The sequence below is a fragment of the Mycobacterium sp. THU-M104 genome, assembly GCF_049197365.1.
Taxonomy (GTDB): Bacteria; Actinomycetota; Actinomycetes; order Mycobacteriales; family Mycobacteriaceae; genus Mycobacterium.
Genome location: NZ_JBMIOP010000067.1, coordinates 1 through 49,874, shown reverse-complemented (window position 1 = coordinate 49,874; position 49,874 = coordinate 1). Strand labels below are relative to the sequence as shown.

The following is a 49,874-nucleotide window of genomic DNA, read 5'->3' as shown; positions in this document are numbered from 1 at the left end:
ACCGGTGGGGTGAGCGTGTCGTAGTATCCCTGCCCGATCATCGACACGGCCACGGTGTTCGCCTCGGCCAGCGCCCGCAGCTCGGCCAGGGCCTCGGCCTCGCCGGCGGGTGGCGGCAACGCATCGAGCCCCGGTGCGGCACCGCTGTCGGTGAGAGCGTCGAGGATGCGGCTCGGCACGGCCCTGGCGGCCAGGTCGTCGAGCGAGTCGACGCCGATGACCGCAAGCATGGCGGTGACAGCCTCGCGGTCGGGCCCGATGTGGCGCGTTGCAAAGGTTGACTGGGCGGGCACTGGCGAACTCCTGACTGGACAGCCTGTACAAGCAGCAGAGGCAGAGGAATGTGGCCCTCTCCCTCTGTCTTTGCCCGTTCGCCGGGCGCCTGAGAGATTCGGCGCCGCTACTTCTCAGAGCAGGCCTTTCCCCATCGGCGGGTGCGGATCAATCGGAGGCCGCACCGCTTTCCAGAGGCGTCGGAAACTCGCGCGGTCCGGGTGCCTGAGAGGTTGGTGGAGAGGTCTTGCTCCTTCGGCGCCCGTGACTGGCGGTCACGGAGCTCTCCCGCCCGAGTGCGACGCGCCATCCAGCTTACTCGGCCGATGGACCCGGTCGCGAGCACGCAGCACCTCACCGACGACACCCGACGGCACGAGTGCACCTTCGCGGCAGAAAGAGCTCGCGCAGTTAACCGATCTTGCGGTCGCGGTGCTTGCGCCGGGACGCCAACTCGTCTTCGGGGGCCGCAATGGATTCGCCGCCGTCGGCACGCTCACCGGGGAAGTCGGCGATGACGCCGGTCAGCTCGCGCATCGCACCGGAGACCGCGATACCGAACACCCCCTGGCCCCCCTGCAGCAGGTCGACCACTTCTTCGGCCGAGGTACATTCGTAGACGGTGGTGCCGTCGGAGAACAGGGTGATGTTGGCCAGGTCCTCGACGCCGCGTTGGCGCAGGTGGTCGACCGCGACCCGAATGTTGTGCAACGAGATGCCGGTGTCGAGCAACCGCTTGACGATCTTGAGAACCAGGATGTCCTTGAACGAGTACAGGCGCTGACTGCCCGACCCTGCCGCGCCACGGATCGACGGCACGACCAGCGACGTACGCGCCCAATAGTCCAGCTGGCGATACGTGATTCCGGCGACCTGGCAAGCGCTCGGCCCGCGATAGCCCACGAGGGCGTCCGGCACGGAATCGTCGGGAAACAGTCCGGGCTGGACGGGCTCGTGAAGCCCGGACGGGCTCTGGTCCTCCTTGCTCGCGGCGTCCGCGTGGTCGGCTAGGTCCAGCTGTTCTTGACGTGGCTGCTCGCTCACGGTGGTTCCTCTCGCCGATCGCGTTCTCGTACTAGCTTCGTCACTGGCTGCACCGGCAGCCACGCTCGCTCAGGCCCGAGTGCTAGAGAGCTTACGCTGTTGGGTAGCCGCCGTGCCCTGTCTGGTCCTCAAAGTATGGCCGCCGCACCGCTGAGTGGCTGTGCAATCCGCCAGGCGTGTCGACCTCGGGGCGAGTTGAGACACATCCGTGACGTGGTGAGCGAGGGTGGCGGTCAACCGCGCGAGCATCCCCCGGACGGATCGCGAACGGCGGCGACGGCGGGACTCGATGCTCGGGCTAGGTGGCCTTGAAGTCGTCGGGAGACACGCTGTCGAGAAATTCCTTGAACTTCTCCACCTCGTCCTCGCGCACAGGGGTGTTGGCGTCCTCGTCACTCTCGTCGGGGATGAGCAACCCCGCCTGGGCGAGCACGGCTTCCTCGACGTAAATCGGAACACCGACCCGCAGCGCGATAGCCACCGAGTCCGAAGGGCGTGCCGACACGGTGACGTTGCGGTCGAACACCAGGTCGGCGTAGAAAGTGCCTTCCTGCAGATCGACTATCCGTACTTCTTTCAGTGAATGTCCAAGCGCCGTAATCACATCCCTGATGAGGTCATGCGTCAACGGGCGGGGCGGCTCCACGCCTTGCTGCTCGAGCGCAATGGCCGCGGCCTCGGACTGGCCGATCCAGATCGGCAGATACCGGTCGCCGTTGGCTTCGCGGAGCAACAGCACCGGCTGGTTTTGCGGTTGCTCCACCCGAATGCCGACAACACGAACTTCGCCCATTTGTGACTGACCTCCGCAGCTGCCGCCGTCCACAACCCATACTCGGCGCGACGTCGAGGTCGAACACCAAGTTTCGCCTGAAGTCTAGTCCTCAGCCGCGCAGAACGTCGCGAACGGCGGACTTGATCAGGGACGTGTGCAACGTGATCGCGAGCGCCGCGACCTCACGCGCGAGATCGTCGGCGCGGTCGCGGGCGCCGGCCTTGCCGCCCTTGACGACCGGACCGGCGATCTGGGCGATCAAATCGGACTGCCGGTCAGCCGCGGAGCGAAAAGCCCGCAAATGCCGAGGCTCGACGCCGTATTCGGAAAGCGCCTTAGCGCACTGCAGGATCACGATCGCGTGTTCGTCGAAGAAACCGCCCGGGCCGGTCGTGACCACCCCGGCTTTCAGCAGCGCCGTCACAAGGTTCTCGTCGACTCCGGAGCGCTCGAGAAGTTCTTCGCGACTCAGCCGGACGCGGGTCGGCGCCACTGCCGCCGTGTCGGATCCGGCGGCTTCCCCACTGTCGGCCACCGACACCAGCCGCGGAACGCCGTAAGGGGATGCGGCAGCGGGCAGCTCGCCGTCGGGCTGGGCATCCAGTTGCGCCCTGATCACCTTCAGCGGGAGGTAGTGGTCACGCTGGGCGGTCAGGATGAACCGCAAGCGCGCGCAGTCGTACGCGGTGAACCTGCGATACCCCGACGCGGCGCGCTGCGGCGTCACCAGTCCCTCGGACTCCAAGAACCTGATCTTGGAGATCGTGACATCGGGGAAGTCCGGCCTCAGCAGGTCCAGTACCGCCCCGATCGACATCCCGGCCAGGGCCGGGCTATCGGGTGCGCTCACTGACCCCCGGAACCTCCGTCGCCGTCGCCGTGTTTGGGCCCCGTCATAAACACCAGGCGGAATTTGCCGATCTGCACCTCGTCACCGTTTGCCAGGACCGCCGAATCCACTGGCTCGCGGTTGACATACGTCCCGTTGAGGCTGCCGACGTCGACAACGTGGAATTCGTTGTTATCCAGCCGAAATTCGGCGTGGCGGCGGCTGACGGTGACATCGTCGAGGAAGATGTCGCTGTCGGGGTGCCGACCGGCCGACGTGACGGGCTGGTCGAGCAGGAAGCGGGATCCGGCGTTCGGTCCCCGTTTGACGACCAGCAACGCCGAGCCCGCCGGGAGGCCCTCCACCCCGGACACCGCACTCTCGCCCCCCGTCTGTGCGGGGGCGTCCAGCTCGTTGAGGAAGTCGGCCCTGAAGACGGAAGTCGTCTCCACGGTGACTTCGTCAGAAGTCTGGTCTTTCCCCATATCGGAGTCCATGTCCGTCACGCGCTGCTCCTCACTGGCCGCTGTGGCGTTGTCCGACCGTGCCGCTCGGACCGGTCGACCACGTGTCCCTCTTCGCCCGTCGTGTTTGTCACTGCCTGCTCGTCCTGATGTGTCGACCGTACCGTGCACCGATCGACAATGTCCCCACCGCCGTGGGATCGGAATCCCGACGGTTCCCCGCACCGGGGAGCTGCGCGAACCCATGCGAAGACGTATCCCCGCGAGCGGGGCGTGACACTCCGATGATCGAGCCGCCGCGCCGCACGCTGTCGCCGCGCACGACTGGCAGGCACATTAGCAACCGTCATTCGGTCAGCATGCCGCGGTAGGCCTGCGCGTCGAGCAACCCCGCAATGTCCGACTCCAACTCGGAGACATCCGAGACCTGAACTTCCAGCAGCCAACCGGCGCCGTAGGGATCGGAGTTGACCAGTTGCGGGCCGCCGTCCAGGTCGCTGTTGACCGCGGACACGGTGCCCGCGACCGGGGCGTAGAGGTCCGAAACCGATTTCGTCGACTCCACCTCGCCGAAGGGTTCGCCTGCGGTGAGTTCGGTGCCCACTTCCGGCAACTGGACGAAAACCACATCACCCAACGCCGACTGCGCGAAATCGGTGATCCCGATCCGCGCGGTGTCGTCCCCGCTGCGGCGAACCCACTCGTGTTCGGCGGTGTAATGCAGATCGGGCGGGATATCGCTCACGGTAATCCTGTTCTGGTCGGGTTCACTTGACCGGCTGAGCGTATTCGTGCGGTTTTGGTTGCCGCAAGGTGGTCACATCGACTCTGTCGGACTGCTGTACCGACATTCGCGCACCGACCCGTTTGATGCTGTCCTCCGCGCCGCCCGGAATGTTCATCGCCGCGGCCAGTGTCGGCGGATCACCAATCGCGAGAACCGAATACGGCGGCGACAGCGTCTTGTTGTCAACGGTCAGCGAGCCGGGAACACCGGCTACCCAGGTGTCGACACCCACCCGCACGGACTGGCCCGCATCGTCGACCTCGATCGCCTCGGCGCCGGCGGCACGCAACTCGTTGATCACGTCGAGCATCGCCTCCGGCGACACCCCGGGCCCGGGATCCTCGATCGTGACGGTGACGCCCGGCCCCGTGGCCCCCACGACGCCGACCAAGATGGACAGCGCCGCCAGCCTGGCCTGCGCGCTCTGAATCGCGGCCTGATCGGTGTTTCCGGAGGCCTGCAACGAATTCAAGGTGTTCTGCAGCTCGCTCACTTCGGTGTTGAGCGTGGCTTCGCGCTGCCGCAGCGAGTCCAGCAGGACGAGCAGGTCCGCGGGGCGCGCCGTGTCGAGAGCGTCGCCGGTCTGGGTTTGGCGGACCTGTGTGGCGATGGCGATCCCCAGGAGCAGGCACAACACGATGGCCAGCGTCCCGAAGGCCAGACCGGTGCGGCCGCCCCGCCGGAGTCCGGACCACCCGCTGTGGCGCACGGCCCCGATTTCGGGCCGCGGACGGTGGGCCGGCAGTTCGTGGCGACCGCCGCGCCGCTCGTCCGGGGCGCTCTGAGCCTTGTCGGTGTCGCGCCCGGGCGGGCCGTTGTTCATGCTGGTCTCGTTTCCGTCAGGCACCGAACAACCGGCGGCGCAGCGCGGCGGCGTTGCCGAAGATTCGGATGCCCAGCACGACGATGATCGCCGTGGACAACTGGGTGCCGACGCCCAGTTGGTCGCCGACATAGACGATCAGGGCGGCCACGAACACGTTGAAGACGAACGAAACCACGAACACCTTCGAGTCGAAGATCCGCTCAAGGTATGCACGCATCCCTCCGAACACCGAATCCAGTGCAGCGACCACGGCGATCGGCAGATAGGGCTGGATCACCTCGGGCACCGCGGGGTGGAAGACCAGGCCCAACAGGATGCCGACCGCAAGCGCCGCGATACCGATCATGCGCGCCTCCCCGCCTGTACCCGTTCTCGGCGGTCGCGTGCCACGCGGACTCTGCTCACTGGGCCCCCATCTGTCTGGCGAATTTGACATCCCGGATCGATCCGGCAGGCAGCGCGAGGCCGTCGGTGACCTTGACGGTGATGTCCACACCGTAGGACACCTCGAGCAACCTGAGCCGCTGCAAGCCGGGACTGCGGTCGAACGCGTCGCGCATCGCGTGCGGCGGTCCGATCGCCAGGATCGTGTAGGGGCTGCTGGTGGGACTGTTGTCGACCAGAATCGCACCGCCGGCCTGGCGGATGGTCGCGTTCGGCCCGATCCGCACGCCGCCGACCGAGATGGCCTCGGCACCGCTCGCCCATAACGAGTTCACGACCAGCTGCAGGTCGCGGTCCAGGATGACCTGGGTGCTGCCGCTGACCCGTTGTTTGGACACGTCGGAAAGGTTCGGGCTGACACCCGGGTCGGTCACGGTCACGTTCAGGCCCGGCCCGATGATCGGTGTGCTGGCCGCCGCCAAGCTCAGCGCGTCAAGCCGGGTCAACAGCCGCTGCCCCGCGGCGTCGTCGGCCAGCGCACGGCGCTGCACGTCGTCGACCCGCGCCGACAGGACACCGCGTCGCCGCGCCAGGTCGCCGTCGGTGGTTTCCGCCGAACGCACACTGCGGACCAGCAGCTGCTGCTCGGTGCGGACGCCGGGTGCAACCGAGCGGGCCTGGGTGACCGCGAACGCGAACACCGCTGCGATCAACAGCGCGGCCAGGGCCTGCCAGATCCAGCCGACGGCACTTCCGCGCGGGGCATACGGCGTGCTCGACCGGCTTCGTCTGGCCGCTGCCTCGGCGTAACCGGGGTCCAAGTGCTCGGAGAGCAACGCGCGCAGCAGAGAAGGCACCGGGATGTGAGGCGGTCGCGCAGCCGCATGGGCGCTGTGGCCGGCGTCGGGGTCGTAGCCCCCGAGGATGCGGTCAGCCTCGGCCATGCTCACCCGAGTCCTGTGCAGCCGCTCGACGCGCGCGCCGCTCGAGCTTGGGCATCCGGCGCGCCACCAGGGTCATCTGCACCGCGTAGAGCACGAACGCCCACAGGTACATGTACATACCCCAGAGCAGAAACGCCCATCCGCAGGCCCACACCACCCGGCTCCATAACGCGTCCCAGGTTCCCAGCAGAACGAGCGGAAAGCCAGCCATCAGGGCGAAGGTCGCGGCTTTGCCCACGTAGGTCACCGGCAGTGCGGACAGACCACGGCTGCGCAGCAACGGCAGCGTCGCGGCCAGCAGCCCGTCGCGCGCCAGCAGGACGATCACCAACCACCAGGGCACGATGCCGCTCAGCGCCAACACGATCGGCACGCTGACCATGTAAAGGCGGTCGACGGCAGGGTCAAGCAGGACGCCCAGGCGCGAGAACTGGTCGAGCAGCCGCGCGATCTTGCCGTCGGCCCAGTCCGACGCGCCGCTGAACAGCAGGATCGCCACCGCCCAGCCATGGGCGTGCGCGACCAGCAGGGCGTAGCCGAATACCGGGATGAGCGCCAGGCGAAGGACGCTCAGCGCGTTCGGCACCGTCAGCACCCGGTCGGACGGAGGCAGCGGCTCCATGAGCGGTGACCTTAACGCGGCGACGAAGCGGTCCGCAGCGCGGACCGGGCCGCGAACGTGACTTCACGGCGATTTTTCGCGGGCGGAATTTCTCGCCCTGACGTCACGTGCACCGACCAGCGCCCTCCTAGCGGAACACCCCGGGCAGGCTCAGAGTCGACAAGGTGTCGTCGGACAGCGGGTTGTCGTTGACCATGTAGGTCCACGTCGACGTCGGCCGCGCGAGCTTGGACAGGTCCAATCCCGGCTCCTCCTCCAGGACGTCGGCGGTCTCGAACGTCTGCTGGGCTGCCTCGATGGCGTCCGCGGCCAGTGATGCGAACGCATCAACCGCCAACCGGTGGAACTCGTCCAGCGGGTTCTGGCGGCCCAGCGCACGCAGATGGATGCTCTCGCGGATGTCGGCCAGATACGCCAGGTGATCGGCCCAACCCCGGTCCAGGTGGTAGAGCATGATCTGCCGGCAGATCGTCTCGAGCCTTTCCTCGGAGATGTTCTCCGACAGTTCCTGGTAGCGCGCGGGCGCCAACTCGGCCAGTTCCTCACGCGCGGTCGTGGTGCGCAGCAACGTGTTTCGCCGATCGACGATGATGGCACGCTGCTGGGCGATCAGCTGGTTGTAGCGCCACGTGTTGGCGTGCACGTCCAGCATCCGGCCCTCGGCGACGCGTTGGGCGTGGTCGAGCAGGCCCGCCGCCTTCGGGCTGAGGACCCGGCCGTCTTCGTCGGTCTGGGTGGGCAGCTTGTCGCTGTCCAGGTTGGCCACCACCACGTCGTCCTCCCAACTGGAGAAGAACACCGTCGAACCCGGGTCGCCCTGGCGTCCGGCCCGCCCGCGCAGCTGATTGTCCAGCCGCTGGGTGTGGTGGCGGCCGGTACCCACCACGTGCAGCCCGCCCAGTTCGGCGACGTGCTTTTTCTGGGCGGAGTGGTCGCTTACGTCGGAGCCGCCGAGCCGGATGTCGGTTCCCCGTCCCGCCATCTGGGTTGACACCGTCACCGCACCGTATTTGCCCGCCTCCGCGATCACCTGCGCTTCCTCGGCGTCGTTCTTCGCGTTGAGCACCACCGCCGGGATGCCACGGCGCACGAGTCGCTCGTGCAACTCCTCGGATTCGGCCACGTCGCGGGTGCCGACCAGCACCGGCTGGCCGGTCGCGTGCACCCCGCTGAGGTGCGCGACGATCGCATCGTTCTTTGCGGCGGCGGTGACGTAGACGCGATCGGACTCGTCCTCGCGAACGTTGGGCTTGTTCGGCGGTATCGGCGACACACCCAACCTGTAGAACTGGCGCAGCTGCTCGCCGGCGGCCAGCGCGGTCCCCGTCATTCCGCACACGGTCGCGTAACGGTTGACCAGCGCCTGCACCGTGATGGTGTCGAGCACCTCGCCGGTCTCGGTGGTCTCGATGCCCTCCTTGGCCTCCACGGCGGCCTGCAGACCGTCGGGCCAGCGCTGCAGTTGCGCGATGCGGCCGCGGGAGGAGTTGATCAGGTGCACCGCGTCGTCGCGGACGATGTAGTGGATGTCGCGCTGCAACAGCACGTGGGCGTGCAGGGCGACGTTGACCTCGGTCAACGTGGTGCCCACGTGTTCCTCGGAGTAAAGGTCGATGCCGCCGAGCGCCTTTTCGACCTTGTGCGCACCCGCTTCGGTGAGATGGACGTTGCGGCTGTCGGCATCGGTGTCGTAATCGGTGCCCGCGACGAGCTCACCGACGAGCGTGACGATCTCCAGGCGCGGCGTCTCCCGGTGCGTGGTGCCGGCCAGCACGAGTGGCACCAGCGCCTCGTCGACCAGCACCGAGTCGGCCTCGTCGATCAGGGCGACATCCGGGTTGGGCGAGACCAGGTCGGCGACGTCGGTCACCAACTGGTCGCGCAGCACGTCGAAGCCGATCTCGTTGACCGAGGCGTAGGTGACGTCACAGTCGTAGGCGGCCCGGCGATCCTCCCGTGTGGACTCCGCGGTGATCCAGCCGACGGACAGGCCCATGGCCTCCAGCACGGGTCCCATCCACTCCGCGTCGCGGCGGGCGAGGTAGTCGTTGATGGTCACCACATGGACGTGCCGGCCGGCGAGGGCGTACCCGGCGGCCGCGATCGCGCCGGCAAGGGTCTTGCCTTCACCGGTGGCCATCTCGATCACGTCTCCGGCAAGCATCCGCAGTGCCCCCAGCAACTGCACGTCGAAGGGACGCAGCCCGGTCGCGCGCTCGGCCGTCTCCCGGGCGATCGCAAGATACTGCGCGATATCGTCCGATTCCGCGAGGTCGTCGAGCTTGAGCAGTCCGGCGGCCTTGCGCAACTGCTCGTCGGTGAGACCGGCGGCCTCCTCGCCGTACTCCGACGAGGAGGTGACCGCGCCGAGGGAACGGCTGCGGTCCTTTTCTGTGCTGGCACCGAGTAGTCGCCAGAATCGGCTGGTCACGCGGCCCGGATGGGCCCGGCTGGTCTTGGGCACATCACAACGGTACGCGGGCCCGGCCGTTGGTCTGCGCGCCGACGTGCTCCGGTGCACGACGTACGGCGTCCCGCTGCTCGGAGCGGGTCAGGCCAGGTTGGAGCGACGCGGATAGGCGACGGCGGGGTCGGTGAGCACGTTGACGACGGCGGGCAGCCCGCTGGCAAAGGCGCGTTCCAACGCGGGCCGCAGTTCGGCGGGCGCGGACACCAGCTCGCCGTGGCCGCCCAGGGCTCGCGCCACCTCGTCGTAACGCGTGCCCGGGCGCAGCTCGGCCACCACCGAGTAGCCGTAGAGGGCCTCCATCGGGTGCTTCTCCAGCGCCCAGATTCCGTTGTTGCCGATCACCGACACGACCGGAACGTTGTGCCGGACCAGGGTGTCCCATTCCATCCCGCTGAAGCCGAACGCGCCGTCACCCTGCAGCAGGACGACCTGACGGTCCGGCCGGGCCAGCTTGGCGGCCAGAGCGTAGCCGGGGCCCGAACCCAGGCACCCGAACGGGCCGCTGTCCAGCCAGCAGCCGGGCTCATAGCTGTCGATCACCCGGCCGGCGTAGGAGCCGAAATCGCCGGCGTCGATGACGACGACGGCATCGCGATCCAGCATCGGGGCCAACTCGGCGTACACCCGCATCGGGTGCAGCGGAATCCTGTCGTCGCCCAGGTCGGCTTTCTCCGCGTCGCGCGCGGCATTCTCGGTCGCACGCAGCTGTTCGATCCAGTCCCGGTGGTCGGTGCCGCCGGCCCCCGTCCCGTCGGCCAGGGCCGAGAGGATCACGGTGAGGTCGCCGTAGAGCGCGGCGGCGACGGGGCGAGGATGGTCGCGCCCGGGTTCGGCGCGGTCCGCCACGACGAGCTGGGTCTGCGGACCGAACACCGCGCCGAAGCCGAGCCGGAAATCCATCGGTACCCCGACAACCAGAGCCACGTCGGCTTCGCCCAGCGCTTTCGCCCGCGCGCGCGACAATGCCATGGGATGGTCGGCCGGTACCACGCCGCGGGCCATTCCGTTCATCAGCACGGGGATCCGCCGTTCCTCTGCCAGCCGGAGCAGCGCCGATTCCGCATGCCCCCACCAGACGTTGGTGCCCGCCATGATCACCGGCCGGCGCGCCGCGGACAGCAAACTCGCGGCACGGTTCAGCGCGTGGGCGTCCGTCTCGCCCGGCGCAGTCACCGATGTCGTGGCGAAGAGCGCTCCGGGCCTGCCGTCGTCGTCGGCCATCGAAAACACGTGGTCCATCGGGAAATCAACGAAAGCCACACCCGACGGCGCGGCCACCGCGGCGCGCAACGCCTCGTCGACGAGCCGGCCTGCGGCGTCGGCGGACTGTGCGGTGGCGGCGAAACGTGCCAGCGGCGCCACGAACGGCACGTGGTCGATCTCCTGCAGCGAACCCATCCCCCAGCGCGCCGCCGGGGCCCGGCCGCCGAGAACGACAAGGGGCGACTGATTCTGCTGAGCGGCCGCCATCGCGCTCATCCCGTTGGTGATGCCCGGCCCGGCGGTCAGCGCCGCCACGCCAGGAAGCCTCGTGACCTTGGACCAGCCCTCGGCGGCGAAGGTCGCCGTCTGCTCGTGGCGGGTGTCGATCAGGCGGATACCCTCGTCGTGGCAGCCGTCGTAGATCGAGAACAGGTGGCCGCCGGATAGCGTGAAGATGGTGTCGACACCGCTGGCCTTGAGTCGCCGCGCGACGAGGCGGCCGGCATGAATGGTCTGGGTGGAGACGGCGTCGGTGCTCATCACCGCAGCCTATCCGCCGCGTTCCCGATGCATTCCCGATACAAAGGAGACTTCGAGCGTGGGCGCGAAACCGTTTAAGCCGTCGATCGATTGGTCGACGGCACCCGTGGAGTCGCTGCGCTGGGTCGCCGTGGCCTGGGTGATCAGCGCCGTCTGCGTCGTGGTCGCGCTGGTCGCCTTCAGGTACTTCACCCCGTGGGGACGGCAATTCTGGCGGATCACCCGCGGGTATTTCGTCGGAGCGCGCAGCGTTCCCGTCTGGGCCATGCTCGGTGTGCTGTTGCTGTCGGTGATTCTGTCCGTGCGGATCATGGTGCTGCTCAGTTACCAGGGCAACGACCTCTACACGTCCGTGCAGATCGCGGTACAAGGCCTGGCGGCCGGCAACGAAAAGGTCAGACAGTCCGGGGTTCACGGTTTTTGGATGTCCCTGGTGATCTTCAGCCTACTGGCGTCCCTGTACGTCATCCGCATCATGACCGACGTCTACCTGACGCAGCGATTCATCATCGCCTGGCGGGTGTGGCTGACCGGCCACCTCACCGATGACTGGCTCGCCGGGCGGGCCTACTACCGGGACCTGTTCATCGACAACACCATCGACAACCCCGACCAGCGCATCCAGCAGGACATCGACATCTTCACCGCCAACGCCGGCGGCACGCCGAACATCCCGTCCAACGGGACCGGGAGCACCTTGCTGTTCGGGGCCGTCAACGCGTTGGCGTCGGTGCTCTCGTTCGCCGCGATCCTGTGGAACCTGTCCGGAAACCTCGACGTCCTCGGCGTGACCGTCCCGCGCGCGATGTTCTGGGTCGTCTTGGTCTACGTGCTGATCGCGACCGTCGTCGCGATCTGGCTGGGCCACCCCCTGATCTGGCTCAGCTTCAACAACGAGAAGCTCAACGCCGCTTTCCGTTACGGCCTGGTGCGGTTGCGGGACGCCGCCGAGGCGGTCGGCTTCTACCGCGGTGAGCGAGTCGAGCGGGCACAACTGTGGCGGCGCTTCACCCCGATCATCGACAACTACCGCAGGTTCGTCCGCCGCACCATCGTGTTCAACGGGTGGAACTTCTCGATGTCGCAAGCCATCGTCCCGTTGCCGTGGGTGATCCAGGCCCCGCGGCTGTTCGCCGGCCGCATCGACTTCGGAGATGTCGGGCAGAGCGCGACGGCCTTCGGCAACATCCAGGATTCGTTGTCGTTCTTCCGCAACAACTACGACGCCTTCGCCGCATTCCGGGCCGCGATCATCCGATTGCACGGGCTGGTCGACGCCAACACACGTGGCCGGGCCCTGCCGACGATCCTGGTCAAGGACAGTGAGGACGCGGCGGTCGAACTCCGCGGCCTGGAAGTGCGCACCCCGGGCGGAGACCAGCTGATCGACCCGCTCGACGTGGCGCTGGACCGGGGCGAATCGTTGGTGATCACCGGGCGCTCGGGGTCCGGCAAGACCACGTTGCTGCGCAGCCTGGCCGAACTGTGGCCGTACGCCTCGGGGACGCTGTGCCGGCCCGCAGGCGACTACGCGACGATGTTCTTGTCGCAGCTGCCCTACGTGCCGCTGGGCGACCTGCGCAGCGTGGTGTGCTACCCGAACTCGCCGGACGAGGTCTCCGACGACGAATTGCGCGCCGTGCTGGGCAAAGTTGCGCTGACCCCGCTGATCATCCGGCTCGACGAAGAGCAGGATTGGGCCAAGGTGCTCTCCCCCGGCGAACAGCAGCGGGTCGCCTTTGCCCGCATCTTGCTCACCAAGCCCGCGGCGGTATTCCTCGACGAGGCGACCTCCGCTCTCGACGAAGGGCTGGAGTTCGCCTTGTACCAGCTGCTGCGTGCCGAGTTGCCGGAATGCGTGCTGGTCAGCGTCAGTCACCGGCCCGCCGTCGAGCAGCACCACGAACGCGAGCTGCACCTGTTGGGCGGCGGTGACTGGCGGTTGGGTCCGGTGGACAAGGAGCCTGTGCAGGTCTAGGAAGCTGTGGGCGCGTTTCCCGCGAGGCTGTAAATCTGCAGGCCGCTACTCGCACTTACCCTGCAGAATTACAGTCTCGGCGTGGCGTGCCCGCCCGCGACCCCGTGGGCCGCGTGCGCTCCGGCGCGGCGCCCGAAAAACGACCCCTCCCCCAGCTGCGTGCCGCTGGCATAGCCTTTGCCGTCCTGCGCGATGTTGGACGCGCACGCCCCGACTGCGTACAGCCCCGGGACGACGCTGCCGTCGGCGCGCTGCACCTCACCGTCGACGGTCACCGCCAGACCGCCCATGGTGAATCCCGAATACATCGCCCGCCCCAGCGACAAGTCGAACACAGCCCAGGGTCCGTTGTCCTGTGCTGCAAGGTATTCCGGCTGCTTGTGGAAGTCCGGGTCCTCGCCCGCGACCGCGAATGCGTTGTAGCGGTCCAGCGTGGCCGCGAAATTACCGGCAGGGATGCCCAGCGCGGTTTCCAGCTCGGCGATCGTCTCGTAACCGTCGAGGAACTTGATCAGCGGCATCTCGGGCATCTCCGTGTGCGCTTCGTCGACGATCAGGTATGCGGTCTGGTCCGGCTGCTCCAGCACGAACGCCGAGGTGCGCGAGTGGTAGGAGTCCTCGGCGACGAACCGCTTACCCTCCTTGTTGACGATCAGGCCGGTCAGCAGGACCTCCGGCGGATACGCCGCCGCGGTGATGAACAGCTCGTCCATGTATTGGGTGGCCCCGCCCGCCGAGACGCCCAACCGGATGCCCAGCCCGTCGTCGTTGGGGTTGCCCAGGATGTAGGGGGCTACCAGGCCGTGGTGTTTGGTGCGGCGCGGCTGGCCCAGGGCGGGCGTGTGCTCGGCGACCATGTCCGGGTTCATCGCGAACCCCCCCGCCGCGATGACGACCGCTTTCGTCTTGACGGCGCCCGTTTCGGTGAAATGCTTCCAGGCGACGCCGACCACCGCTCCGTCGTCCACGATCACATTGGTGGCCCTGGTCTCGTAACGGACCCGCACTCCCAACGCGTCAGCTCGCTTGACCAGCAGGTCCACCACCAAAGACGCACCGCCCAACTCGCCGGGCACCGGCACGGAATGCCCACGGGGAGCCGGCATGGCCTGTTCGCAGAAGGGCCACACCTTTTCGTTGCCGGTGTAGCTCAATCCCTCGGTGCCCGGCGGGACCACCACTTTGCCCGGGTAGTAGCTGCGCTCGAACTGGAATCCGAGGCCCTCCAGCCAGTTGAAATGCTCGACGCTCTCGTCGCAGTAGGCGCGGATCTTGTCAATCGCGGGTTCGCGTGACACCGCAACGAGGTACTTGTACATTTCCTCGGGCGAATCAGAATGACCGGTGGCCTGCTGCACCGCCGTACCCCCGCCAAGGTAAAAGTGCCCTCCGGCAAGGGAAGTGGTTCCGCCCGCCGCGGCGGCACACTCGAGCACCAGCACCCGCGCGCCGGTGGCCGCAGCGCTGACCGCGGCGCAACCGCCCCCGATGCCGAATCCGATCACGACCACGTCGACATCGTCGGACCAGGAGTCCACCGTGCTCGCGCCGACCGTTGCCGGTGTCTCGGTGTTCATCGGCGCCACTCCTCCTCGTCGCAGCGCGCTGCATCGTCGCCGTCGCGGCTCACCGCTGCTCCTGTTTGATGCTGCTCCTGTTTGATGTAGTCGTAGAACGCCCGCATCTCGGGCGAGGTGTAGGCGATCTCCAGAAACGGCACGCCCGCCCGGGGTGCCGACACATAGGCGAACCGGATACCGCCGGGCATCACGCCCTGTTGCACGACCTCGGCACCGCGGTCGGCGGCCCGCGCCAGCGCCGCGTGGAACTGCCCGGGGCTGTCGGCCTCCGTGCAGATGTGGTGCAGCCCAGGTCCGGAGTCGCGCAAAAAGTCACTATAGATGTTCTGGCCGCGGACCGGTGAGATCAGCTCCAGCTGCATGTCCCCGAGATAGCTCAGGGAAATGCCGGCGACGAAATCCACCGGCTCGCCGAAATAGCTGCAGCTATCCGAAGCAAAGTGCACGTCCGGAATCCGGACCCACTTGCGGACGCCCAACAGGCCGGTGAGAGCCATTTCGGTGGCGTCCAGGTCCGGGGTGACCCAGGCGATCTGCGTGGGCGCTGAAACGGAGGGGGGCATCGCCTCGCAGGATAGCCCAGCGTGCCGACCGCCAGAAAGGGCCTCGGGGCCTTTGCCGCAGCCAGCCCAGTCGTACCCGTCGGCGCCGCATGAACACGTTCTAATTCAGCCAGGGCGACCGGGCCTGGTGGCCGTTTGTCAGGCCCGGCCCAGTACGTCGACAAGCAACTGGAGCTGAGCGTCGAAAACCGCCTCGGGCTCAGTCAGGGTGTCGGCGCCGTACTGGCCGAACACCTCCAGGCTGATCGCGCCCAGCACCCCCGCCCACAGCAAAAAGCATTTGGTGACCACGCGATCGTCGCCGGGAAAGCCGAATTCCTGCCGAAGCCGCCGGAAGTCGGACGACATCGGTTGCGAAGCAACATCATTGGTCAATCGGATGTCGCCGGTGGCGATCCCGGCGGACACGGCGTCCAGGAACGCCCCGACCACCCTGGTGCCGACCGCAACCGTGCGCTCGGCCGGGGCGTGATAGCCGGGGACCGGGCTGCCGTACAGCAGGGCCCAGCGGGACGGGTGGGTGATCGCCCAGCCCCGCACCGCCCGTGCGATCGCGACGACGTCGTCGCTCCAGAGCTCGCCGCCCGTCTCGCGGGCCCGATCCACGGTGTCGGCCAGGTCGGAATAGGCGTCGACCAGCAGCAAGGTCAACAGCTCGTCGCGGCTGGACACGTAGCGGTACACCGCCGAAGACACCATTCCCAGATCGCGCGCTATCGCACGCAGCGACAGGCCGGTCGCACCGCGCTCCACCAGTTGTCGACGTCCCAGCTCGACGATCCGCGCCTCGATCTGTTCCCGCGACTCCTGGCGTTTCCCCACACGGCGAGTCTCGCACAACCGAGATCACCGCTCTTGATTGTTCCCGACGAGTGTGGCAGCAGCATCGCCGGGACCCGCGCGGTGCGGGTCCGGGGCCGCAAGACCGGACAACCGCGGTCGGTGGTGGTCAACCTGCTGTCCGTCGACGGCGTGGACTATCTCGTCTCACCGCGCGGAAACACGCAGTGGGCGCGCAACGTCCGAGCCGCGGGCGTCGTCGCATTGGGCCCGCGCCGGCACCGCACACGCGCCCTGGTGCGCGAGGTGGACGACGCCGTCAAACCCGACATCGTGAGGCGTTACCTGGCCAGGTGGTACTTGGCAGGTCAGGGGGTTTGTACCCGGGTGGCTGACACCGGACTCCAGCGACGGGCAGTTGCGTACCGCCGCACCATTGATTCCGGTCTTCGCGCAGGCTCCGGCGGCCGTGCCGGGTGCCTCGCACTGATCAACTCGGGTCGGCCGTCGCGCCCAAGTCCTGGCGCACCTGTTCTGAGGCGGCCCGCCACGACACCGCGGCGGGGAAATCCCCCCACATGCTGTTGAAGATACCGACGATCTGCCCCGGTCCGCCGTCGGGTGCCACGTATACCGGCCCGCCCGAATCGCCCCTTCGGCTCTGCACCCCATGAGACATCGTGAACCACCCGTTGTTGACGCTCTCGACGATCCCGCAGGTTTCGCCGGTGGCCACCCCGAAGTGACACACCGGCTGACCCGCCTGAAGCGTGACGGTCGGATTCGACTGCAAGGGGCGCCCACCCGGCAGAAAGGTGCTCGGTGTGACGCCGTCGTCCAGCACGATCGCCTCGTAGTCATTGATGATCTGGTCGGTGGCCACTGTGGTACCGCTGGGCGTGTTGTCCCGGAAGGTGGCCATCCGGCCGATCGCGTTACCGCTCTTGTCGTAGACGGCACCCCCGCCGCGGCAGTGCCCTGCCGTGTACGCGACGCGCATCACCGGGTCGACGTAGCCCAGGGTGCACAGCCGGTTGTCCTGCAGGATCTCCATGCCCGGATACACCACGGTGGCCTGCGCGCGGGCCGCAGCGGACGGCAACGCAGGGACGAAGGCCGCGACAATGACTGGGGCGGTGAATGCGCGCAATGCTCGGCGACGCACCTGGGACTCCGATCCGTCGGCGCCGGATCTCGACCGAATCGAGACGACGGCGTTATTTTACCGTTACCCAGGAGTCTTCGCGCCCGCCGGCGCCGGCGTTACAGCGTCGTGACCATCAGGTCGCCGACTCGGACCGGGCCGGCTCGCGCGGCGCCCAACCCGGCGGACCGAACACGTATCCGAGCCGGTCACGGAAGCGGTCGGCGGTTCGCCAGTCGCGCGCGATGGCGACGTATTCGCGCGTTTGCAGCTTCCAGATGTTGAACGTGTCGACCTGCTTGGTGAGTCCGTAATGCGGGCGGAACACCTCCGGCTGGAAGCTGCCGAACAGCCGGTCCCAGATGATCAGGATGCCGCCGTAGTTCTTGTCCAGATAGAGCTTGTCCATGCCGTGATGCACGCGATGATGCGACGGTGTGTTGAAGACGAACTCGATCGGGCGCGGCATGGTGTCGATCCGTTCGGTGTGGATCCAGAACTGATAGATCAAGCTCACGGAAAAAGAGAAGAAGACCATCCACGGCGGAATCCCCAACAGCGGCAGAGGAATCCACATCAGGATTTCGCCGCTGTTGTTCCACTTCTGGCGCAGCGCGGTGGCGAAGTTGAAATACTCGCTGGAGTGGTGCGCCTGGTGCGTGGCCCAGATCAGGCGCACCCGGTGGGCGATGCGATGGTAGGTGTAGTACAGCACGTCGACACCGAGGATCGCGACGACCCACGTGTACCACCGGGTTGCCGAGAGGTGCCAGGGCGCCAGGTAGGCATAGATCGCGGCGTACCCCAGCAGCGCCAGCGTCTTCCAGCCCGCCGTGGTGGCCACCGAGACCAGGCCCATCGAGATGCTCGCCCTGGAGTCACGGGTCTGATACGCCCCGGCCCCCGGCCGGGACCCCTCGATGTCCGACGTGAGGCGTTCCAGCTTGCGGGCCGCGGACCATTCCAGCGTCAACAGCAACAAAAAGAATGGGACAGCGAACAGAACCGGATCCCGCATCAGAGGCGGAAGAACGGAAAGAAAACCCACAACGGAACTCACCCGCACAGGTTATTACGTTGCGCGATTTCGGTTGTCCGGTTGATTCGGCGTCAACGTGAACTATCGAGGCCCCGGTTGCACCGTCCCGATCGACGCCCCGGCGCCGTACCCGCAGCACGCCACCTGCGGCGACTGGTCGGGTTCGCCCGGGAATGCTCAGTCCGGCTGTTGCGCCGTCTCCCCCGCGTACCACTGCACCATGCGGACCCCCGGCTGCAGGGACAGTTCGGCCACCAGCCTCTCGAGCTTGGCCGGAGTGTGGCCGTCCATGAGCAGATGCACGCTCAGGGTGACATCGTCGTCGCCGGCCCGTCCGGCGTGAATGCCACGCAGCGTCATGTCGTTGCTGCTGGCGTGCTGCACAACCTGGGCGCGGACATACGTCTCCGCTTTGGGTCGGCAGGTCACCTGGACTAGGTACGGCTGGAGACCCTCGTCGTCTTCGACGTTCTCATCACGGTCGATCCATCGTCCGAGCGGGCGCCCGAGCACGTGGATGCCGAGGACGGCGCCGGTCGCGATCACTGTGAAGATCAGGTGTCCCGACGCGGCCAGTACACCTATCGCTGCCGAACACCACAGGGTGGCCGCGGTGTTGAGCCCGCGGACGTTGACCCCCTCGCGCAGGATCACCCCGCCGCCCAGGAACCCGATGCCGGACACGACATAGGACGCGACCCGGGTCGGGCTGGAGTCCTCCGTGGCGGCCGCATACAGCACGAACAGGGTCGCGCCGGCCGCGACGAGTGCGTTGGTGCGCAGTCCTGCCCGGCGCGCCCGCCACTGCCGCTCCACGCCGACGACGGCGCCGCAACCGACCCCGACGCCCAGCCGAAGGGCGAAATCTGCGACGCTCAGCGTCTGCATGACGGCACATTCCTCCCCTGCGCAGCGACACGGGCACCGCCGAGGCGGTGCTGGAAGCAGCGAACCACGATCAGGTGAACGAGAGGTGACGCCGGCCAAACCAGGCCGCAGCGCCCTCACTCGCCGCAAATCCTCACGCCGCCGAGCAGTCAGACCGCAACCCGACTGAGGGCGTTGACCATTCGCCTCCTCAGGAACGCGCGGCGTCCAGGCTAGTGCGGCGCGGTGAGTTGTTGGGGACAGTAGTATTTCGCCGCGATCGCCACGAACAGTGTGGCATGGTCGGTGGACAACCCCGGATTTTCGTTCTGCAGAGTGCGGACGAGCTCCGGGCCGGACTCGCCACTGCCGATCCAGCCGCACACCGCTTTGCCGAAGGCGATGGCTTGGTCCGGGTTGGAGTAGGTGAGACCCGCATCCCGCACCGTCGCCAGGAAACCCGTGTCGTCGAACGCGTCATCGGGGCTGGCGAATGCGGGTGCGGCGCCGCCGATCACAACGACAGCGCCCAGCAGCACCAGTAGCCGTCCCACGCGCGCGCAGCCCGATTCCGTCAGGCCTTGGACAGCTGATGGGGGCAGTGATACTTCGCCGAGATCAACGCGAAGTTGGGCGCGGTATCCATATCCATCCCGGGGTTGTGCATCGTGACGTCATGGACTACTTGCAGGCCGGTCTCGCCCGTTGTTCAGGAAGGAACACACCGCCCTGCCGGCGGCGACGGCACTCTCCTGGCTCGCGAAGGTGATACCGGCCTGGCTCAGTGCGGCGACGAAGCCTGCGTCGTCGCCGGCCGGTTCGGGGGGTTCTGCAGACGCGGGCCCGGAGAGACTTATCATCGCCGCGGCGCCGAGGAGCGCGACAATCAGCTTCATGATTTCCCCTTCCCCGCGCGCCGAGGAAATTGCGCCAACTCGTTGGTATCCGGTCACCGCCGCCGACTCCTGACCGTCACCGCGCACAGTGCTCGTTCGCGATTCTCCCCGCCGATCTTACAGATGGTTCTCAGCGTCGATGCTTTCCCGAAGACTCTCCTGAGCTGCGCGAAGCCACCCTCGCACCGCCGGCCTCGGACACCTGAACCCATCAGGGCGCTGCTGTTGGACCGAGTCGGTAAGACGTTTGTCTCCTAACCCCTGCGGGGTTCCGTCGGCACGACTTTGGGCTTGCCTTGTGACAGGTGCACCGCGTGAATGCCGGGCTTCTTGGCCAATTGTTCGAGTAGCGCATCGGGCCCTTCTTGATCGACGTTGTAGTGCTGCACGCTTTCGGGTTTCTCCGATATCTGTGCTACCAATTTCTTCAGTTTTTCCGGCGAGGTGCCGTCCCTGAGCTCTGCGAGCGGAGTCAGACGCTCGCGGACGGCGGCACGGCCCGCCGCAGCGGGAGCGCCCGCTGCGGCGGCGCTGCCGAGCATGCCCGCCAGCGACATCGACCCGAGCAGCCCGCCCTCGCCGAGGGCTGCTGCAGGCACCGACTCCGCGCCGGCGGCCGTCAACGCGGCGGCAACCGTCCGGATGGCCGGAGTGGCCGAGGCCCAACTGGGCGGCACCGTGAGCGCTCCGACCAGGGTGCCCCGGCCCAGGTTCGCCGCCACCGGGCTGACCGCGTCGTACAGGGTGCCGCGCCCGAATCCCAACCCGCCGAGTCCGGCCCCCAGCGCGTTGCCGTTGCCGCGTCGGCCTCGATGACGCCGCCCAGCGAGCCCGTCGCCACCGAATCGCCCGCGGAGTACGTCGCGCCGGCGGCCACGGCACGCCCTGCCAGGCTCGACAGGGCCATCTGGCCGAAGGCGCCGCCCTCGGGGGGCCAGCGAGACGGTCGGCGCGGCCGCCACAGTGGGGAACACCGAGGCGAGCGTCCTGATCGCCGGCGCAGCTTCGGTCCAGCCCTGCGGCACCGACATGCTTCCCACCAGCGCCGCCCTGCCCATCGAAGCTGACACCGGCGCACTGCCGACGGCGGAGCTCAGCATCGGCGTGACGACGCCGCTGGTCAACGGCGCCAGTGCACCGGAGATCGCTTTGGGGCCGCCCAGATAGGCGGCGACGCCCTGCCCGTTCTGCCCCCAGGCGTACGCCTGCCCGAACGACAGGAACGGGCCACCGGGGATGGTGCTCCACGACTGGGGAGAATAAATGCCGGTCAATTCGTCGAAGATGGTGTTCCAGTTGGTCAGCGCGTTCGGCAGATTCGACGGCAGCGTGAGTCCCGAGGTCGGTACCGCCGCGTTGCCCGAGGTGCCCGAGGCAAGGCTCTGCAGCGCGTTCGGCACGGCGCCGGTCAGCTGGGGCAGATGGGAACTGATGTTCAGGCCACCCGAGGAACCGGATTTGCTGACTGCGGCCGCCTGCATCGACCCGCCCGCGTCGGTGGTCGTGTACGGCGGGTCGATGAACGGGATCAGCTGCGAGGCGGCCGCCGACGAGCCGGCGTAGGCGTACATGACCGCGGCGTCCTGGGCCCACATCTCCACGTACTGGGCCTCGGTGACAGCGATCGCCGGCGTGTTCTGGCCCAGGATGTTGGTGGTGACCAGCGCCATGAGCACCGCACGATCGGTCCCGATCACCGGCGGTGGGACCGTCGCGGCGAAGGCCGTTTCGTACGCGGCGGCGGCGACCTTGGCCTGCGAGGCGGCCTGCTCGGCCTGGACGCCGGTGGCACTGATCCACGAGACGTACGGTGCGGCCGCGGCAGCCATCGCGGTCGACGAGGGACCCGCCCATGGCCCGACGGTCAGAGCCTCGACCGTGGAGCCATACGATGCAGCCATCGACTGAAGTTCGGCCGCCAGGTCGTCCCAGGCCGCGGCCGCCGCCAGCATCGGCCCCGATCCGGGACCGAGATACATCCGCCCGGAATTGATCTCCGGCGGAAGCGCGCCGAAATCGATCACCTGTCCACCTCCGGTCCGTTCAGGTGGCCGTCATCCTCATGACGAAACGCGTCGCTACACCCCCAAACATGTCCGAGCTGTACGGGAATCCCAAACACATGGTGCGCGTGTCACACGAATGGCTGCCGACCTCACCGACGAGGGAATCTGCGCAACCGTGGCCGGATGGTTCCGTCACCAACAAGCAGGAGCCGTTCCGGCAAAGTTACTTCTTTGCGAACCACATCGGTTTCACCCAGTCACGGTTGACGGGCCGGCGGCACCTGCGAGGTCAAGCCGGAAAACTTCGGCCAACCCCGTGAACCTCACCTGTTCTTCGCGTTGCCGCTTCCGTCGCCGAGTTGCTCGGGGCAGAACGAGAGAGCGGCGGCTTCGGCGAACTTGGCGGCACCGTCCAGGGTGAATCCGGGGTTGAGGTCGCGGATGTCCCTGAGGATTTCCGGCTCGCTGGTGCCGGCACCGGCCAGACCGCAGACCGCTTGGCCGGCTTTGACGGCGCGACCCGGGTCTTTGTACGCGATGCCCGCTTTGCGGATGGTCGCCAGGAAGGCCGCCGAGTCGTCGTCCTCGGAATCGGCGTGGGCCAGCGGCGCGAGGGCCAGAACGGTGGCGAGGCCGACCGATGCGGTGAGCAGTTTGCGTGTCATGACCTGTCCTTTCTCCGTGGTGTCAAGTGGGTCGTGGATTTGGGTGGGTCTTTGGTGGTGGTCGGCCCTTGCCGCAAGGCTGCGATGTCGACCCTTCGTGGGTCAGCCCGCTGCAGGAGGCCGTGTGATGAAGCGCGGGCGAAATCCGTAGATCGGGGCGCTGAACTCGTCCTCGTGCGGCCCGGTCATGCCTGCCAGGGGCAGCCCGGGCATGCCCACGGACCCGGTCTCTTCCATCACCATCGGGGTGGCGTTGCCCAGACTCTGGTAGGCCCCGGCCCCGATGCGGCTCGTCGCAGCGGCGACCGGGCTGACCGTCGCCCCGCTCGCACCCCAGGCCGGGGGCACCGAGACGGCCCCGACCAGGTTGGCGTGGCCGAGCTGAGCCGACACCGTCGCGGCGGAAAGGCTCGGCAGGCCCGGGGCCGCCCCGATCGGCCCGGTCAGAGCCAGCCCGGCGCCCAGATCGGAGATGCCGAGCGAGGAGCCGCCTTGGGTGGCGAACAGGAAGCTGTACGCCGTCACCGAGTCGATCATCGCCGTCGGGTTCATCATCCCGTTGGTGGTCATCGCGTTGGAGAAGTTGGTGGTCGTGTTGTTGTTGAGGACGCCACCGAGCAGCGTGCCGGTGTTTCCGTCCATGAGGTTGAACAATCCGGCCAGGCCCGTGGTGGAGGTGTTCGTGTTGGGCGCCAAGCCGAGCCACGCCAAGAGATCGGATGACGAGGCGGTGCTCGCCGACGCACCGTTGGCCGAGGTGGAAGCGGCCTGGTTGGCACCTTGGGTTGCCCCCCCGGAGTTGGTGGTGGACGGCGGTGCGGTCAGCGGCGTCAACTGGGTGGCCGCCGCTGAATTGCTGGCGTAGCCGTTCATCGCTGCGGCGTCCTGCGCCCACATGGCGGCGTACTGGGCCTCGTTGGCCGCGATCGCCGCGGTGTTCTGCCCGACGATGTTGGTGGCCACCAACATCGTCTGCTGTGCGCGGTTGGCGGCGATCACCGGAGGCGGCACCGTCTCGGCAAACGCCGTCTCGTAGGCAGCCGCCGCGGCGTCGGCCTGGGCGCCGGTCTGTTCGGCCTGTGCCGCGGCGAGGGCGAGCCATTCCAGATACGGCGTCGCCGCAGCCGCCATCGACGTCGACGACGGACCCAGCCAGCTCTCGTCGGTCAACTCCGTGATGATCGAACCGTAGGCGGCGGCCGTGGAGCGCATTTCGGCGGCGATCCGATTCCAGGCGGAGGCAGCGGCGCTCAGCGACGCCGAGCCCGGCCCCGCATACATCCGGGCGGAGTTGACCTCCGGCGGCAACATCGCGAAATCCAGCATGACTCTTCTCTCCTGAATTCTCCGAAAGCTGTTATCCGGCCGCCGGCGGGCGCGGGATCACGACGGGGCGGAACCCGTACTTGGGGATGGCGCGGCGACGCCCGGCCGCGCCGGTGATCGGCCCCGCGAAGCCGCCCGGCCCGCCCGCGCCCGGCCCGCCCGCAGCCGGCGACGAGCCGATGTCGCTCAGGCCGGTGACCGGCGTCGCCACCTCGGCAGGGCTGATCGCCGCCGCCGACGCCCAACCGGGGGGAACCGACACCGACCCGACCAGGCTGGCATGGCCCACGGCTGCGGACGCCACGGATGCGTTGGACGCGGTGGATACCGCGCTGGCGAAACCCACTCCGGGAAGCGCTCCCGAGCTCGCCGCGGCGATATCGCCCAGACCCGAGAGCAGCCCACCGCCTTTGACACCGAGGAGGAAGCTGAAACCGGCGATCGATCCCAGGATGAAATTCGGTGCGAAAGGCCCCCCCGCGAGGGCTCCGTTGACGACAGCGCCGGAGAAGAAATTGCTGTTCAGGAAGTCGCCCAGAGCCGAGGCGTTCGTGTCGTTCAACGTGGCGGCCAGCCACGACGACACCGATCCCCACGACAACGACGACGATGCCGTCGACGTCGCCGGCGTGAGGCTTGACTGCACGGCGCCGGCCGCCGTGTGTCCCGCCTGGGTGACCGCCGCGGCCTGGTTGGCGACCCCGTCGGTCTGGCTACCGTTCGGCGGAGCGGTGAGCGGAGTCAATTGGGTGGCCGTTGCCGAAGCGCTGGCGTAGCCGTTCATCGCGGAGGCGTCCTGGGCCCACATGGCGGCGTACTGGGCTTCGTTGGCCGCGATCGCCGGAGTGTTCTGGCCGAAGACGTTGGTGGCCACCAACATCGCCAGCTGTGCGCGGTTGGCGCTGACAACGGGCGGCGGGACCGTCGCCGCGAACGCCGACTCGAAGGCCGTCGCGGCTGCGAAAGCTTGGCCCGCGGTCTGCTCGGCCCCGGTGGCGGCGGTGTCCAGCCAGGTCACGTACGGCGTGGCCGCGGCCAGCATCGACATCGACGACGGACCCATCCAGCCGGTGCTCGTCAACTCCGCGATCACCGATCTGTACGACGCCGAGGCCGAACGCATCTCGGCGGCAATCGTGTTCCATGCACCGGCAGCGGCCAGCATCGAACCGGATCCAGGGCCGGAATACATGGTGGCCGAATTTATTTCGGGCGGCAGCGTCGCGAAGTCCAGCATTGTTGCCCCTAGTTGTTCAACGGGCCGCGGCGGCGTTGGCCGCCTCGGTCGCGGCGTACGACCCGGCACCGGCCGCCAAGGTGGCCACGAACTTTTCGTGGATTTCGGCGGCCTGGGCGCTCAATGCCTGGAAAGTCTGAGCATGCCGCGCGAACTGAGCGGCCGTCAGCATCGACACGATGTCGGAAGCGGCAGGTACCACCCCGGTCATCGGCGGAGCGGTGGCGGCGTGCTCACCGGTAAGCGCTGAACCGATCTGCGCAAGGCGAGCGGCAGCAGCGGCCAGCGACTCCGGCTGCGCGGTGACGAACAGCATGGCAAGTCTCCTCACAGGCCTGTGGGCGCCGACAACGGCACCCTATATGACAATGACAATCGTTTCTATCAGGCGAGCCGGCATTCATTCCAGGCGGGTTGCTGCTGATCGCCCCGGAAGTTCAGCCATGATGGCTCCCGACTTAGCTTACCCTACCCTTAGGTATTTGATGCAAGTCAGTTGCAGGAGAATGAACTACGTTCAGCAGCGGTGATCACCAGAGGGTGAGAGTTCCCTTGCCGCAGAACTACTCAGGGGTTGAGAGCGGCCACGGTCGGATCGAAATGATCGTCGAACTCGGTATCGGACTATCGCCAGGAATCATTTCGCTCCTCACCTCCTCGCGGCCGGGGCATGCGCGGATGCCATCACGTGCACTTCGGGAGTGTGAGCCCGAGCGGAAAAGCCCGAGACGCCGCACCCCTCTCGTCAGAGCTTTGGCACCACACGGCGTATCCGGCCGGAGCCGGAAGCCACTTGGGCTCAACCCTTAATCCGGGAGGAGCTGTCCTGACCCTGGGCGTCTTTCGACGTTCGAGGTCAGTGGCCTGTATCCGCGTGGACGCCTCACCTAGCGAGGTGCCTGTCGTATCAACACTTACACCCCGAGGCGCCGAGAGTCAACGGTGCGGCGTGCTTGCGGTGCGTTACGCCGACATCACGAAAAGTGCCTGGGGAACGTCCGGCCGCCCTGGCCGCTCCAGCGGCCCCGACCTAATCCGGCTTCTTCTCGGCCACGGCCGCGCTGAGGCCCTCAGCGAGGTCCTCGCCGGTCAGCTCTTTGAAACGGCGCAGTTGCGCCTCGCTGAACTCGGTGAGATCGCTGGAGAGCACCACGTCCAGATCGTCGTCATCCAAACGGAAGCTGCGGTGGTCGCGGGCCTTCTCCACGACGTTGCGCACAAATCCCGCATTGCCCAAGATGTCGATCCCGCGAATCAGGTCCCCGTCTTCGGAGAAACTCTCTTCGTGGTAGAACTTCGTGTACGACGGGAGCAACGCGTGGGCCGCCTCGTCGGTGATGACGTCTTCGTTTTCCTCCCCCATCAGCTTGGTCAGTGCGACCAACTCGGGCGGGGTGTAACTGAAGAATTCGATCACCGTCGAAAAGCGCCGCCGCAGGCCCTGGTTCACGTCGAGCATCTTCTCCATCGCCTTGGCGTAGCCCGCGCCGAAAACCACCAACTCGTCGCGGTGGTTCTCCATGTACAGCAGCAGCGTGTTGATGATCGCGTTACCGTACGGGTCCCCCTGCGAGTAGCCCTTTTCGTGCAAGGTGTGCATCTCGTCGAAGAAGACCGCACCCCCCAGAGCGCCTTCGAGCAATTCCTCGGTGTTCTTCTCCGCATCAGCCATGTACCGGCCCAGCAGCTTGGTACGGCTGGTTTCTACCACGACCGGCTTGCGCAGCACCGTCAAGCCGCACAGTTGCTTGCTGAAAGCTCTTGCCACCGAAGTTTTTCCGGTGCCGGGAGGGCCCAGCAACAAGGTGTGACGCGAGGTCACCGGTACCGGGAGCCCCATCTTGGCGCGGGCCAGGTTCACCTTGGTCGTCGACTTGATGAGCCTGATCTCGCGCTTGGCGCGTTCCATGCCGAGCATTGCATTGAGTTCGGCATCCCCTTCGGCCAGGTACTTCGCCGCCGCCTCCGCGTGGCGCGCGGCCTCCGCCTGAGCGCGGGTCGGCGCGCTGTCGGGATCCCAGGGGTCGGTGCGGGCCTCGATGGTCTCCGGATCGGTCAGGATGAGCCGGAAGTTGGGGTTGTCCAACGCTTCCCGAGCCGGGGTGAACTTCGGGTCGCGGGAGTACACCCGTCGCAGGAGTTCGACGGCCTCTTCCTCGCGACCGACATGCCGCAGGCACATGCCTTGGGTGTACAGCGCGATGTTGGCCGCTCCCGGCACCCTGTCACCCGCGATGGCATCCTCTCCGCGCCGGAATGCCTCCTCGAAGACGCCGAGCGACGCCAGCGCGGTGGTGGCCATCGCCGCACCCGCCGCCTTCAACTCGGGGTGGCGCCAAGTCTTTCCCTCCGGAAATTGGGCGAGCACCTCGGGCCACCGTCCGGTGCGGAAGAAGAGCACCCCGCGCACGTAGTTGACCAGTTCCTCGTCAAAGGCATGACGCGAATCGATCCCGTCCAGCAGCTTCGCCGCTTCCTCGTAGCGCTTGGCCTGGGCCAGAACGGCGGCGTAGGCACATGCCAACGACTCGACGCTGGTGACCGCGAGCTTCAGGAACAGCCCGTCAGAGACCTCGGGCCGAAACTGCAGATCCGTGACACCGAGGCGACGGGTTTCCCACCCAAAGGTCCTGACCGCCGCCCAGGCTCCGGACAACACTTCGATACTCTGCTCACCGGCCAGGATCCGCGCCAACCAGCCGTCGCACATCGTCGGGTCAAGGCTGGTCGCGGTGGTGAACATCTGCGCCGCCACCTGCGCGTTATTGCTTGGCTGCAGCCCATTGACCGAAATTCCGGAGGCCAACAACCCGGCGACCATGGCGTTACGGGCGTCTTCGGCGGTGGTTTGCGGGCGTGTCATTGCCCCGTCGGCACGCTTTCGGCATCCTCCCGCACCTGGCCCACCGGCAGCACCAAGTCGTCGCCGTGGAGGAACTCACGGCTCGGTACGGCCAGTAGAGGCCGGGGCGTCGGGGCAGGCAGGCTGGCGCGCACCGCGGCCAGTTGGCGGCCGCTGAGCCGGTTGAGGCCCGCGGAAAGCTTCTTGGGCAGCCGGCCCTCGCTGTGGTAGCGCACCCAGGCCGACAGCCGGGGCTGCCCATCGCGGGTGTTGAGTCGCATGGTGATCACGACAGCGTCGACGGTTTCGTCGTCGGTGCGCAGGAGATCTTCCAGCGACTCAGTGGTGATGTCCGACGGCGTCAACCAGAAGCTGGTCGCGAATCCGTTGAAATGCTTGAGATGGCGCCACCCGGGACGGCTCCACGTAGCTTCGAGATCGGCAAGCACGGCTTTGTCGACCTCGGCGAGTTCGTCGGCGGTCAACGGCTTGGCCACACAGGACTGCCCGTCGAGATCCTGGGCGATCCTTTCGGTGGCCGCCACCAGCGTCGACGCCAGCGAATCGCGCGCCGCCACGGCAGCGACATTGCGTTGGGGGTCCATCCGCAGCACCAGCCAGGTTTTGCGCACATACGTCGTAGGGCGATCGCCCACCAACCCCCATTCCTCGGGACCCCAGTCTTCGAGTGCCGACAACTCCGCCGCGTTTCCTCCGCGGCGCACTTTCACGGTGACGACGTCGACATCGTCGAGGTGGATGTCGAACTGCTGCAGCTGCGCGACAATCGCCTGGATCGGCAGCGTGGCCGAACTCGCCCTGTGGCGGTGGCGCGCCGCCGAATCGTCTTCTCCGCCGTCGATCCCGATCACTGCGACCAAGTGGCCGTCATACTCGCGAAGACCGATTTTGTCACGCCCGAAACGGCGCTGGTAGTCGACGGCGGGCGTGCACCCCGTGGCCAACGCGGTGGCTGGGTCGGCGGACCAGTCCCACACCCAAGCGGCCAAGCCCGAGATCACCGTGATCCCGTGGTAGGTGACCAGCGACAGCAGAGTGACCAGCACCGCGAGCCCCACGCCGACCCACCAGGCCACATGGTGCTCGGCCTGCCAGGAGTCGGGGCAGTGGCTTGCCACGATCAGCATCGCGATGTCGGCCACGAAAACCGTGGTGACCCGCGGCCAGGACAACGACAAACCGAATCTGCGCTGAGCCTTCATTACCGTCCCGCCCTCATCGCTGCTTACGCGATCGCTTCATCAACATCGTGACACCGAACACCGCGCCACCTATCAGCAGCGCCCCGGTCAGCCCCCCCGCGGCCACCCAGACAGGCACCTGGTCGCGAGGCGGTGCCGGCTTGGGTACGTTCAGCGGCGCCGAAAGTCTTTGCGGCGGCTTTACCGGACCGTCGGGCACATCCCACGTCAGAGCAGCCACCGGATCAACAACACCGTACCCGACCTGATTGTCCACGCCGCGCGCGGGCGCCCGGGCCGTCCGGGTCAACCGGTTGATGATCTGGTGGGACGACAGCTCGGGATATTTCGCCCGCACCAGGGCGGCCACGCCGGACACGATCGCAGTCGAGAAGCTGGTGCCGCTCGGAACCAGCAGCGTGTTGTCCGGGCCGTCGATCGCGTTGATCAGACCGTCGTCGCGCGGCGAGAGTCCGATGACATCGGTACCTGGGGCGGCGATGCCGACCCAGGGCCCGGCGATACTCGACGGGCCCTGCCCCTGACCGCCTTGGGTGAGCGGACGGCCGTCATTGTTGACGGCACCGACAGTCAGGACGTAGTCGCTGAACCACGACGGCGTCACGACGGTGGTGACGGCGTTCCAGTCGCGCGGGTCGTCGGGCTGCAGCGGGTCGAACAGCGGGTTCTGCTTGCAGTCTTTTTTGCTGCTGTCGCCGGCGGCAGCCACGATGACCACGTTCTTATCGACCGCTGCGTAGCGGACCGCGGCTCCCAGCGATCGCTGGTCGATGACGTTGCGCGCGCTCATACAGGTCACATCGGAGAGGTTGATCACCTGGGCGCCCATGTCCGCGGCGTGCACAATCGCACGCGCCATCGTCTCGACGTTGTCGATTTTTGCCCGAGTCTGGGGATCCTCGTCGCCGGTGTAGGCGTCCTTGAGGCCGAACGCGTCGCTGGACTGCCGGATCGAGATGATGTCGACGTCCGGTGCGATCCCGCTGTAGGCGTCGGATGCCTGCGTCGGCGCGCCCGGTGGCGTGGGCAGTGCCGGGAGGAGCGGATGCGGCGCGCGCGGGTGGTCGACCTGGATCACGTGGCTCCTGCCCGGGTAGCCCGGTAGCGTCACCGTGCCGCTGTCCCCGCGGTTGGTGGCCGGCGCCTGCGCAGCGGGTGGCTCCACCCCCGGGGCCGGCGGCGGAGAAGGCGCAGCAGGTGGCTCCGCCCCGGGGGCCGGCGGCGGAGAAGGCGGAGGTGCGCCGAACGGCGGCGGGAACTCGGGCTCACCGGGGACCATCGTCACGGTCTGCGGCAGTGGGGACAACGTCACCGTCTGTGGCGGCGGCGCTTTCGCCGGTGGCTCGGTGGTGGGAATGGTGACCGGTTTGCGTGGGGCCGGGGGCAGCGGCACCGCCCCGCTGGCCGGCGCTGCACCGATCATCGACGCGACAATGGTTCCGTGCGCGTCGCAGTCGGACAAGCCGTCCCCGCCCATGATGTAGTCCCCCCCGGGGATCAGGTGGGGAAGCCGGGGGTGCGGAGTCACGCCCGTGTCGATCACGGCAACCTTCACGCCGGCGCCCCGGCCGAACTGCCACGCCTCGGGGAGGTTCAGCATCTCCATGTATCGCGGCGGCACCTTGAAGTCGCTGCCAGGCAGGACACCGACCTCGGTGCAGTAGGCAGTCTGCTTCATCGGCGCCGGCGGTCCGGGCGGACCGTCGGGTGGCACGGCGGCCGGGTCGATCGTCGGCGGGGAGATGGCATAGGCCGGTGGAAGGCCGGCCAACGCACCCGAGGTGAGTAGGAGCGCGGCGACGGTCACACGGGTCGTGCGACCTCGCCACACGTTCCGATCAGCGGTATCGGATCGCTGCATAGACATTCATCAACCACAATGCCAGCGGGAAGATCGGCATCAGGCAGAGGTATTCGATCCACTCCACGAACTTGCGGAACAGGGGGCTGTAGATGGTGTTGGGCACGACCGCGGCCGCGGTCAGGCCAGCAGCCGGAAGCAGCACGAGTATCGCCACGCTGATGGAGATCGCCATCGAGGATTGCAGAGTCATCGCGTACCTCGCCACCACTGCCGCGACGATGATCACGGACGTTCCGGCCAGGGTGACCGACTGCAAGCGGTCGACGTAGGAGCGGCCGCGCAGCATCAAAAAGCCTGCGATGGAGGCGGTCAGCAGCAGCGGCAGCCAGCGCTGCCCGGAACGCGGGTCGGAGAGGACGGTCAGGGAGAACACCGTCAGCGCGCCCAGCCCGAGCAGCAGTCCTGTCAAGAACGACCGAGCGCGCTCGGCCTGCAGCACCACATCGCGGACCGACGCCGGTCCCTCCAACACCGGCGGGCCTCCTTCGGAGCGCACCACTGTGGTGGGTAAGTCGGGGCGAGCCTCGAAGACCCAACGACTGGTGGCCGACGGGAAGACGGGCAGCCGGATCCCGGCCAGGCGCCGGGACAAGGCCGGCGCCGCGTGGTAGGCGAACACGCACGCCAGCACGATGCAGGCGAACATCGTCACGGTGCTGATCATCGCGACCATCCGCGCCAGGCTGGCGACCGTAGCCACCAGGCTGATCGTGACGATCGTGGTGTAGGTCGCCAGTCGCCGACCGGTGAAGCGCAGGATCAGCGCGGCGGCCACGGTCAGGACACCGAAGCCCAGCACTGCCTGCGGGGATCCCGCACCGCCCGGAGGAGCCCCGGCGGCCCCGACCGCGAGTGGCGCGAGGCTACTCAGCAGCATGGTATCGCCGACGAGTCGTTCGGCCGGCGTCTTGGCTCGCACCAGCAGCATCACGGCGACCGCCATGACGACGGCCCCGATCAGCGCGCCATAGACGGTGGGCAACCACGAATTGTGGTTCCAGCGCCACCAGCCCATCAGCGCTGACGCGGCGGTGACGCCGATCGCGACCATAAAGGCACCGACTTGCACCGCCGTACCCGGATCGATCGCAGCGAATCGTTTGCTGAGATTCGCCGCGACGGCCGTCGAGATGTGTTCGATGACCTGTGATCGGCGCTCAGTGTCGGAAATGAACCGGATCCAGAGTCGGTCGCCGTCGTAGACGTCCTGCTCGGTCAGTGACTGGGTGGCCCGTAGCGGCGTACCGTCGACCAGACACAGCGCCCACCGGCCGCGGCCGGTTGCCTCGAGTGTGACCTCGCCGAGTTCCCTGAGCCGGCTGTTGACCACCTTCAACAGCGGATCGGTCATCACCGATACGGGGGCATTGGCATCCAACAACACGCCGACCTGCACGCCCGTACCGGCCATGATGCCGACGACGACCGCGCGAGGCTGTGCGACTCCCTCGACGTCAGTCTGTGGCGCTTCGACTACCGCGGTCATCGCCCTGCACCCCCCGCAATGGTTGCCGTGTCACCCGGTGTCTTCAGCCACGCGCAGGCACCGGCCCGTACATTGCCCCAGGCCGCGCCGCCTCCCGGTATGTGCCGTTGGACTGATTCGATTCTCATCTGCCTTGCCTCGCGTTCAAGAGTGGTGGTGGTGACACTCGATGGGAATTTGCTAACGGTTTCAGAGAAGTATGCCGTGTCCGCATCCTGGCCGCATGTTGTGCGTGAAAGCATTGGTAAACTCTGTGTTTCGTGTCCGGGGTCAAACCCTGCTGTGGGTTTTCCACTCGCCGTAAGGAAGGGTGTCCAGTACCGTCTTGATGCCCACCTGCACGAGCTGGGGCGTGGCCGGGCAGATGGCCAACCACGCCTCCCCCGAACCCGCCGTCCGCGCCTGCTGGTACATCGCGATCCGGCCTCCGGACCCGTCCTTGAGCGACAGTACGGAGGTGCTGGGGCCCTTCGCGTCGTCCCGGTACTGACGTGCGTACACTGCGACCTCGGCCGCCGGGTCGGACAGCGCCTGTCCCAGCGCGGCCACCGTGGCTGCGCTGATGCCCATGCGTCGCAAATCGCCGCCGGAAAACACGTTGAAGCCCGATTCCTGCCACGACTTGGTCGCCTCGAGCATCTCCTCGAGGGGGACGTTGACCGCGTTGATCGCCGCAGGCTCCGCGTGGTGGATCGACTCCAGGCCGTCCATCACCAGCGCGGCGATCGAGGCGCTGTCGGCGACGGCGACGTCGTCAACCGTGATGTCGCCGCCGACCCGAACCGCCGACACCCAATGCTGGCCGCGCCGGGCCAGCACTACCCGGAACTCGTTGTCGGGGATGTCGCGCGAGCCGGGCGGCTGATCCTCGTCTTCGACCACGCCGTAGAGGAGCTTGCCCCGCGACAGCAGCGCGACGACTTCGAGATCCGGCGCGGCGAGCACCCGCATGCGGGCGGCCACTTGCTCGTTCACCTTGTCGTTCTCTACGATGCCCTGCTCGCGCATCACCGCCATGCCGGGATGTTCGTTGAGCCAGTCGTTGGAGTCGGTGGACACGAAGGGGCGACACCGCAACTCGGGCGCGACGTGCCGGATGTCCAAAAGAGCCTGGAGCATCCAGAAACCATCGACGTTGACGGTGATGTCGGTGCGGGTGTTCTGTTGGTCCATCAATCCCTCGAAGGTCGTTTCAATCGGTAACTGCAGGCGCGGCAGCACACCCGTCTGTGGTGTGCTGCCGCGCCTGCAGTCGGGGTTAGGCCCAGCTGGAGCCGACGGCCGAGTCGGTGCTGGCCATGTTGCTGCCTGCGGTCTGCACCTTCTGCCCGTGGGCGTTGGCCTGCTCGTAGATCACCTGGAAGTTGCGACCCAACTGGGTGATGAACTCCTGGCAGGCCACCGAACCGGCGCCGCCCCAGAAGTCACCAGCGGCCAGCACATCACGGACGATGGCCTGGTGTTCGGCCTCGAGCGATGCAGCCTGGGCGCGAATGGTGGCACCGTGAGCGTCCACATCGCCGAATTGGTAATTGATTGACATGACGGTGTTCTCCTAACGTCTGGAATGGTACGCAGCCTCGCCTTTTGGCGCTAGCTGCCCAGGATCTGCTGCGAGGCCTGCTCTTGCTGCTCGTAGTTGTTGGCGTCGCGGATCAGCCCGTCGCGCACCCCGTGGAGCATGTTGACGATGTTGCGGAACGCCTGGTTCATCTGGCCCATCGTGTCGTACGAGGTGGCCTGAGCCTGGCCGCTCCAGCCAGCACCGGCGATGTTCATCGACGATGCCCACATCTTGCGGGCCTCGTCCTCGACGGTCTGGGCGTGGACCTCGAAGCGGCCCGCCATCGCACGCATCTCGTGCGGGTCGGTCATAAAACGTGTTGGCATGTTGCCTCTCTCCTTTGTTGTCTTGATGAATTGATTCAGCGCATTGTCGACATGATCGGCGGCGGACCGACGGTTACGTGCTTACGCACCGCCGAACCGCACCCACGAAATTTATGTCCCCCTTCCCGGCAGCCGATGGCTGTCCGGGCGCTGTACCACGGTCGAACGAAGTCAAACCCGAACCACGACGTTTGAGTTGACGGCCCGCTCGATACTGCTGGGCGGTCAATCGGGCACCGGAGCATGCGCCGGTGGTCCCGATCCCCCCCGAATCGCCGATCCGGTCAGCCGGCGGCGACGGCGTTGGCGGCCTCGGTGGCCGCGTACGAGCCGGAGCTCATCGACAGCGTGTTCACGAACATCTCGTGAATCGCCTGCGCCTGCGCGCTCACCGCCTGGTACATCTGCGCGTGCGCGGCGAACTGAGCCGCGGTCAGCGCCGAAATCTCGTCGGCGGCGGCGGGCACCACCCCGGTCGTGGGGGCCGCGGCCGCGGCGTTCTGAGCGCTCATGGTGGCGCCGATGCCCTGCAGGTTCCCGGCCGCCGCAGCCAGAGCTTCCGGCTGTGTGGTCACGAACGACATACTGTTCCCTCCTCGATTAATTTCCAGCAATCGCTCTCGCATGAGAGTAGATGACTACGTAGCCCCAGGTTGCCTTCAGCGTCCCGTGTTCGCAACTGTTCACGAAACGGCACGCCGAATTCACCTTCGGTAACGTCAGGGTAACAGCGGCCGGCCCCGCTCGGGAGGTCTCACAACACAGTCACAGCAATCGTGCGTTTGCGGGACTGCAGGTAGACGGGCCACGGTGCCGCCGGACGGTGGTGAGGTGGTGAAAATCCGGTGTCCTGCCACGCGGCCCGGTGACCCGGCAAAGGCCCGAGAGGGGATGCCCACCACCCCTGTCCGGCATGGGCGACGCACGTCAACTGCGGTCGATCGACTGCCCGGCCGGGCCGTAACCGGCCAGCAACGCTTGCCGGGCGCGGCTCCGTCCCATCGCCGGGCCTTTCGTATCGGCGCCGCTCCCGCACCAGGATCGGCCACCAGGGGCTAGCTAGCCGGCAAACGGCGGCCGCGCCATGACGGTGGGGCGGAACCCGTAGCGCGGCCCCGCCCCGGGTGCGCCGCCCGGTGCGGTCAGCGGCACACCGCCGAAAAGGTGGCCGGTCCCGAGGTCGGGTGCCTCCCTGACGTTGCTGACCGCCCGTGGCTCCAAGGCGGGGCGAGGCGCGGGCGCGGCCTCACTCCAGAGGGACGGAACCGAGAGCCTGCCGACCGGTACGGCCTCGCCGAGCCGGGCGGTGACGGGCGCGGCGGCGCCGCCCAGCAGTCCGCCCAGCCCGCCCAGGCCTGGTGCGGCCTTCGTTGATCCGCCGGCGGCTGTGGTCGCCGGGCCACCGATGGCCCCCAGGCTCTTGGCGACCTGGACGAAGGAATTGCCCATCCCGACGCCGAAATAGGGCAGCCCCTCGGTGTTGTAGAGGAAACCGGCGTAGGGCGTGTAGGCGGTCAGCAGCGATTGCAGGCTTGTCGGGAAGCTCGGCGTCCCGAAGACGGTCTGCCACAGCCAGGACAACGGGCCCGACGACGAGGCCAGATGGTTCCCTTCGCCCTGCAGGGGGGATGACAGCGGCGCCGCCAGGCTTTTCAGCCGAGCGGTGATCTGGCCGATCAGATCGTGTAGCGCGCTCTGTCCGGAGGCCGCCGGGCTTTCCCCGGCCACGGCGAACGCGGTCACCGACGACGCGCTCGCCGACGATCCGGCGTAGGCGTACATCGCCGCGGCATCCCGGGCCCACATCTCGGCGTAGCCGGACTCCAGCGCCGCGATCGCGCCCGCGTTTTGGCCAAGCAGGTTGGTGGACGTCAGGCGCGCGAGCGTCGCACGGTTGGCCGCGATCGCCGGCGGGGGCACCATCGAGGAGAATGCGGTCTCGAACGCCGCCGCAGCCGCCCTGGCCTGGGTCGCCGCCTGCTCGGCTCGCGTGGCCGTGGTGCCGAGCCACGCCACGTACGGGGCGACCTTTTCGGCCATCGACGTCGACGCAGGCCCCAGCCACTCCTCACTCCCCAGTGCGATCACCGTCTGCGCATAGCTCAGGGCCGCCGCCGCCAGATCAGCGGCGAGGGCATCCCATGCCGAGGCCGCCGTCATCAGCGAGGCGGAACCCGGCCCGGCATACATGCGCCCGGAGTTGATTTCGGGCGGCAGCGATCCGAAGTCAGTCATGGCCGGCCGCCGTCGCGGGCGCACCTGCATCCGGCATGTCGCCGCTCCCCTGGATCGTCGTGCGGGGTCCCCCGTTCGGCGGTGCCCCGGCTGAACGCGACGCTAGTGCGGCCGGGCCGGTCTGCGGGCCGGCCGGGCCGGTGCCCGGCTCGCCGCGACGGGCCGTTCCCGCCGCGCCCCGGCGCCGTGGCGAGGTTCCGAGTGTGCCGTGTGATCTGCGGATACCGGCGGGGGCCGCGCTCGGCGGCGCCCGTCGCGCCGGCGGCCCCCCGGCGGCGCGCTGCAATAAAATCCGGTCGCAGGAAACGGTGTCGGGCGTGGCGCTACCCGGCGGACGGCGGCCGCACGAGGACGCTGCGCCTGAACCCGTACTCGCGGGACGAACCGACTGCTGCGCGACGTGCGGCGCCGCCCGTCGGGACCGCACGCGGCGGACCGCCGGCCCTGCCCTGCAGGTCGTCGGCACGGTCGACGCCCACGGCGCCGGCGGCCGGTTCGCGCGGCGAGCCGGGTGAATGGGCCCAGGCCGGCGGCACGGAGAGCCGCCCGACGCGGTCGGCCGAGCCCACCCGGGCGCCCACCGGCCCGGGGCCACGGAGGCCGAGGCGGGCGAACCGGGGCGTCGGATACCAGGCCCCGCCGGCGCCGGCGGTCGATCCGCCCGCGCCGAACGTCAGTTGTTGTCCGATCTGGGAGCCGAACGTCGCGATCCCCTGCCCGAGATAGGCGAGGCCGGGGAATGCGCGGAACACGGCCTGGCGCTGGTTGGGGCCGACGGAGCCCAGCAGCTGAACCAGGTGGTTGCCGTTCACTTCGGCGCCGTAGGCAGTCGACTGTACCGAAAGTTGTTGCAGCAGTTGCGGGACGGCGTCGAGCCCCGCCGGGTCAACGCGCTGTGCCGGCTCGGCGAACGGACGCAGTCGCGTGGCGGTCGCCGAGTCGGCGGCGTAGTCGTACATCGAGGTCGCGTCCTGCGCCCACATCTCGGCGTACTGGGCTTCCAGGGCCGCGATGGCGGCAGCGTTCTGCCCGAAGAAGTTGGTCGCGACCAGCGTCGCGGACGTCGCCCGGTTGGCGGCGATCACGGGCGGGGGAACCGTCGAGGAGAACGCGGTCTCGAAAGCGGCCGCGGCCGCCCGGGCGCGATCGGCGGTCTCCCCGGCCGCTGTGGCTGCGGCACCCAGCCAGGACACGACGACGGCGGCCGAGGCCGCCATGGACCGTGACGCCGGCCCCAGCCACGGCGAGCCGCTCAACTCGGCGATGACGCTCGCCCACCCGGTCGCCGCCGAATCCAGTTCGGCCGCAAGGCCGTCCCACGCGCCGGCCGCCGCCATCAGGGAACCCGACCCCGGGCCGGCGTACATCCGGCCCGAGTTGATCTCCGGCGGCAGCGCCCCGAAGTCCATGGCTAGCGAACGCCGACGTCGAACGACATGTGGGGCCTCGCAAGCTGTCCGGGGAGACGAGTTCTCCCAATCTCTTGCCTGCGAGGCTAGATCGGCGCGCTCCCGTACCGGGACGCCCGACGGTCCGTGCCCACCGCACGCGCACCGGCCCGACGCCGAGGTGCCGCATCTCGCCGGAGCCCGCCGCACACGCGCTGAACAGCACCGATGCCACACCGCCGGGCGCGCCTGGACCGGAGGTTTCGGTGCGGTCGCCGAGGGCGGCTACGGGTAAAAATCCGGCCGCGGATAACACCTGCGCCGAAACGCCGACGGGTGCCGTGCCGACGGCGCTGAGCGCATCGGCACGGCACCCGACCGGGTCGGTCGATCGTTACCCGGCGAAGGGCGGGCGCGCCATGACGACGGGCCGGAACCCGTACCGCGGCCCGGACCCGACCCCGCTGCCGGCGCCGGCACCGGCCAGCGGCATGCCGCCGAGCACGTTGCCGGGTCCGCCACTGGCTGCGGCCTCGGGGGCGGCGCTGACGGTGCTGACCAGCTGGGCAGGGGTGTGCGCCAGCGGCGCGGTGGCCCCCGACCAGGACACCGGCACAGCGAGCTTGCCAATGGAGGCCGCGTTGCCCATGGACGCCGTTGCCGACGCCGCGTGTGCGGCGACGCCGCCGCCACCGCCGAGCAGGCCGCCCAGCCCGCCCAGACCAGGCAGGGACTTGGCGGCACCGGCGGCCGCGGGCGCGACACCGCCCAGTGCACCCGTGGTCTTGGCGATCTGGATACCGAAGTTGCCCATACCAACGGAGAAGTAGGGCAGACCTTCCGTGTTGTACCAGAGGGCCGAGTAGCTGTTGTAACCGGTGACGAACGTCCCGATGTTGTTGGGCAGCACACTTTGACCACTGATGACGAACCACAGCTCTTGGAGCAAGGGGTTGGCGTTCTGGAACTGCGTCATCATGTTGGTGGTCGAGGTCGGATTCGAGAGGCCCTGCAGTGTGCTCGGCAGCGACGAGATGATGTTCTGCAGGTTGTTGGTGGCCGGCCCGCCCGCCGCGGTAGTGGTGGCGGCGGTCTGCAGGCTTTGGGCCGCGGGGTTGGCGATGGCCGGTGCGTTCTTGTAGGGCGTCACCTTGGTCGCCGTCGAGGACTGGGCCGCATAGGTGTACATCGCGGTGGCGTCCTGAGCCCACATCTGGGCGTACTGGGCCTCCAACTGGGCGATGATCCCGGTGTTTTGCCCCAGCACGTTGGTCGCGATCGCCTGGGCCGTCTCGGTGCGGTTGGCCGCCACCAGCGGCGGGGGCACCGTGGCCGCCAGCGCGCTCTCGTAGGCCGCCGCGGCCGCCCGCGCCTGGGCGGCGGCCTGCTCGGCCTGGGCCGCGGTGGTGCTCATCCACGCCACATAGGGCGCGACGGCCGCCGCCATCGAGGCCGAGGCCGGCCCCAACCACTCCTCGCTGCTCAGGGCGGTGACCACCTTGTCATAGCCCAGCGCCGTGGAGTTCAACTCCGCGGCCAGCCCGTTCCACGCCGAGGCCGCCGCCATCAGCGACGACGAACCCGGACCCGAATACATCCGCGCGGAGTTTATCTCCGGCGGAATGGCACCAAAATCAATCACCTTTGACCTCCTCTAGCCGGTCGCGGCCGCGTTGGCCGCCTCGGTCGCCGCGTACGACCCCGAGCTCATGCCCAAGGTGTTGACGAACATCTCATGAATGGCCTGCGCCTGAGCGCTCACGGCCTGGTACATCTGCGCATGTGCGGCGAACTGCGCCGCGGTCAACGCCGACACCTCGTCGGCCGCCGCGGGCACCACCCCCGTAGTGGGGGCCGCCGCCGCGGCGTTCTGGGCGCTCAGCGTCGAGCCAATCCCCTGCAACGTCCCCGCCGCCGACGCCAACGCCTCCGGCTGCGTAGTCACGAACGACATGCGATCTCCTTTCCAAAAATCTTCGCGCTCAACAGCTTCCGAGTTTCAGTCTTATGGTCATGGTCGTGTCCGGGCCTATCCGGCCGAAGGTGGCCGCACCACCACGCTGTAGCGGAACCCGTACTTGTTGACGTACCCGGAGGCGGCCCGCCGGCCCCCCGTCCCGAGCGGCATGCCGCGGAGGATGGCGTTGCCGGGTGCGTTGTTCGCCGCAGCGTGGACGGGGGTGCCCTCCACACCCTTGACGCTGGAGCTGACCTCCGTCGCCGGTGTGGCCGGCGTGGTCCATCCCGACGGCACCGACAGGCCCCCGACCCGACCGGCCCCACCCGTGCTGGCCGACACCGCCGAGACGCTGTGGGCGCCGAGGCCGAGCTGCGCGAACTGCGGTGTCGGATACCAGTAACCGCCCGCGCCGGCCGTGGTACCGGCGCCGAACACCAGCTGCTGTCCCTCCTGGTACCCGTGGTAGCTCGTACCGTAGCCGTTGTACACCTGCAGCAAGTTGTGGAACAACGTGTAGTAGGTCGCCTGATTGATCCCGGAGGTGTTCCACGCGGTGGGGATCTGGTTCAGCGGCCATGGCAGCGCCGCCGGGTTCGTGGTGGCCGTCGTGAGCATGTTCTGCAGCTGCTGCAGCGGCTGCGGCAGCGCGGTGGCCGCCGAGATCGCGTGCGGCGTCACCGCCGCCGGCACCAGCTGCGGGGTGGTGGTCGCGGTGGTCTGCGCGGAGTTGCCGGCCGGGGTGGCGACCGCCTGGGCAACCGCCATTGCCTGGTCGGCACCCGCGTTCGGGGTGGTGGTCTTCGGCGGGGAGTTGAACGGCACCAGCTGCGAGGCGGTCAGCGACGACCCCAGGTAGCCGTACATCGCCGCCGCGTCCTGCGCCCACATCTCCATGTACTGCGCCTCGGTGGCCGCAATCGCCGGGGTGTTCTGCCCGAAGAAGTTGGTCGCAATAAACATCAGCAGCAATGCGCGGTTCGCCGCGATCACCGGCGGCGGCACCGTCATCGCGAACGCGGTCTCGTACGCGCCCGCGGCCGCCCGGGCCTGATTGGCGGTCTCCTCGGCCTGACCGGCCGCCGCGCTGAGCCAACTCACATACGGCGCAACGGCGGACATCATCGAAGCCGACGCCGGCCCCACCCATGGTCCACTGGTCAATTCCGTCATCGTCGAACCGTAACCGGCGGCGGCCGTGCTCAGCTCGGCCGCCAATCCGTCCCAAGCCGACGCGGCGGCCATCATGGGCGCCGATCCAGGACCCGTGTACATGCGACCGGAATTGATTTCGGGCGGTAGCGCCCCGAAGTCAAACACCGTGCCCTCCCTCATTGGGCCGTGGCCGCCACGCGACCCCGACGTTCGAACAAGACCTAGCGGAGACCGCGGTCACGGCCTCGTCACATTCGCTACTTCCGGGCCGCTGAGCCGGTGGAGCTTTGAGCTGTGGGTTCACAGTTAGCAAATCCAGTCGAGGGGCGGACCCAAACAAGTTGGCGTGTTGGTTCGCTGTGCCGGACTAGTGATCCCTCAACGGGATTCCCGTGAGCCCGGTCACGAGCGGCGCGCACATCCTGTCTGGACACCCCCATAGTCAGCAACCGAGCGACAGCTCGCTTGTGGGCTGACCTGTCGCTCGCCAAAGACATTAACCCGTTATAAGCGGGACACCGACCTGAGACGCCAACTGTTCATTACCCGCCGACCACTGTTCACTCGAAGTCAACTGCCGTTCATTTGCCGTTTGCTCGGCTGTCGACTGAGCGGATATTTCCGTCAATCCTCGTCGAGGACCAGCGCCATTTCCGGGCAGGAGGCCACACCTTCGCGCGTCAGCTCCTCGTCCTCGGGCCGTACCTCGTGCTCCTCGAGGATCGAATATCCCGAGTCGTCGATCGGGAACAGCTCCGAACTGACGGCGTAACACTGTGCGTGCCCTACACATTTCGACTTCTCGAGACGAACCTTCACCTGAGTTCCTTCTTCGGCGGCCCGACGAGCGCGCCAGGTCGGATTGACAACTCGCTAGGTAGATTAGTCGGTCGGTAGGGTTTGGCAGATGCCCGCACCAAGGCCCACGGCCTCAGCGGGGCGTAGCGGCCGAGATCCGATCGGTGCGGCTTCGCTGCGGCTGCCGTATGGGCGGTCACGAACAAGATAGGCGGACACCAGCGCGCATGAGCATTCTCGACGACTGGCAGCCGGGCGCCTCTCCCATGCCGCGGCTGGAGTATTCGACGCTGCCGATGGCCGAGGACCGGGGCGCCGGATGGAAGACGCTGCGCGATGCCGGACCGGTCGTGTACATGAACGGCGCCTACTACCTGACCCGCCGCGAGGACGTGCTGATGGCGCTGCGCGAGGCCAACCTGTTCTCGGCGCAATTGGCGCTGCAGCCCCCCGGTAGCCCCGTGCCCGTGCTGCCGTCGGCGTTCGATCCGCCCGAGCACACCCGCTACCGCAAGATCCTGCACCCGTACTTCAGCCCGGAGGGCCTGAGCAAGTCGCGGCCCGTGCTGGAGCGCCACGCCAGGGACATGATCGCGGCCCTGGCGGGGCGCGGCGAGTGCGAGGTGATGGCCGAGTTCGGGCGGCTCTACCCCTATCAGGTCTTCATGGACCTCTACGGCCTGCCGCTGCAGGACCGCGACCGCGTGATCCGCTGGAAAGACGCCGTGGTGACCGGCAAGTCCGAGGGGGACGAGCTGTACGCCTATTTTGCCGACGTCATCGAGCGACGCCGCCAGAACCTGGGCTCCGACCTGTTGTCGCAGATCATGACCGGCCCTGGCGAGCTCACCGATCTCGAGCTGCTCGGGATGACGCACCTGCTGATCCTGTCCGGTCTGGACACGGTGGCCGCGGCGATCGGGTTCTCGCTCTTCGAGCTGGCGCGCAGGCCGCAGCTGCGCGCCCAGATCCGCGAAAATTCAAGGCAAACAAGGGTTTTCATCGAGGAGATCGTCCGGCTGGAGCCGTCGGCGCCGGCTGCGGCCCGGGTCACCACCGACTTCGTCAAGGTGGGCGGCATGACGCTGCCCCCCGGCACACCGGTGCGGTTGTGCACGGCGGCCATCAACCGCGACGGCAGCGACGAGATATCCACCGATGAGCTGGTCGTGGACGGAAAGATGCACCGGCACTGGGGGTTTGGGGGTGGTCCGCACCGGTGCCTGGGCTCGCATCTGGCCCGGATAGAACTGACCATCATCGTCGGCGAGTGGCTCAGGCAGATCCCCGACTTCGAACTGCCCGAAGGCTACGTGCCGGAGATCCCGTTCCCGTCGAAAACCTTCGCGCTCAAGTCATTGCCGCTGCACTGGAACTCAACGCATGAGCGCTGACGGCGAATACCAGTCGGGGGCGTTCCAAATGCCGCGGCTGGACTACGCGGCGTTGCCGCTCGGCAGGGACCGAGGCGCCGGATGGAAGGCGTTGCGGGACGCCGGGCCGGTCGTGTACATGAACGGCCACTACTACTTGACCCGCCGGGAGGACGTGCTCGCGGCGCTGCACGATCCCACGCTCTTCTCGACCCGACTGGCGCTGCAGCCCGCCAGCAGTCCGGTGCCGGTGGTGCCGTTGGCGTTCGACCCGCCCGAGCACAAGTTCTACCGCACGATCCTGGACCCCTACTTCAGCCCGCAGGCGGTGGGCAGGTCCCGGCCGGTGCTGGAGCGCCACGCCGCCGACATGGTCGCGAGCCTCGCCGGCCTGGGCCGGTGCGAGGCAATGGCCGACTTCGCGCGCCTCTACCCGTTCCAGGTGTTCATGGACCTCTACGGGCTGCCGCTGGAGGACCGGGACCTCGTGATCGGCTGGAAAGACGCCGTGGTGGCCGGCAGGTCCGACGCGGGCCAGGGCGAGGCGTTGCTGGCATATTTCACCGACGCCGTCCGGCAACGTCGTCGCAGCCCCGGCGCCGACATGCTCTCGCAGGTCCTGAACGGGCCCGGCGAACTCAGTGACCTCGAAGTGCTCGGCACGGTCTTCCTGCAGATCCTGGCCGATCTGGATGTGGTGGTCGCGGCGATCGGATTCTCGCTGTTCGAGCTGGCACGGCGGCCCGCGTTGCGCGGTGGGCTGCGTGAGGACGCCAGGCAGGTACGGGTGTTCGTCGAGGAGATCATCCGGCTGGAGCCCTCGGCGCCGGTGGTGGCCCGGGTCACCACCGACTTCGCCAAGGTGGGTGGCATGACGCTGCCCCCGGGCACACCCGTGCGGCTGTGCATCGCCGCGATCAACCGTGACGGCAGCGACGAGATGTCCACCGACGAACTGGTGATGGACGGAAAGGTGCACCGGCACTGGGGGTTCGGCGGCGGGCCGCACCGCTGCCTGGGCTCCCACCTGGCCCGGCTCGAGCTCGCCGTGATCGTCGACGAATGGCTCCGGCAGATTCCCGACTTCGAACTGCTGCCGGGCTACACTCCGGACGTCGAATTCCCGTCGAAAGCGCTCGCGCTGAAATCGCTGCCGTTGCGCTGGGGCTGACCCGGTCACCGGCGCCCGAGGGGCGCCGATGCAAGATTGGTGTGCCATCACGCCCCGAAGACACCCTCAGCAAGCGGAGAACAGAGCATGAGCGCTCCCGAGCAAGGCCAGCCCGGCTCGTTCTACCTGCCGCGCCTCGAGTACTCGAAGCTGCCAATGGACCAAGACCGCGGCGTCGGATGGAAGGCGTTGCGCGACGCCGGGCCGGTGGTCTACATGAACGGCCACTACTACCTGACGCGGCGGGAGGACGTGCTGGCGGCGCTGCGCAACCCCAAGGTGTTCTCCTCGCGGCTGGCGCTGCAACCCCCGGGCAGCCCCCTGCCGGTGGTGCCGTTGGCGTTCGACCCGCCCGAACACACCCGTTACCGCAAGGTGCTGCAGCCGTATTTCAGCCCGCAGGCACTCAGCAGATCCCGGGCGGTGCTCGAACGCCATGCCGCCGAGATGATCGGGGCGTTCGCCGCGAGGGGCGAGTGCGACGCTATGGCGGACCTCGCCCGGCTGTACCCGTTCCAGGTTTTCCTCGATCTCTACGGACTGCCCCTCGAGGACCGGGACCAGGTGATCGCCTGGAAGGACGCGATCGTGACCGACAAGCCCTACCTCACGCAGGAGGACTTCGCCGAGGGCAACAAGTTGTTGACGTATCTCGCCGAGGCGATCCGGCAACGGCGGGAGAATCCCGGTTCCGACATGTTGTCGCGGGTGATGACCGGCCCGGGCGAATTCACCGACCTCGAGCTGTTGGGCATGACCCACCTGCTGGTGCTGGCGGGTCTGGACACGGTCACCGCGGCGATCGGGTTCTCCCTGTACGAACTGGCCCGCAGGCCCGCGCTGCGCGCCCAGCTCCGCGGCAACCCCAAGCAGATCCGGGTTTTCATCGAGGAGATCGTCCGGCTGGAGCCCTCGGCGCCGGTCGCGCCCCGGGTGACCACGGAGGTCGTCACCGTCGGCGGCATGACGTTGCCGGCGGGCACACCGGTGCGGTTGTGCATGGCCGCGGTCAACCGCGACGGCAGCGACGAGACCTCCACCGACGAACTGGTGATGGACGGAAAAGTGCACCGGCACTGGGGGTTCGGCGGCGGGCCGCACCGCTGTCTGGGCTCGCACCTGGGCCGGATGGAACTGACGGTGGTCGTCGGGGAATGGCTCGACCAGATTCCCGATTTCGAGCTGCCCGCGGACTACATTCCCGAGATCGCGTTCCCGTCGAAGACGTTCGCGCTCAAGGCGTTACCGCTGCGCTGGGGCTGACCCGGCCAATCCAGGCCGCCCCAGCGCAACGATCGCGAACTCTCTACTTGCGCACCTCGGTCGCCGCCACCTGCACGAACACACCGGTGTCCTCGGCCATCAGCAGGCCACGGCCACGGGGCAGCGGGCCGCCCTTCATCTTGCCGCGGATGAAGCCCTCGTCGGGGTCGGCGTCCATCACCAGCAGCGGTGCGTTGGCCTGGTGCAGCGCTCGCAGCATCGGGTCGCTGCCCGCCGAGGACCAGCCACCGAAGGATCGGGTGGCGATCACGTGCAGGCCCACGTCGGCGGCCCTGGTCACCCACGGGACGGCCTTGTGCAGCGGCGAGTCGAACCCCGTCGGGAGCTGCTGGATGTCGTCGACGATCAGGAAGATCTCCGGGCCGCTCCACCACGACCGCGAGAGCAGCTGCTCGGCCGAAAGGCCGGGCGGCGGCTCGCGGCCCGCCAGGACCGCCGCCAACTCGCCCATCATCGCCTGGACGCCGTCGAGGTTGTAGGCGAACTTCTCCACGTAGTCGGAGCCCAGCGCCGTCAACAGTTGACGGCGCGGGTCGACCAGCCAGACCTGAGCCGAACGTTGCGACGTGGCGGGCGCACTGGTGGCGCCCGGGGCGTACAGCCGCCCGATCTCGGCCATGATGGTGGCCAACGTGGTGGTCTTCCCGCATTCGCGTCGGCCCGTGATCATCAGGTGCGAGTTCTCGCCGAAGTTGAGATAGACCGGGTTAAGGTCCAGCTCCGAGATCGCCCATGCGATGCCGCCGGCGCCGACACCCTGGCGGGTGTCCCGGGCGGCCAGCTCCCGCACCTGCTGCACGCCGAACGTGGCTGGCAGCCGGCGCACCGGCGGGGCCTGGCCGCTGGTCAGCCTGCTGACCGCTTCGACGATGCTGTCGGACTCGAAGGTGTTGTCGGGTGTGCTGGCCAGCGCGGGCCGGGCGACCAGGGTGTGCAGACCCGACTGCGGGTCGGCGTCGAGGCGGACGTAGTTCACGGCGACCATGCCGCGGCCCGGCTTGACCGGCACGTCCTTGGCGAACCGGGAACGCACCAGCTTGGCGTCCTCCACCGCGGCCAGCCGCAACTCGACACGCGAACCGAAGCCGCTGCGCACCGGCGGGCGCAATTCCGACTCGCGGTCGGCGGTGACGATCACGTGCACACCGAACGAAGGGCCCTGGTTGATGATCAGGTTGACCTGTTCGATCAGGACCTCGTTCTCCTCCGCGAGCGCCCGGTAGTTGTCGATCACCAGGTAGACGTCGCCGAACACGTCGGGCACGGGACCCGAGGCGCCACCGAACTTGCGGCGCCGGAACACCTCCATCGAGGCGATCCCGTATTCGAGGAAGGTGCGCTTGCGGTCCCGCACCAGCGCCAGCAGCTCGGCCACGGTGCGGCGCACGCCGTAGGGGTCCGTGGGACCGACCACCTCACCCACGTGGGGCAGCTGCGCGACCGTGGTCAACGCGGTGCTGCTGTAGGCCAGGCAGTAGAACTGGACCTGCTCGGGGGTGTGGGTCAGCGCGGCCGAGCAGATCAGCGTCTGCAGCGCGGTCGTCTTACCCGAACCGCCTGCGCCCAGGATCAGGACGTTGGAGCCGGGGCCCGAGGTGTCGACCGTCCACGGCGGCTGGTCGTGCTTGAACGGGCGGTCGATGATACCGATCGGGAAGACCAGGTCGCGCGCCGTTCCGTAGTCCTGTTGCCACGGGTGCCCGAGGAACCGGTTCACCAAGTCGTCAATGGCGACGGGCTGGTTTAGCGGCGGCTGCCACAGCCGGTAGGGCTCGAACGGGATCTTGCGCAACTGGTCGATGATCACCGTACCGACCTTCGGTACCCGGATGCCCTCTTCGTCCTCGTCCTCGGCCTCGACGGGCAGCGGCGGCTCGGCCGACTCGCCGTTGGTCGGGATCGCGACCTGGTCCGGTCCCCCGACGCTGACCTCGAGCGGGGTGAAGGCGTTGGTGAACAGCTGCGGGCGCACGTAGTCGATGCTGTGCACCAGCGCGGGCGCTTCGTCGCCGTCGATCGTGACCCCGCGCGGAACGAAGTCGCGCCACAGGAACTCCGCCTGGAACCGGACGATGTCCTCGAGGCTGCGGCGGAAGTAACCCAGGCCGGCCTGGGCGGGCAGGTTCACCGCGTTGGGCACACCGGCCGCCTGGGCCGCGCCCGCGGTGCGGGCCTTCAACACCAGGCGGTAACCCATGTTCTCCATGAGCTTTTCGGCCCGGCTCTCGATGGTCTGCGACGCCATCATCAGGTGGATCCAGTAGGCACGGCCCTGGCGGCCGATCGAGTCGAGGACGTCGACCGCAGTCGGCATGATGCGGAACCACTCGTAGAACTCGTCGATGACGACCACGAGCATCGGCAGCGGCGGCATGTCCTGGCCGCGGGCGCGCATCCGGAGGCGCACCGAGTTGTACTCCTTGGCATCGTCGACGCCGGCGCTGTCGCAGATCGCCTTGCGGCGCGCGATCTCGCCCCACAGCGCGTCCAGGAAGCGCTCCATCAGCGCCTGGTCCTCTTCCAGGTCGGTGATGATGCGCGACACGTGCGGCACTCCGGCGAACGGCTTGACCGCCGATCCACCCTTGAGGTCGGCCAGCACGAACTGCAGTTCCTCCGGCGGGTGGCTGAGCATCAGCGACTCGATCACGGTCCGCACCAGGGTCGACTTACCCGAACCCGTCGTGCCGGACATGACGCCGTGCGGGCCGTCGCCGCCTTCGTCCAGCGACTTCATGTCCAAGAACAGCAGTTCGCCGTTGTCGGAGCGATTGCCGAACGGCGCGCGCAGCCGCGACCGGCCCATGTGGTCGGAGCGGCTGCCCCACAGCGCGTGGAAGTCGATGTCGGCCGGGTCGTCGATGCCGTAGTAGGCCAGGATGTCGCGGGCGCCGATGTGGGCGACGCGCTGGCCGATCTCCTCGTACGCCTCGGCGAGCCGCCAGCGCGCCAGCTTCTGCGCGAACTCCTCGGCCTCCTCGAGGCTGAAGTGGTCGGTGAGCGCGAAGAACCACGGCTTCTCGTCGATCACCATCCAGGTGTCGCGGTCGCGGGGCAGCGCCTCGATGATGCCCGTGTGATCGAAGCTGAGGATCCGCTCGGGGACCGAGGTCCACATGGAGGACCCGGTCAGGTCGAAGAAGGTGACCCCGTCGATGCCCTCGGCGCTGATCACGAACTCCCACTGGGGATCTGCGGCGTCGGCGATGATCACGGTGTGCGGCGTCGGCGTCTGCGCCGAGGAGCTGGCGTGCCGGGGCGTGAACGAGCCGCGACCGGCGAACAACTCGGCCTGCTCGGCGGCGAACTCGCGCACCGAGCCGTACACCATCCGCGCGTTGCCCGCCGCGTCGTGACGCCGGGGGTCGCCGAAGTGGGGCAGCCACTTCACCCAGTCCCACTCGTCGAGGTCGGAGCTCACCACGATCATCTGGACGTGGTCGGGGCCGTGCGAGAAGGCCAGCTGGCAGATGATCGCCCGCATCAGTCCCAGCACCTGCTCGCGCTCCCCGTTCAGCGCGTACCACGGCTCGACCAGCAGCGAGATCATCTTGGGCAGGTTGTAGACGACGCTCTGGTAGCGCCCGAACTCCTGCAGCGCCTTACCGGTCACCGGTTCGAGCTCGATGTCGGTCGGCATGTTCTGGGGCTCACCCCAGGTCACCTCGGGACGCGTCATGCCCACGCCGACCCGGACGACACCGAAGTTGAGGTCCTTGCCGTCGGGCTTGCGCTCCCACATCCGCGGCGAGCCGACGGCGGCCGAGAGCGTGTCGGGCGCCGGGTGGAACCACCGGTAGTTGGCGTCCATGCTGTCGGCCGACTCGTGGGCGGTCTCGCGCAGCATGTCCAGCATCAGCATGAACTGCGCGCGCATCGCGTCCAGCTTCGGCCGGCTCATCTGCTGCTGGCCGCCCATCCGGCCGCCGAACATCATCATCATCATCCCGCCGACCATGAAGATCG

The 49,874-nt window shown here is 67.9% G+C and carries 40 protein-coding genes, 6 pseudogenes and 2 riboswitches; of the genes and pseudogenes, 5 read left to right on the top strand and 41 right to left on the bottom strand.

The features are described from left to right. From ACOJVU_RS06745 to ACOJVU_RS06690, 12 genes and pseudogenes are all read right to left on the bottom strand, one after another. Positions 1–293, bottom strand: a pseudogene (locus ACOJVU_RS06745) (glycine dehydrogenase (aminomethyl-transferring)); the annotation flags it as partial. A gap of 183 nt (positions 294–476) precedes the next feature. Further along, positions 477–574, bottom strand: a riboswitch (glycine riboswitch). Between the two features lie 110 nt (positions 575–684). Then, entirely contained in the window at positions 685–1,317 is a 633-nt protein-coding gene (locus ACOJVU_RS06740) for a MerR family transcriptional regulator (RefSeq protein WP_421529067.1), read from the bottom strand. A 298-nt stretch (positions 1,318–1,615) separates the two neighbouring features. Further along, positions 1,616–2,110 (bottom strand): bifunctional nuclease family protein, encoded by a 495-nt coding sequence (locus tag ACOJVU_RS06735; protein ID WP_421529066.1) that lies wholly within the window; start codon positions 2,108–2,110, stop codon positions 1,616–1,618. A 91-nt stretch (positions 2,111–2,201) separates the two neighbouring features. Beyond that, positions 2,202–2,942, bottom strand: a complete 741-nt coding sequence (locus ACOJVU_RS06730) for a MerR family transcriptional regulator (protein ID WP_421529065.1) — start codon at positions 2,940–2,942, stop codon at positions 2,202–2,204. Beyond that, a complete protein-coding gene (garA, locus tag ACOJVU_RS06725; protein ID WP_421529064.1) occupies positions 2,939–3,427 on the bottom strand; it encodes a glycogen accumulation regulator GarA in 489 nt (162 codons plus the stop codon). The genes ACOJVU_RS06730 and garA overlap by 4 nt, the downstream gene beginning before the upstream one ends. Before the next feature lie 304 nt (positions 3,428–3,731). Further along, a complete protein-coding gene (gene gcvH, locus ACOJVU_RS06720; protein WP_421529063.1) occupies positions 3,732–4,130 on the bottom strand; it encodes a glycine cleavage system protein GcvH in 399 nt (132 codons plus the stop codon). 22 nt (positions 4,131–4,152) lie between these two features. Then, on the bottom strand, positions 4,153–4,995 hold the full coding sequence (locus tag ACOJVU_RS06715; protein WP_421529062.1) for a DUF881 domain-containing protein: 843 nt from the start codon (positions 4,993–4,995) through the stop codon (positions 4,153–4,155). Positions 4,996–5,011: 16 nt separating this feature from the next. Beyond that, the gene (locus ACOJVU_RS06710) at positions 5,012–5,344 is read right to left on the bottom strand and encodes a small basic family protein (RefSeq protein WP_421529061.1); all 333 of its coding nucleotides are present in this window, start codon (positions 5,342–5,344) and stop codon (positions 5,012–5,014) included. Positions 5,345–5,399: 55 nt separating this feature from the next. After that, on the bottom strand, positions 5,400–6,326 hold the full coding sequence (locus ACOJVU_RS06705) for a DUF881 domain-containing protein (RefSeq protein ID WP_421529060.1): 927 nt from the start codon (positions 6,324–6,326) through the stop codon (positions 5,400–5,402). Next, positions 6,313–6,948 (bottom strand): CDP-alcohol phosphatidyltransferase family protein, encoded by a 636-nt coding sequence (locus tag ACOJVU_RS06700; RefSeq protein ID WP_421529059.1) that lies wholly within the window; start codon positions 6,946–6,948, stop codon positions 6,313–6,315. The genes ACOJVU_RS06705 and ACOJVU_RS06700 overlap by 14 nt, the downstream gene beginning before the upstream one ends. A 127-nt stretch (positions 6,949–7,075) precedes the next feature. After that, positions 7,076–9,412, bottom strand: coding sequence for an accessory Sec system translocase SecA2 (gene secA2, locus ACOJVU_RS06695; RefSeq protein WP_421529058.1), 2,337 nt, complete (start codon positions 9,410–9,412; stop codon positions 7,076–7,078). A gap of 87 nt (positions 9,413–9,499) precedes the next feature. Then, complete coding sequence (locus ACOJVU_RS06690; protein ID WP_421529057.1) at positions 9,500–11,161, bottom strand: acetolactate synthase; 1,662 nt, start codon at positions 11,159–11,161, stop codon at positions 9,500–9,502. Positions 11,162–11,219: 58 nt separating this feature from the next. Between ACOJVU_RS06690 and ACOJVU_RS06685 the strand changes: the two genes are divergently transcribed. Beyond that, positions 11,220–13,139, top strand: a complete 1,920-nt coding sequence (locus tag ACOJVU_RS06685; RefSeq protein WP_421529056.1) for an ABC transporter ATP-binding protein/permease — start codon at positions 11,220–11,222, stop codon at positions 13,137–13,139. 68 nt (positions 13,140–13,207) lie between these two features. Here ACOJVU_RS06685 and ACOJVU_RS06680 read toward each other — a convergent pair whose 3' ends face one another. The 3 genes and pseudogenes from ACOJVU_RS06680 to ACOJVU_RS06670 all read right to left on the bottom strand — a co-directional run bounded on the left by ACOJVU_RS06680 (position 13,208) and on the right by ACOJVU_RS06670 (position 16,104). Beyond that, positions 13,208–14,716 (bottom strand): FAD-binding protein, encoded by a 1,509-nt coding sequence (locus ACOJVU_RS06680; protein ID WP_421529055.1) that lies wholly within the window; start codon positions 14,714–14,716, stop codon positions 13,208–13,210. A gap of 71 nt (positions 14,717–14,787) precedes the next feature. Continuing rightward, positions 14,788–15,282 (bottom strand): annotated as a pseudogene (locus ACOJVU_RS06675) (VOC family protein); the annotation flags it as partial. Between the two features lie 138 nt (positions 15,283–15,420). Beyond that, positions 15,421–16,104 (bottom strand): TetR/AcrR family transcriptional regulator, encoded by a 684-nt coding sequence (locus ACOJVU_RS06670; protein WP_421529054.1) that lies wholly within the window; start codon positions 16,102–16,104, stop codon positions 15,421–15,423. 33 nt (positions 16,105–16,137) lie between these two features. On the opposite strand from ACOJVU_RS06670, the pseudogene ACOJVU_RS06665 reads away from it, so the two are divergent. Then, positions 16,138–16,552: pseudogene (locus ACOJVU_RS06665) on the top strand (nitroreductase family deazaflavin-dependent oxidoreductase). Here the strand turns inward: ACOJVU_RS06665 and ACOJVU_RS06660 are convergent. The 25 genes and pseudogenes from ACOJVU_RS06660 to ACOJVU_RS06540 all read right to left on the bottom strand — a co-directional run bounded on the left by ACOJVU_RS06660 (position 16,553) and on the right by ACOJVU_RS06540 (position 42,101). Next, a complete protein-coding gene (locus ACOJVU_RS06660; RefSeq protein ID WP_421529053.1) occupies positions 16,553–17,227 on the bottom strand; it encodes a hypothetical protein in 675 nt (224 codons plus the stop codon). Between the two features lie 115 nt (positions 17,228–17,342). Beyond that, positions 17,343–18,266: a sterol desaturase family protein gene (locus ACOJVU_RS06655; RefSeq protein ID WP_421529052.1), complete on the bottom strand. Its 924-nt coding sequence runs from the start codon at positions 18,264–18,266 to the stop codon at positions 17,343–17,345. Positions 18,267–18,422: 156 nt separating this feature from the next. Beyond that, entirely contained in the window at positions 18,423–19,133 is a 711-nt protein-coding gene (locus tag ACOJVU_RS06650) for an MgtC/SapB family protein (protein ID WP_421529051.1), read from the bottom strand. Between the two features lie 212 nt (positions 19,134–19,345). Beyond that, positions 19,346–19,666, bottom strand: coding sequence for a DUF732 domain-containing protein (locus ACOJVU_RS06645; RefSeq protein ID WP_421529050.1), 321 nt, complete (start codon positions 19,664–19,666; stop codon positions 19,346–19,348). A 20-nt stretch (positions 19,667–19,686) separates the two neighbouring features. Next, a pseudogene (locus ACOJVU_RS06640) lies at positions 19,687–20,011 on the bottom strand (DUF732 domain-containing protein). A gap of 251 nt (positions 20,012–20,262) precedes the next feature. Next, positions 20,263–20,715, bottom strand: a pseudogene (locus tag ACOJVU_RS06635) (PE/PPE C-terminal domain-containing protein); the annotation flags it as partial. Between the two features lie 80 nt (positions 20,716–20,795). Continuing rightward, a pseudogene (locus tag ACOJVU_RS06630) lies at positions 20,796–22,032 on the bottom strand (PPE family protein, SVP subgroup); the annotation flags it as partial. Between the two features lie 305 nt (positions 22,033–22,337). After that, positions 22,338–22,679, bottom strand: a complete 342-nt coding sequence (locus ACOJVU_RS06625; RefSeq protein ID WP_421529049.1) for a DUF732 domain-containing protein — start codon at positions 22,677–22,679, stop codon at positions 22,338–22,340. A gap of 102 nt (positions 22,680–22,781) precedes the next feature. Then, on the bottom strand, positions 22,782–24,005 hold the full coding sequence (locus tag ACOJVU_RS06620) for a PPE family protein (RefSeq protein ID WP_421529048.1): 1,224 nt from the start codon (positions 24,003–24,005) through the stop codon (positions 22,782–22,784). 31 nt (positions 24,006–24,036) lie between these two features. Beyond that, positions 24,037–25,242 carry a PPE family protein gene (locus tag ACOJVU_RS06615; RefSeq protein ID WP_421529047.1) on the bottom strand — a complete coding sequence of 402 codons (1,206 nt, stop codon included), beginning with the start codon at positions 25,240–25,242 and terminating at the stop codon, positions 24,037–24,039. Between the two features lie 16 nt (positions 25,243–25,258). After that, positions 25,259–25,558: a PE family protein gene (locus ACOJVU_RS06610; protein ID WP_421529046.1), complete on the bottom strand. Its 300-nt coding sequence runs from the start codon at positions 25,556–25,558 to the stop codon at positions 25,259–25,261. Positions 25,559–25,972: 414 nt separating this feature from the next. Continuing rightward, a riboswitch (M-box (ykoK) riboswitch) is annotated at positions 25,973–26,144 on the bottom strand. Between the two features lie 128 nt (positions 26,145–26,272). Continuing rightward, positions 26,273–28,105, bottom strand: coding sequence for a type VII secretion AAA-ATPase EccA (eccA, locus tag ACOJVU_RS06605; RefSeq protein ID WP_421529045.1), 1,833 nt, complete (start codon positions 28,103–28,105; stop codon positions 26,273–26,275). Further along, positions 28,102–29,307, bottom strand: a complete 1,206-nt coding sequence (eccE, locus tag ACOJVU_RS06600; RefSeq protein WP_421529044.1) for a type VII secretion protein EccE — start codon at positions 29,305–29,307, stop codon at positions 28,102–28,104. The genes eccA and eccE overlap by 4 nt, the downstream gene beginning before the upstream one ends. Before the next feature lie 13 nt (positions 29,308–29,320). Next, positions 29,321–31,168, bottom strand: coding sequence for a type VII secretion-associated serine protease mycosin (locus ACOJVU_RS06595; protein ID WP_421529043.1), 1,848 nt, complete (start codon positions 31,166–31,168; stop codon positions 29,321–29,323). Beyond that, on the bottom strand, positions 31,146–32,657 hold the full coding sequence (gene eccD, locus ACOJVU_RS06590) for a type VII secretion integral membrane protein EccD (RefSeq protein WP_421529042.1): 1,512 nt from the start codon (positions 32,655–32,657) through the stop codon (positions 31,146–31,148). The genes ACOJVU_RS06595 and eccD overlap by 23 nt, the downstream gene beginning before the upstream one ends. Before the next feature lie 270 nt (positions 32,658–32,927). Continuing rightward, positions 32,928–33,830, bottom strand: a complete 903-nt coding sequence (locus tag ACOJVU_RS06585; RefSeq protein WP_421529041.1) for an ESX secretion-associated protein EspG — start codon at positions 33,828–33,830, stop codon at positions 32,928–32,930. A gap of 85 nt (positions 33,831–33,915) precedes the next feature. Then, entirely contained in the window at positions 33,916–34,200 is a 285-nt protein-coding gene (locus tag ACOJVU_RS06580) for a WXG100 family type VII secretion target (protein ID WP_421529040.1), read from the bottom strand. A 50-nt stretch (positions 34,201–34,250) separates the two neighbouring features. Next, complete coding sequence (locus tag ACOJVU_RS06575) at positions 34,251–34,547, bottom strand: WXG100 family type VII secretion target (RefSeq protein ID WP_144947330.1); 297 nt, start codon at positions 34,545–34,547, stop codon at positions 34,251–34,253. Between the two features lie 284 nt (positions 34,548–34,831). Continuing rightward, complete coding sequence (locus ACOJVU_RS06570; RefSeq protein WP_421529039.1) at positions 34,832–35,131, bottom strand: PE family protein; 300 nt, start codon at positions 35,129–35,131, stop codon at positions 34,832–34,834. 475 nt (positions 35,132–35,606) lie between these two features. Continuing rightward, positions 35,607–36,782, bottom strand: coding sequence for a PPE family protein (locus ACOJVU_RS06565; protein WP_421529038.1), 1,176 nt, complete (start codon positions 36,780–36,782; stop codon positions 35,607–35,609). Positions 36,783–37,105: 323 nt separating this feature from the next. Continuing rightward, positions 37,106–38,191: a PPE family protein gene (locus tag ACOJVU_RS06560; RefSeq protein WP_421529037.1), complete on the bottom strand. Its 1,086-nt coding sequence runs from the start codon at positions 38,189–38,191 to the stop codon at positions 37,106–37,108. Positions 38,192–38,564: 373 nt separating this feature from the next. Beyond that, positions 38,565–39,812, bottom strand: coding sequence for a PPE family protein (locus ACOJVU_RS06555; protein WP_421529036.1), 1,248 nt, complete (start codon positions 39,810–39,812; stop codon positions 38,565–38,567). 12 nt (positions 39,813–39,824) lie between these two features. Beyond that, on the bottom strand, positions 39,825–40,124 hold the full coding sequence (locus ACOJVU_RS06550; protein WP_144947324.1) for a PE family protein: 300 nt from the start codon (positions 40,122–40,124) through the stop codon (positions 39,825–39,827). 75 nt (positions 40,125–40,199) lie between these two features. After that, positions 40,200–41,447: a PPE family protein gene (locus ACOJVU_RS06545; protein WP_421529035.1), complete on the bottom strand. Its 1,248-nt coding sequence runs from the start codon at positions 41,445–41,447 to the stop codon at positions 40,200–40,202. Positions 41,448–41,906: 459 nt separating this feature from the next. Further along, positions 41,907–42,101: a ferredoxin gene (locus ACOJVU_RS06540; protein WP_421529034.1), complete on the bottom strand. Its 195-nt coding sequence runs from the start codon at positions 42,099–42,101 to the stop codon at positions 41,907–41,909. 206 nt (positions 42,102–42,307) lie between these two features. On the opposite strand from ACOJVU_RS06540, the gene ACOJVU_RS06535 reads away from it, so the two are divergent. From ACOJVU_RS06535 to ACOJVU_RS06525, 3 genes are all read left to right on the top strand, one after another. Next, positions 42,308–43,474, top strand: coding sequence for a cytochrome P450 (locus ACOJVU_RS06535; protein ID WP_421529033.1), 1,167 nt, complete (start codon positions 42,308–42,310; stop codon positions 43,472–43,474). Further along, the gene (locus tag ACOJVU_RS06530) at positions 43,464–44,624 is read left to right on the top strand and encodes a cytochrome P450 (RefSeq protein ID WP_421529032.1); all 1,161 of its coding nucleotides are present in this window, start codon (positions 43,464–43,466) and stop codon (positions 44,622–44,624) included. The genes ACOJVU_RS06535 and ACOJVU_RS06530 overlap by 11 nt, the downstream gene beginning before the upstream one ends. Positions 44,625–44,711: 87 nt before the next feature. Next, entirely contained in the window at positions 44,712–45,887 is a 1,176-nt protein-coding gene (locus ACOJVU_RS06525; protein WP_421529031.1) for a cytochrome P450, read from the top strand. A gap of 43 nt (positions 45,888–45,930) precedes the next feature. On the opposite strand, the gene eccCa is transcribed toward ACOJVU_RS06525, so the two are convergent. Continuing rightward, the coding region (eccCa, locus tag ACOJVU_RS06520; protein ID WP_421529030.1) for a type VII secretion protein EccCa at positions 45,931–49,874 on the bottom strand (3,944 nt) is incomplete at its 5' end.

What these genes read in the sequence shown, in the direction of transcription:
- ACOJVU_RS06735 (WP_421529066.1), bottom strand. Translation starts at nt 2,110, where the DNA reads ATGGGCGAAGTTCGTGTTGTCGGCATTCGGGTGGAGCAACCGCAAAAC.
- ACOJVU_RS06715 (WP_421529062.1), bottom strand. Translation starts at nt 4,995, where the DNA reads ATGAACAACGGCCCGCCCGGGCGCGACACCGACAAGGCTCAGAGCGCC.
- ACOJVU_RS06710 (WP_421529061.1), bottom strand. Translation starts at nt 5,344, where the DNA reads ATGATCGGTATCGCGGCGCTTGCGGTCGGCATCCTGTTGGGCCTGGTC.
- ACOJVU_RS06705 (WP_421529060.1), bottom strand. Translation starts at nt 6,326, where the DNA reads ATGGCCGAGGCTGACCGCATCCTCGGGGGCTACGACCCCGACGCCGGC.
- ACOJVU_RS06700 (WP_421529059.1), bottom strand. Translation starts at nt 6,948, where the DNA reads ATGGAGCCGCTGCCTCCGTCCGACCGGGTGCTGACGGTGCCGAACGCG.
- ACOJVU_RS06690 (WP_421529057.1), bottom strand. Translation starts at nt 11,161, where the DNA reads ATGAGCACCGACGCCGTCTCCACCCAGACCATTCATGCCGGCCGCCTC.
- ACOJVU_RS06680 (WP_421529055.1), bottom strand. Translation starts at nt 14,716, where the DNA reads ATGAACACCGAGACACCGGCAACGGTCGGCGCGAGCACGGTGGACTCC.
- ACOJVU_RS06650 (WP_421529051.1), bottom strand. Translation starts at nt 19,133, where the DNA reads ATGCAGACGCTGAGCGTCGCAGATTTCGCCCTTCGGCTGGGCGTCGGG.
- ACOJVU_RS06625 (WP_421529049.1), bottom strand. Translation starts at nt 22,679, where the DNA reads ATGACACGCAAACTGCTCACCGCATCGGTCGGCCTCGCCACCGTTCTG.
- ACOJVU_RS06620 (WP_421529048.1), bottom strand. Translation starts at nt 24,005, where the DNA reads ATGCTGGATTTCGCGATGTTGCCGCCGGAGGTCAACTCCGCCCGGATG.
- ACOJVU_RS06615 (WP_421529047.1), bottom strand. Translation starts at nt 25,242, where the DNA reads ATGCTGGACTTCGCGACGCTGCCGCCCGAAATAAATTCGGCCACCATG.
- ACOJVU_RS06610 (WP_421529046.1), bottom strand. Translation starts at nt 25,558, where the DNA reads ATGCTGTTCGTCACCGCGCAGCCGGAGTCGCTGGCCGCTGCTGCCGCT.
- eccA (WP_421529045.1), bottom strand. Translation starts at nt 28,105, where the DNA reads ATGACACGCCCGCAAACCACCGCCGAAGACGCCCGTAACGCCATGGTC.
- eccE (WP_421529044.1), bottom strand. Translation starts at nt 29,307, where the DNA reads ATGAAGGCTCAGCGCAGATTCGGTTTGTCGTTGTCCTGGCCGCGGGTC.
- ACOJVU_RS06595 (WP_421529043.1), bottom strand. Translation starts at nt 31,168, where the DNA reads ATGCAGCGATCCGATACCGCTGATCGGAACGTGTGGCGAGGTCGCACG.
- eccD (WP_421529042.1), bottom strand. Translation starts at nt 32,657, where the DNA reads ATGACCGCGGTAGTCGAAGCGCCACAGACTGACGTCGAGGGAGTCGCA.
- ACOJVU_RS06585 (WP_421529041.1), bottom strand. Translation starts at nt 33,830, where the DNA reads ATGGACCAACAGAACACCCGCACCGACATCACCGTCAACGTCGATGGT.
- ACOJVU_RS06580 (WP_421529040.1), bottom strand. Translation starts at nt 34,200, where the DNA reads ATGTCAATCAATTACCAATTCGGCGATGTGGACGCTCACGGTGCCACC.
- ACOJVU_RS06575 (WP_144947330.1), bottom strand. Translation starts at nt 34,547, where the DNA reads ATGCCAACACGTTTTATGACCGACCCGCACGAGATGCGTGCGATGGCG.
- ACOJVU_RS06570 (WP_421529039.1), bottom strand. Translation starts at nt 35,131, where the DNA reads ATGTCGTTCGTGACCACACAGCCGGAAGCTCTGGCTGCGGCGGCCGGG.
- ACOJVU_RS06565 (WP_421529038.1), bottom strand. Translation starts at nt 36,782, where the DNA reads ATGACTGACTTCGGATCGCTGCCGCCCGAAATCAACTCCGGGCGCATG.
- ACOJVU_RS06560 (WP_421529037.1), bottom strand. Translation starts at nt 38,191, where the DNA reads ATGGACTTCGGGGCGCTGCCGCCGGAGATCAACTCGGGCCGGATGTAC.
- ACOJVU_RS06550 (WP_144947324.1), bottom strand. Translation starts at nt 40,124, where the DNA reads ATGTCGTTCGTGACTACGCAGCCGGAGGCGTTGGCGTCGGCGGCGGGG.
- ACOJVU_RS06535 (WP_421529033.1), top strand. Translation starts at nt 42,308, where the DNA reads ATGAGCATTCTCGACGACTGGCAGCCGGGCGCCTCTCCCATGCCGCGG.
- ACOJVU_RS06530 (WP_421529032.1), top strand. Translation starts at nt 43,464, where the DNA reads ATGAGCGCTGACGGCGAATACCAGTCGGGGGCGTTCCAAATGCCGCGG.
- ACOJVU_RS06525 (WP_421529031.1), top strand. Translation starts at nt 44,712, where the DNA reads ATGAGCGCTCCCGAGCAAGGCCAGCCCGGCTCGTTCTACCTGCCGCGC.